Here is a 57671-nt window from a genome sequence, read left to right on the forward strand (position 1 = left end):
TCGTCCGCCCAGCCAGTTTCTCCGTGAACTGCTGCCACCAGTCCCCTCGGTGCACCGCAGTACCGCATCCAAGCGGTCACGACGTACGGGCAGCCAACCGGCCGACCCCGTCGATCCCGCCGTGGAGACCGACCTCTACACCCGACTCAAGGCGTGGCGACTCGAGGTGGCGCGTACCGACGGGGTACCCGCCTATGTGGTTTTTCCCGACTCGACCCTCGGCCTCATTGCCCGCGACCGCCCTGGCACCCTCGCCGAACTCGCCGCAGTCCACGGTGTCGGCCCGACGAAGTTGGAGCGATACGGCGAGCAGGTGCTGAGCCTGGTCGAAGAGAGACTGCAGCCGGGATCTCGCACCGGCCCCGACTCAGTCCTCGGCCGTTCGCGATCTCGGTAGCAACAGCATGGGAGTCAGCGCACCCAGGCACAGCACGAGGACGATCGCCGCCGCGGTGAAGCCGGAACTCGCGAACTCCAGGAAGTCCTGTCCGGCCTGTGGGTCGTTGGCCCCTCCGGAGTTGATCCACTTCAACAGCGACTGCAGGGCGCGGGCGAGGATGGCTCCTGGGATGAGGGGGATCACGGGCGCGAAGGCGTAGACCGGCGAGGCCTCATGGGTGCGCGGACCCAGCGTGTAGGCCAGGGCACCGACCACGACTGCTGCGAAGTAGTCCGCAACGACAATCGTCACACCTTGCGCCTGCGCGAACTCGGTGATGAACCGGGCCAGGACCGCGATCGCGGCGACGATCGGCAGCGCGCGCTTGCGGACGTTGAACATCATCGCGAAGCCCGTTGCCGCAGGTGCTGCCCAGAGCACCGCCCACAGCGAGATCATGCGTGCCCCCAGAGGAACACCGCGATCGACAGCCCGAAGGTCGTGCCGAGCATGATGACACTGGCGCGGGTCAGCCGGGTGATGCCGTTCAGGTAGTTCGAGGTCAACAGGTCGGCGGTCCCGTTCAACAGCGGTACCCCCGGCACCAAGAACAAGATGCTGGCGGTCACGGCAGTGTTCACGCCGGGGTCTTGGTCGGCTCCCAGGGCCAGCGCCAACAGCAGGACGACCGAAACACTGACGAATGCGGCGATCAGGCAGTACACGAAGGGTTTGAATCTCTGCTTGACCATGATGTGACGCACGAGTGCCCCCGCGAGCCCCCCGAGTCCTGCCAGCGCCACTCCCAGCAGGTCGGCGCCGAAGAGCCCTGCGAAGGAACCACAACTGATCCCCAGGAGTATGAGAACCATCGGGACGGGGTAGCGCCGCTCCCGAGCAGCGATGTCGGCGAGTTCGGCGCGTACTTCTGCGATCGTCATGTCGCCGCTGCGCTTGGCGAGGTAGCTCAGATAACTCAGTTCGGTGAAGTTGACCCCGATCGCCGGGACAGTGCGGATCGCCGTGTGACTCGTACCCGCGCGGTGCACCGTCAGCCCGAGGCTGCCCGAGGACAGCCAGCACTCGGCCCGTTCGGCCCCCAAGGCCAAGGCGACGTGCCGCACGGTCTCGCGTACCCGGGCGGTGTAGCCACCTGACATCTGGACCCGGACACCGACCTCCAAGGCAGTCTGCATGATCGCCTCGAGTTGCCCCGGATCACCCGCTGCTTCGGCCACAGGTTCACGCTATCGGCGCAGGCTATCGGCGCAGCGAGAACTTGCGCATTGAGTTGACCGGTTGGTCCGACAAGCACGGTTGCCGACGCCGGGTCTGATTGCATGGGCGGGTGACACCGCTCGATCTGCCTTCCCGATGGCGGATGGGCCTGACCCAGATCCGTCGCGGAACTCTGGATGCACCGTGGTCCGCTGCCCCTTGGGCGTCGGTCGTACGGCGGACTGCCGTCGTGGTCGGCTTCGTCGCCTACGGCTTGTTCACCGGTCAACTCGACACGGCCGTCTTCGGCGCGTTCGGGGCATTGCAGCTGGGCCTGGGTGAGGCGGTGCTTCCCTGGCGCAGGCTGTTCGGTCTCGTCGTGATCGAAGTCGCGGCCCTCACAGCCGTCGGATTCGTGGCGGCGTGGACGAGTGGTACGTGGTGGACGGTCCCTCTGCTCGCTGCCATCGCCTATGCGCACGGCGTCACTTTCACGGCCGGACAGGTTCCGCGGGCGGTGGGTGTGGGGACGTTGGCGATCGGTGTGATCTTCGCCGGCCTACCGGTCACCGCTCCCGGCTCAGCCGCGGTATGGCTGGGCCTCGGGGCAGCGTGCCAGGGGCTGGTGTGGTTGCTGGTGTGGCCGTGGGAACGGGTACTTACGATCCGGCGAGCGCTGGCCAACCGGATCCGCGACATCGTTCGGATCGTGGGGTATCAGCGCCTGTCCGGGCGGGACAGCAACAATGCGTCGGCTGCCGTGGACGATCTGCGCGCAACGATCGCCGCATCCGGTGTTGCTGATCGGCAGGCAGCGTTGTCGCTCGTCGACGCGATCGACGACGTCAGACGCGGTGTCATCGCCTGGCGTGTGCTGAAGGCACCTGGCTTGGCGGAGCGGATGTCCGTCAGGGAGGTATTGCGAGATGACGTTCGGGTTCTGGATGAATCGGTCGGCAGGGCCGATCATCGCCAGTCACCTCGTGAGGCGGGGGAGCAGTGGGCGTCCGCGGAAGCGTTGGCCGCGGCCATCGACACGATGCAGGACCGAATCGATTCATTGCGAACAGGAGAGTCCGGCAGGGCCCCCCTGACCTCGCAGGCACCATCACCTGGATCACACCGCTCTCTTCTGCGTCCGGATTTGTCGCAACTGCGACATGGGCTGCGACTCGCGCTGGCCATCGCCATCGCTCAAGCTGTGACGCTCGTGATTCCGATCAACCACTCATTCTGGATCCCCTTGACCGTCGTCTTCGTGGTGCGTCCCGAGTGGTACACGACAGTGATCCGATCGGCGGCCAGGGTCCTGGGCAACCTGCTCGCGGTGGTGCTGATACCGGTGGCACTGGCTGTGGCAGGTGGCTGGGATCTGGCGACTCTGCTGCTCGTGGCGCTTATCGCGGGTGTGGGATTCCGTAACTTCTCGGGCAACTACGTGGCGGCTTCGTTCGGCGTCGCCGGAACCATCCTGGTCCTCGACCAGACGCTCGGGACCGACCCGTTCCTCTACGAGTGGCGGATCGTCGCCACTGTCGTCGGTGCACTCATCGGTCTGGCCGTGTCAGCGGTGATTCCGGCCTACCGGGGCCATGAGGGGGGTCGGCTGCTGGCGCGGGTGGTGTCGGGGCTGAGCGCATGGTCCCAGTCCGTGTGTCGGGGCATCATCGATCCGAGCGATTTCGACCCCGGCGCCAGCAGGGTGGCCGGTGAACAAGAACGCAACAACCTGATCCACATGCGGCCGGCGGTGGAGGCGGCGCTGCTCGAACCCCGCCCAAACGCCGATCCGCGGGTACTGTCCGTAGCCGTCGAGGCGGCTGATCGTGCCCATCTGTGTCTGCTGGCCTTGAGCTTCTACGCTCGCTTGCTCCATGAAGGGGGCCGGCCAGGCCTGGATGTCGGAGTCACCGCGCGCGGCATCCAGGACTCGTTCGGCGCCGCTGCGAGATGCCTGGGCGATGGAGAATCTGTGTCTGTGGATCAGCCGGCTCCTGAGGCAGCGGGGACGGTCCCTCGCACTCCGGAGGATCTCGCGGTCGTCATGCAAGCCCTGCGGCTGCGACAGGCGGCGACAGATCTCGCTGCCGCTGCCTCGTGGGCGACCTCAGAAGGACTCCCGTCTCAATCGCAGTGAGGAGCGACCGCTGGGGTTGTGCACCCGGATAGCACTCGCCGGACCGACGTGCGAACCGTACGATCAAGGCGTGCCCAGCCATCCGCGAGCCGTTCGTCGGATCTCGTTCGTCGCTGCATGCGCTGCACTGGCCACCGCGCTGACAGTGACACCGCCTGTGCCCCAGGTGCGGGCTGATTCGGGTCTGACGATCGAAGTGGTCAACCAGAACACGGCTGTTCCCGACTCGCAGGTATGGGTCACAGCGGAACAGACCCTCGCCGGGCAGTCGCCGTCGGTGCTGGCAGCCCCCGAATCGTTGTCGCGACGATCCGCGTTCACGGCGGCGTCTGTGAACAGTGGCAGGGTGAGCATCTCCTTCGATCAACCGGTCCCCGGGCCCCCGGCGGCCGCGCCCAGCCCCGACACGTCCGCGATTCGTTTCGACGTCGTGGAGTTGACGTACCCGGGGGTGGCGAACCTGACTGCAGTCGACATGTTCGGGATTCCGTTGGACCTGGAGGTGTACGACAGCGCCGGCAATCTCGCGGGTGCACGCCGCTGGATCTGCTACACCGACGTCATCCGGAGCCAGCTTCAGCAACGGATGACCGCTGCGGGCGGCACCTACTCGCGGGCGGAACGGCGTACTGGCTCCGGGGACTTCCTGCGGCTGGTCTCCCCGAACATCAGCAGTGGACAGAACCCGACCGGCTACCCGGATCTGACGGACTATGTCACCTCACTCAAGGGACAGCAACTCACGGTGAGGGGGACGTTCACCGGATCGTCCGCTCAGCCGTACGACTTCCGGGGATCATTCTCGGGGCCCGGGCTGGGGACCCTGCGCCTGCAGTCACAACTGGGCGACGGGCTGCAGGATGTCGTGATCGACGGGGACACCCTGCCCGGGAACACCCCACCCGACAACGCCATCTACTCCAACAACGGCCCCTACCAGTTGGGCAATTCTCCCGCTGACCACTTCGTCGGCGAGAACGATGTCTACGCGGCGGTCTACCGTGACGTCGTCGCTGGATTCGCCTGGGGTTTCTGGGGCAGCCCAGGACTGGGCAACGACACGGCCTCCTTCGACGTCAGCCGGTCACCGGGCCCCTTCGAGGGGGCGCAGCCGAGTCATCCGTACTACAACGTCTGGGCGGCAGCACTGTTCGGCTACACCCAGGCGTACGGGTTCCCGTTCAGTGACACCTTCAACGATGCGCCCGGCCGGAACCCATTGCTGGGATTGCCCGCTGGGGGCACGCTACGAATCATCGTGCGTCCCGATCAGAGTCCCTCCGACTGCACGTCGAACACCCCCGATCGACCGGATCCGCCGTCCAAGGTCACCGGGTTGAAGGTGGCGGTCATTCACTTCGGACACAAGGCTCGCGCCAAGTGGCGGGCGGTGTCGATGGCCACTGCCTATCAGGTGCGCTGGTGGAACAAGGGGCGCTACACCAAGTGGAAGTCGGTCACCAAGACCCAGGCTCTGCACAAGGTCAAACCCGGCCGGCTCTACAAGGTCCAGGTCCGAGCCCGCACCCAAGACGTTGCCGGGCCGGTGGTGACGCGGAAGTTCCGCGCGCGGAGGTGATCAGCCGACCCGGATTCGGCCCTTCATCCCCGCTGCTGCGTGACCCGGCAGGGTGCACAAGTACTTCACGGTTCCCTTCTTCAGCTTCACCGTGATCGACCGCGTCCCCTTGTCGAAGTCGGGCGTCTCGACGGACCCCACCTTGAGGTCGTGGGTCATTCCCGACTTGTTCGTGTACCGGAACGTGTAGGTCCCTGGTTTCAGCTTCGTGGGCATTCCGACGAAGGACATCGGGTCAGACGCCGGGCTCGTGACCTCGATGGTGCGAGCGGCCCACGCCGGCGTGGCGATACCAGCCAGAACGAGTGTGGCAGTGGCAGTCGCGGCGGCGGTTCGGATGCGCATGAGCAGTCCTTTCGGTCAGGATCCCGGAGTCGGTCGGGGGTGACTTGTCGACCGGGAATGTGCCTGGTGGGGGTGGTCTCTACCGTCTGGCGTGTCGTCTGGATACAGGGTGCCATGTCGTTCGGAACTGTGCCCTCAGCGCATTTCTGTGCGGCCGAGAACAAGCCTGAGAGGGGTCCGCCGGCGCAGCGGCTCCAGAGAGGAAGTGGCGCGGGTACCGTGTTCGGATGCGGCGTATCGGGATCCTCGGGGGGATGAGTTGGGAGAGCACCGCGTTGTACTACCGCCTCCTGAACGAAGGAGTGCGCGATCGCCTGGGCGGTCTGCATTCCGCCGACCTGATCCTGCGGTCGCTGGACTTCGCGGATGTCGAGGGGCATTTCGACGCCGACGACTGGGACGGACTCGGGGCCACTCTCGCAGCTGAAGCGCTCGCCCTGCAGGACCAGGGTGCGGAACTCCTCCTCATCGCCACCAACACCGTCCATCGGGTGGCCGACCAGATTGAACGTGACCTCGGGATTCCCCTGGTCCACATCGCCGACGCCGTCGGTCGCACGGCGGCGGAATCCGGGCGGCATACGGCCGGGTTGTTGGGTACCCACTTCACGATGACTCAGCCGTTCTACGCCGAGCGATTGGCGCGGCATGGTGTCGCCACGCTGGTCCCGGAAGCAGGGCAGCGTGACCTTGTCGACGCGATCATCTTCGACGAGTTGGTTCTCGGTCGCTTCACCGAAGAGTCGCGTCAATACGTGTGCAGTGTCGCGGCGGACCTCGCCGAGCAAGGCGCCGATTGCATCGTGCTCGGCTGCACCGAACTGGAACTCCTGGTCACCGGTGACGACATCCCAGTCGACGTCATTCCCTCCACCGCCGTTCACGTGCGGGCAGGACTCGACCTCGCTCTTGAGGCTTGACCGACAGCCTTTTCCACTAGCACTGGTCGGAGCCGGAGTCCGTGGTCGCGCCCGCTCCCGTGATGAACCGCCACGAATAGGCGTCCTCATCCAATGTCAGAGCGAGGACACCGAAAGCGTCGTTACTTCGGAACTCGGAGTTGGGCTGGATCGTCCCGAAGCTGTAGAGCGGCGCCCCTCCGGTGCCTACGACGAACTGGCGGATTCCGGAGGGTGTCTGAGCGCCGGAGGAATCCATCCGCGCGAATCGTTCGTAGTCGTGATCGTGGCCGCTGAGCATCATGTCGGCCCCCGCCGCCCGTCAGAAGCGCCCACAAGGGTGCCGTCTCATCGTTGTTGCCGTGCGGCCCACTGGAGTAGCGAGGGTGATGGGTGACGGCCACCAGGCATTGGGTCGGGTGAGCTGCGAGATCCTGTACGAGCCACTGGTACTGACGAGAGGTGGCATCACATCCGCCGACCTTGGAGCAGTTCGAGTTCAGCATCACGAAGTGCCAACCGCCGATGTCGGTGGAGTACCACGGGTCGCCGGCAGTTCCCACGCGGCTGCCAAAGTATCCGAAGTACCCGACCGCATCCGTGTGGTACTCGTGATTGCCCGGGACCGGCCAGGTCCGGTCTTTGAACGGCCCGAAATGCGGGTCGTAGCAGTTGGCGAAGTCCGTGCTCGTCCCGTTGGGGTAGGCGATATCTCCGGGTGCGAACATCGGCCCTGTGGTGTCAGCGATGAGTCCAGCCGTCTGGGCCGACTCCCGCGGACCCGCACCACCCGATGTCGCCGACGACCGTGATTTGATCTTGACGGGCGGTCGTCGTGGTCACGGTCACCGGCGTGGTCGAGGTGATGCCGTCGGTATCTCGCGTGAACAGCGCGTAGGAGTAAGTCGAGTTCTGCGTGAGCCCCGAGTCGGTTGCAGTCGTGGGGGAGGCTGCCGACCATGGAACGCCCGTGCCGGCGTTCGGCTCCGTGGGGGGTGTCGAGCCCGAAGCTCGGCGCACGATCACTGATGCCAGATCCGGGTCACTCGGGTTCGTCCAGGAGAGCGCGATGGTGTCGATCGTGCGCTGCGTCACCGCGAGTCCGGTGATGGACCCGGGTGCGGGGGGGTCCGGTGGCGCAGGAGTCGGCGTGGCCGAAGGAGTGGGACGTGGGCGAAGGAGTGGGACTGGGCGAAGGCGAAGGAGTAGGTGCAGGTGTCGGACTCGAGGGGGGCTCTTCCCGCACGGACACGCGGATCTTCGCGCGGTGGTCTGCCACCACACGTACCCGGCGCCGGGACTGCTCCACGACACTGGACCCGGCGTTGGGTCCCACCGCCGACGCCCGCACCCGATATCGCCCGGGTGTGAGTCCCCGCAGCGTTGTGGTGGTCCTGACCCTCACTCGGAAGTGATGTCTTCCCCGCACCACGACTTTGGCGCGGTGGCCCGGGTCCCTCGAGATTCCGACTCGGAGGCTGCCGGTCTGCTTCTTCGTCGCCGGTGTGATCGTCGCGGTCGCGCCATGGTCGGCAGTTGCTTCGGCGTGCACAGGTGATGCGACAGCCAGCAGCAGGGCCACCGGGACAACAAAGGTGCGCATCATTGGTCCGATCGGAGATGCCCACATCATCGGACGATGCTCAGCGAATGATGAGCCCCCCTTACCCGAACGGGGGAATCACGCCCGAGCAGGTCAGCAGGAATCCGAGCCAGTGTCCTGTTGGGCGCCGATGACGGTCGGCAGGAAGTTCCAGGAGTACTGCCCCGCTCCGAGCGTCAGACGCAGCATGCCGTGAGTGTCGTTCTGGCGGTATTCCGACATCGGGTTCTCCGACTTGAACTGCCGCAACGGAGCCCCCCCAGTGCCGACGATGACCTGGCGCAGGCCATCGGGGGTGCGTGTGCCCGCATTGTCCAGTCGCGGGAACCGCTCGTACGAATGCTGGTGTCCAGTGAGCAAGAGGTCGGCACCGTGATCCATGAGGAGGCGCCACATGTCGCCCACAGCGGCCCGGCCGCCGTCTCCTTCGGCACCGCTGGAGTACAGCGGATGGTGCCAGACAGCGGCGATACACCTACGGGGGTTGGCCGCCAGGTCCTGCGCGAGCCACTGGTATTGGCGGGAGTCCGGTTTGCAACCGCCCACTGCCCAGCAGTTGGAGTTGAGCATGACGAAGTGCCATTCCCCGAAATCGACCGAGTACCAGGGGTCGGTCTGGGTGCCGACCCTCGGGCCGAAGTAGTCGAAGTACCCCACAGCGCCGGAGTTGTACTCGTGGTTGCCCGGGACTGCCCAGGTGCGGTCGCGGAACTGCCCGAAATGGGGGTAGTAGCAGTTGAGGAAGTCCTCGGGAGTCCCGTCCGGATAGACCAGATCGCCGGGAGCGACGAAGGGTTCGGTCGTGGACACCGAGGCAAGCAGCGCCGCCGTGTCCGCCACTGCGCCGAGTTCGCACTGCGCGATGTCCCCTGCGGTGTAGATGATGGTGTCAGGCGCTGGTTCGGACGCCGTTCTTGTGCTGGCGCTGGCAGGAATCGGATTGATGTTGCCCGTGGCATCACGGGTGAACACGGAATAGGAGTACTTGGTGTCGCGGGACAATCCGCGGTCGACGGTGGAGTTCGCGAGAGCTGCCCGCAGGGGTACTGCAACCCCGTCGCTCGGCGACATCGGTGGCGCGTCGCCTTGGGTCCGACGCACCAGGACCTCAGTGAAGTCGGCATCGGTCGGGTTGCTCCACGACATGGCGACCGTGGACTCGGTCGCCTGGCCGATGAGCAAGTTGGCGACGGGAGCTGGAGGAGTCGAATCCAGTGGCGCAGGTGCCGGCGGGTCGGGTGTGAACTTGTAGGTGACACGGACCTTGGACTTCTTGTCCGGACGGATCCGGACCTTCTTCTTCGACACCTTTACGGTCACCTTGCCGCCGGGGGCGGTGGTCTTCTCGGCTCGAATCCGGTAGGTGCCGACGGTCAGTTTCGTCAACGTGGTCGAGGTGCCGGTCAATGTGCTGAAGCCATCAGATCCGGTGATCGCTACCCGGGCTGTGGCCGCTGCCGACTTCTTCACCTTGACGCGGAGTTTTCCGGTCGGCGGGGGTTTCTCCTTCTCTTTCCCCTTGCCCTTGTCAGGCTCTTTCCCCTTTCCCTTGGCAGGCTCTTTCCCCTTGCCCTTGTCAGGTCGTTTGTCCTTCTTCGGTGAGGGCAGCAGCTGCGTGGCGGGTGAGGTCACGGATTCGGGAGTCGCAGAGGTGGCCGCGGAGCTGGTGGCCCCGGTGCCCACCGAGATCACGATGATCGAGGTAGCCAGCGCTATCACGCCAGTTCTTCGCCGCTGCATGTGATCCTTCCTCAGTGTTCGCCGTGTCCCCAGCGTCCGCCGCGTCCAACAGCGTCCGCCGCGTCCCCGAAACACAACAACGGTTTCGAGCGGCGGGGAAACAATGATCCGGAAACCGGATACGGCGCACCCGGTGCTCGTCACCGATGTTCGCTCCACCATTGCATATCCCCGGTGACATCCGGTAACGGTGCACTGGCGTGGCGTCGCGACGGTCGGCACCGCGGCACCGCAGTCCCCCCCGGTCCGCGTAGCGTGTTCGGGTGACTGCTACTTCCGGCATCGCGCCGGCCGCCATGATCACGCGCGAGTTTCCCGGGGCTGCCCCCATGAGCCAGTTCCTGACGCGACAGTCCGCGTGGCTGCGAGCCCAGGGGTTCGACCCGGAGGATGCTCTCGCAATCTCGGCCACATGTCGCGACGAGATCCTGGCTCCGCTTCGCGCCCAAGTCCGGACCCACTGGCATCGAGCGTTCGACTTCAGCAGCCTGTCCGGGCTCCCTTTGGCAGGTCTGACCGGTGCCCGCGCGGCTCTCGGACACGCTCCTCAGACGGGGGACCGCGTCGAGATGGTCGTCTTCGCGCTGCCCCACATCGGCGTGTTGGCCGACGGCGCCGTCGGACAGGCGATGCGACGCGGCCGAGTCGATCCCACCACCGCCTGCGGATCGCTGGTCGCCGCGATCGAGCAGTCGCAGACGGATCCCATCGGCGCCATGGATCCCGATGACCCCGAACAGTCTCTGGTTCGTGCCCGGTTGCTGGCCGAGATCCCCGACCTGGCGCGCTGCGACCTGCGAACCGTCACCACCACCGTGAGAGATCTGATGGTCGCCGACTTGTGGCGCATGCTGCAGGGCATCAGCGACACCGATCAGGTGGACCTTGCGCTGGTATCCGGGCTAGTGGTCCACGGTCCGGACGGTCTCGATTTCGTGGTGCCAGGGACGTGTCGGGTGCGCACCAGAGGCCGGGTGGTCGACTCCGCCGGTGCGTACGACTGACGCGAGGGTGATCTGACTCAAGCGCGCACTGGAGTCACGGTGACCGACTCGAGTGTGACCGACTCGAGGGGGTAGTGCCGCGATTCCTGGTGAGGCGAATCAGCCGTGGGTCGGGAAACCCAGGTTGATGCCCCCATGGGCTGGATCGGGCCAACGACTCGTGACGACCTTGCCCCGCGTGAAGAAGTGGAATCCTTCCGCTCCGTGGGCATGGGTGTCCCCGAACAACGATGACTTCCAACCCCCGAAGGAGTAGTAGGCCATCGGCACCGGGATCGGGACGTTGACCCCGATCATTCCGACGGTCACTTCGTTCTGGAACTTCCGGGCAGCGCCGCCATCGCAGGTGAAGATCGCCGTGCCGTTCCCGTATGCATGCGAGTTGATGAGCGCCAGACCCTCCTCGAAGGACGCCACCCGGACTACGGACAGCACGGGGCCGAAGATCTCGTCGGTGTAGACCGTCATCTCGGGTGTGACCCGGTCGAGCAGTGTCGGCCCGAGCCAGAATCCGTTGGGGTCCCCATCGGGCTCCACCAGGCGGCCGTCGACCACGAGTTCAGCGCCTTCGGCCACACCCGCGGCCACGTACCCGGCGACCTTGTCCCGGTGGACGGCGGTGACCAGGGGGCCCATGTCGCAACCCTTGCGGCCGTCACCGGTGCGCAGGGAAGCCATACGTGTCGAGATGGCAGCGATCAGGTCGTCAGCGATGGGTTCGACGGCCACGACGACGGAGATGGCCATGCAGCGTTCTCCCGCGGATCCGAATCCCGCATTCACTGCCGAGTCGGCGGTGAGTTCGAGGTCGGCATCCGGCAGTACCAGCATGTGGTTCTTCGCGCCGCCCAGAGCCTGGACCCTTTTGCCGTGCGCAGTGCCGGTCTCGTAGACGTACTTGGCGATCGGCGTGGAACCCACGAAGCTGATCGACGCGACATCTGGGTGCGTCAGCAGGGCGTCGACTGCCACCTTGTCGCCGTGGACCACATTGAAGACACCGTCGGGAAGCCCCGCCTGCTGCCAGAGGTCCGCGATCATCATGATCGCGCTGGGGTCCTTCTCCGATGGCTTGACGACGACAGTGTTCCCGGCGGCTATCGCGATGGGGAAGAACCACATGGGCACCATGGCCGGGAAGTTGAACGGGGAGATGATGCCGACCACCCCCAAGGGCTGGCGCATGGAGTAGACGTCGACGCCCGTTGACACCCCCTCGGAGTAGCCGCCCTTGAGGAGATGGGCGTTGCCGCAGGCGAACTCGACCACTTCGAGGCCGCGGGTCACTTCACCGAGTGCATCGGAAAGGACCTTGCCGTGTTCGGCGGTGATGAGCTCGGCGATCTCTTCCTTGTGCGCGTTCATCAGTTCCCGGAATCGGAACAGGATCTGCATGCGCTTGGTCAGTGTCGCGCGCCCCCACCCGTCCTCGAAGGCCGCGCGGGCAGCGGCAACGGCGCTGTCGACGTCTGCGGCGGTCGCGAAATCCACGGTCTTGGTCACCTGTCCGGTGGCCGGGTCGTAGACATCGCCGTGGCGATCAGCGGTGCCCGTCCAGGGACGACCGGCGATCCAATGCGTGATGCGATCGGTCGTCTGCATGACTATCTCTCCTTGGTTGTCGGGTGATCACCCGGTTGTCGTGTCTTTCCACATCAGTCAGCTGTCGAAACCCAGCCCCATGCGGTCGAGGGTGCGCAGCCAGAGATTGCGTCGCCCCAGGTCCGCGTCCGCAGCCTGAAGGGACCGACGCGTGATGTCCACGCCGATCTGCCGGATCGGCTCGGGTGGGAACGGCAGCGGCTTGGAGCGCACCATCTTCAGGCGGGTGCGGGGCGTGTCCTCGGATCGCAGCAGATCCAGCATGGTGTCGGCGCCGAACCGCGACGCTCCCACACCCAGCCCGGTGAAGCCCACGCAGTAGACCAGGCGTCCGCCGAACGCCGAACCCCAGAACGCGCTGAACCGCGAGCAGGTGTCGATCGCTCCCGCCCACGCGAACTCGACGGGGACATCCCCGACGGCCGGGAAGGTGTCGTGAAGGTGTTGGACAAGGCGGGCGGTGAGGAAGTCGTCCCGCTCCAATGTCGACCCCGGACGCTCCCCTCGCTGGTACACCGCGTCATAACCGCCCCATAGGATCCGGTCGTCCTGCGTCAGTCGGTAGTAGTGGAACTGGTTGCCGGAGTCGCTGATCCCCTCACGGCCGTTCCAGCCGATCTGACGCCGGATCTCGGGTGGCAACGGGGCCGTGACCACGACGTGGTCGAACACCGGGATGACGTAGTGGGAGATCCGCTTGAGTAGGGGTGTGTGCGCGGCTGTTGCCAGCGCCACCCGGTGTGCGACCACGGCGCCGGAGTGAGTGCGCACCTCGACTCCGGATCCGGAAGCCCGCACGCCGGTCACAGGGGAGTGCTCGACTACTGCGCACACCCAGGGACTCCGCCGCGCGGGCCAGGCCCCAACTCAGCCGGGCGGGATCGACCAGCCCGACGTCGGGGTCCCGGATCGCCCCTACGTAGGTGGGCGAGTCCACCAGGGCTCGGGTGTGGTCGCGGTCCAGCAACTCGAGGTCGACACCGTAGTCCTCGGCTTCGGCCATGCCGTCGGCGAGGTGCGCCAACTGGTAGTCCTCGGTGGCCACCCAGAGGTCACCGGTGTGCTCGTAGCCGCATTCGATGCCGTACTTCGTGATCGTGTCCTGGATCTCGGCGAGGTTCTGTATCCCCAGGCGGTGCAGTTCCGCGAATTCGTCCGGCCAGCGTGCGATGCCGTTGGCGTGGCCATGCGTGATGGACGCTGCGACGAATCCACCGTTGCGACCACTGGCGGCGTTGGCGATGCGGCCGCCTTCGATGAGCACGACGTCGTGCTCAGGGTGGCGTTCCTTGGCGCGCAGGGCCGTCCAGAGGCCGGTCAGACCGCCACCGACCACCACCAGGTCGCAACTGGTGCGCCCCTCCAATGGGTCGCGAGCGGCCGGGCGGTCGGACTGGGACAGCCAGAAGGGCTCGTGCCGGACATCGCGCAGTGCCGCGTGTGCGCGCTCGCCCGGTGCTGGGGCGAACGGCATGTCAGCCTTCCTTCTTCTTCCTGCTGGCCAGCTGACCGATGACGACGATCGCCAGCGCGATCATGAACATCGCGGTGGCGATGACGTTGGCCTGGGGCGGGATGCCGCGGGTGGCCGAGACGTACACGAATTTGGGGAACGTCGTGAACTGACCCGAGTTGAAGTTGGTGATGATGAAGTCGTCGAAACTCAGCGAGAACGCGAGCAGCGCGGCTGCCGCGATGCCAGGGGCGACGAGGGGCAGCGTGATGCGGCGGAAGGCTCCCCATTCGCTCGCATAAAGATCCATGGCCGCTTGCTCCAACCGTGGATCGAGGCTCGCCAATCGCGCCTTGACCGTGACCACGACGAAACTGATGCAGAACATGATGTGGGCGATGACGACAGTCGTGAATCCCAGCGGTACGAACATGTTGAGGAACAGGGCCAACAGCGATGAACCGAGGACAACCTCAGGAGTCGCCATGGGCAGGAAGATCAGCAGGTTCGTCGTCGAGCGGCCGCGGAACCGGTGGCGCACCAGAGCGAAGGCGATGAGGGTCCCCAGGATGGTCGCTACCGCCGTGACGACGGCCGCCACCATGATGGAGTTGACCACGGAACCGCACACCTCGGGGGCGCCACAGGGATTGAGCCAGTTCTCGAGTGTGAATCCCTGCCACACCAGGTTGGTGCGACCGGCGGCGTTGAACGAGAACGCGAATGTGTAGGCCACGGGAAGCAGCAGGTAGATGAATGCGATGACCGCGTACACCTTGATCGCGTTGCGCCCCAGCCACCCCCGGAACTTCTGCCCGGCTGACAGAGGTTTGCCCTCGACCGGTGCGGTTGACGTGGCGGCGCTCATACCAGGTCCTCCGTTCCGACCTTGCGGACATAGATCAGCACGAGAATCAGGATCGAGACCATGAGGATGAACGACAACACGGCAGCCGTCGGATAGTCGTTCACGCTGAGGAACGTGTATTCGATGCGGTTGCCGATCATCGTGTTGCTCGGTCTGCCGAGCAGCGCAGCGTTGACGTAGTCACCGGCTGCGGGGATGAACGTCAGCAGGGTTCCGGCGATGACCCCGGGTAGTGACAGCGGGAAGGTCACTTTGAAGAATCCGGTGGCCGGCTTGGCGTAGAGGTCCCCGGATGCCTCGATCAGTCGGCGATCGACTCGTTCGAGGCTGGCGTAGATGGGCAGGGTCATGAACGGCAGGAAGTTGTAGGTCAGGCCGGTGATGACGGCGAGTGCCGAGGGGTAGATGCCACCCGTGTCTCCCACGAGCCCGATGGTCCTCAGAACCGCCACGACGGGACCCTCGTCGGCCAGGATCTGGCGCCAGGCGATCGTTCGGAGGATGAACGACACGAAGAACGGTGCGATCACCATGACCAGCAGAAGGTTGCGGTATTTGCCCGCTCGGAACGCGATGGCGTACGCGAGCGGATATCCGATCAGAAGAGCAAGGATGGTCGCGATGGCTGAGTAGAAGAACGATCGGATGAGCGGGACGTAGTAGGTGTCGTCGGTCAGGGTTTCGGCGTAGTTGCTGAACGAGAAAGTCTGCTCGAACTGGCCCACCTCACCCCCAGGAACCGGTGTCTGCAGGCTCGTCAAGAACAGCGACACCAGGGGGATCACGAAGAAGATCCCGAGCCACAGCATGCCCGGGAGCATGAGCAGGTACGGAGCTAACTTGCCGCGTTTGTTCGGTGGCGGAGGCTTCTGGCGTTCGTCTTCGATCGTGTCGCCGATGGCCTGAGCGATAGCCATGGATTCAGCTCGCCACGAGTGCGTCAGGGTCGATCTCGACGCCGGCGTTGATGTCGTCGTTGCCGTTCAGCACGAACCCATGCGAAGCGGCCCAGGTCAGCCTCACCCGAGACGCGACCGGTTGCAGCGCTTGTGAGTTGAGGTTCTGGGCGAACACCTGGATGACTTCGCCGCTGGGTGTGCGGACCTCGTACTGGGTGGAGACACCGAGGAAACTGGTCGCTTCGACCACGCCGTCGACGAAGTTGCCGTCGGTCGGCGCGACAGCCGCGTCATCGAGACCGGCGATGTGGATCTTCTCGGGTCTTACTCCGACAAGCACCCTCGAGCCCGTGGCGGTGGACACGTCCCGCCCCAATCGGGACTTCGGCATGCGGAACCGGCCGTCCGGGTCCTCGAGCACCAGTTCTTCGCCATCGACCTCCACCACTGTCGCTGGGAAGAGGTTCGACTGGCCCAGGAAGTTGGCCACGAACGCGGTGTCCGGGGATTCGTACAACTGCGTGGGCGGGCCCATCTGCTCGATGATGCCGTTGTTCATGACGGCGACCGTGTCGGCCATGGTCATGGCCTCCTCTTGGTCGTGCGTCACGTGGATGAAGGTCAGTCCCACCTCGGTCTGGATGCGTTTGAGTTCCAACTGCATCTGGCGGCGCAGTTTGAGGTCCAGCGCGCCCAGCGGCTCGTCGAGCAGAAGTACTGCTGGGCGGTTCACGATGGCGCGGGCCAAGGCGACGCGCTGTTGTTGGCCGCCGGACAACTGGGTGGGTTTGCGGTCAGCGACCTGCGACAACTGGATCAACTCCAGTGCGTCGTCCACGGGCTTCTTGACGTCCTTGATTCCGCGGCGCTTCAGACCGAACCCGACGTTCTCGCGGATGGTCATGTGGGGGAAGAGGGCGTAGTTCTGGAAGACCGTGTTGACGGGTCGTTTGTACGGCTTCAGATGGGTGATGTCGGCATCGCCGATCCGGATTCGGCCCGCGGTCGGGTCCTCGAGTCCGGACACCATGCGCAGTGTCGTCGTCTTGCCGCAGCCCGAAGGCCCGAGCAGGGCGAAGAACGAGCCCTGCGGCACTTGCAGAGACAGGTCGTCGACCGCCTTGAAGTCGCCGAACGCCTTGGACAGGTTCTCGAGGAAGAGGTCCCCCTCGGCCTTGGTGATGTCGGTCTTCGCCATGCTCCCGCCTCAGCCCTGGATCACTCGGCCGAAGGATTCGGAGTACTCGGCCTGTTCCTCCGGGGTCAGGGGGCGGAACACCTGCGACTCGTTCAGGGTCGCGTCGCTGGGGAAGATCCATTCACTCTTGGCGAGTTCCGGATCGATCTTCATCATCTCTTCCTTGGCGCCCTTCACCGGACAGATGTAGTTGACGTAGGCGGCGACCTCGGCAGCGTTCTTGGGGTCGTAGTAGAAGTTCATCAACTCCTCGGCGCCCGTCTTGTTGGTCGCCGTCACCGGGATCATCAGGTTGTCCGACCACAGCGTGCCGCCGGTGTCGGGCAGGGCGAAGTCCCATTTGTTCCCGTTCTCGGCGTTGATCTGGAAGATGTCGCCGCTCCAACCGATCGCAGCATAGGCCTGCCCGTTGATGAGGTCTTCTTTGTACGAGTTGCCCTTGACCTGCTTGACCTGGCCGGAATCCACCTGCTGCTGCAGGACGTCGAGAGCCGCATTGAACTGTTCGGTGGTGAACGGCTCGTCGATGGCGACGCCCTGACTCATCATGATCAGCCCGATGGTGTCGCGCATCTCGGACAGCACGACGACCTTGCCCGCAAGTTCGGGCGCCCACAGGTCCTCGACGGTCCTCAGGCCGTTGGGGACCATCTCCTTGTTCCAGGCCAAGCCCCCGAACCCGGACTGCCAGGTCAGGGAGAACTTGCGGCCCGGGTCGAAGGCGACGTCCGCGAGCGCGGGCAGGATGTTCTTCTTGTTGGGAACGTTGGCTTCGTCGATCTCGGCGACGTATCCCTTCCGGATCCACTCACCAGCGAGCCAGTCGGTCAGCGTGACGATGTCGTAGCCGATGTTCTGGCCGTTCGCCAACTGGGGCGCGACCTTGCCGTTGAACGAGACGTTGTCCTCGATGTCCTCGCGGTACTCGACCGTCTGGCCCGATTCCTTCTCAAAGCGCTCCAGCGTCGGGTAGCTCTTCGTCTTGCCGTCGTAGTCGAGGTACAGCGTCCAGTTGGCCCAGACGATCGTGTTGCTGTCGCCACCGCCCGAGGCGGCGGGCGAGGATCCGGAAGTACTACCGCCGGTGCCGCAGGCGGCCAGGCCGGCGGCTGCTCCGGTGGCGCCCACAGCGGCCAGGAAGTTGCGGCGGGACATCGCCTGACGCAGGGCTTCGATGCGCGGATCAGGATGCTTCTCGGTCACGGTTCTCTCCCTGGGTGTGGGTGTGTTGCCAACTTAGCCGGGGTTCAGCCCGGGTTGCTGAAGATCGTGCGATGCCATTCCTTGCGGGCGGTCCCCGTGATGTCCATCGACACATGCTTGATCTGGGTGTACTCCTCGAAGGAGTACAGGCTCATGTCCTTGCCGATCCCGGATTGTTTGTAGCCGCCGTGCGGCATCTCCGAGACGATCGGGATGTGGTCGTTGATCCACACGCAGCCGGCCTCGATCTCACGCGAAGCGCGATGGGCGCGCACGACGTCCATCGTCCAGGCCGACGCGGCGAGGCCATACGGGGTGTCGTTCGCCAGGCGAAGTCCCTCGTCGTCGCTGTCGAAGGGAAGCGCGACGAGGACCGGTCCGAAGATCTCCTCCTGCACGATCTCGCTGTCCTGAGCGGCATCGGTGATCAGGGTCGGGCGGTAGAACGACCCCTCGGGCAGGTCCTCGGGAGCTGAGCCCCCGCAGGCCACTGTCGCCCCTGCCGCGACCGCGCGCTGCACCATGCCCGCGACTTTGTCGCGTTGCGCCACAGAGATCAAGGGACCCAGATCGGTGTCGGGCGACGAGGTGTCGCCGAGAACCACCTTGTCCATCACTGTGGCGACTCCGGCGACAAAGTCGTCGAACAGGGAACGGTGTACGTAGGCGCGGGTGGCTGCCGTGCAGTCCTGGCCCGTGTTGATGAGAGCTCCCGCGACGGCTCCTTGGATCGCTGCGTCCAAGTCGGCGTCATCGAACACCAGGAACGGCGCCTTGCCGCCGAGTTCCAGATGCGCCCGTTTGAGTGATGCCGTCGCCACCTCCGCGACGCGGTGGCCGACCTTGGTGGACCCGGTGAACGAGACCATTCGGACCGTCGGGTGGGCGACGAGCGCCTCGCCCACTTCGGGGCCGGTGCCAGTGAGAACGTTGAACACGCCGTCGGGCAAGCCGGCCGCCGTGGCATCTTCCGCGAGCATCAGGCTGGTCAGGGGCGTGAGTTCGCTGGGTTTCAGCACGATCGTGTTGCCGGCCGCGACGGCGGGGAGCATCTTCCACATGGCCATCTGCAGCGGGTAGTTCCATGGCGCGATGGAACCGATGACCCCGACGGGTTCGCGCCGGATGGTGGAGGTGTGATCGCCGTCCCATTCCGCGGCGGCGCTGCCCTGCAACTGCCGAGCCGCCCCCGCGAAGAACAGGGCATTGTCGATGGATCCCGGCACGTCGAAACCGGTGGCCAGACGGATCGGTTTTCCCGCTTGTTCCGACTCGACCTGGGCGTACTCATCGGCACGGGCGCGCATACGGTCGGCCAGAGCCAGCAGCGCCTCGCTGCGGACGACCGGGGGAACGCGTGACCATTCGGCGAACGCTGCCGCCGCGGCTGAAACCGCCGTGTCCACATCCGATGCGTCGGCCAGCGTTACGGAGGCCACGGTGCGACCATTCGCAGGGTTGGTCACGTCGAGCTTCTCGCCGGAACTACCTTCGCCGGCGCGACCGGCGATCCACTGGCCGTGTGCCACCGTCACTCCTCGATGGCGGACATGACGTGCTTGATGCGGGTGTAGTCCTCGAGTCCGTACATCGACAGGTCCTTGCCGTAGCCGGAGTGCTTGTAGCCTCCGTGCGGCATCTCCGCCACGAGGGGGATGTGAGTGTTGATCCACACGGTGCCGAAGTCCAGGGCCTTCGCCATGCGCAGCGCCCGGCCGTGGTTCTCCGTCCAGACACTCGACGCGAGTCCGTACTCGACGCCGTTGGCTTTCTCGACCGCGTCGGCCTCGTCATCGAACCGCTGCACAGTCATCACGGGACCGAAGATCTCGTTCTGAACGGCTTCGTCCTTCTGGTTCAGGTCGACGACCACTGTCGGGTCGATGTAGAAACCCCGGTCGCCGGGCCGCACGCCTCCGGCAGCGACAGTCGCGTGGGCCGGGAGACGTTCGATGAAGCCCATGACCTTCTCCATCTGGGCTTGGTTGTTCAGAGGGGGAACGAGCGCGTCCTCGTCTTCCGGGCCACCCTCGAAGGTGGTCTTGGTGTTCTTGGCCTGTTCGGCGAGGGCGGCCACGAACTCGTCATGAATTCCGCTTTGGGCCAGGACCCGCGTCGCAGCGGTGCAGTCCTGCCCGGCGTTGAAGTAGCCGGCGACGGCGAGCCACTCCGCCGCCTTGGCGGCGTCGGCGTCGTCGAAGACGACCACGGGGGCCTTTCCGCCCAACTCCAAGTGCACCCGCTTGACCGACTTCGAGGCCTCTTCGGCGACCTGCATGCCGGCTCGCACAGACCCGGTGATGGCCACCATGTCGATGCCGGCGTGGGAGACCAAGGTCCGCCCGGTGTCCCGGTCGCCGGTGATGACGTTGAACACGCCGGGGGGCAGAATCTCAGCCTCGGTGATCAACTCGGCCAGCCGCGCTGTCGACACGGGGGTGGTGTCCGAGGGCTTGAGGATCACGGCGTTGCCCGCTGCGATGGCAGGGATGAACTTCCAGATCGCCATCATCAGGGGGTAGTTCCAGGGAGTCACTTGCCCGATGACGCCGACCGGTTCGCGGCGGATCATGGACGTGAATCCGCTCATGTATTCACCGGCTGAGCGACCCTCGAGCACGCGCGCCGCACCGGCGAAGAACCGAACTTGGTCGACCATCGGCGGGATTTCCTCGGCCATGGTCACGGGGATCGCCTTGCCGGTGTTCTGCGACTCGAGCCGGACCAGGTGGTCGGCGTTGCTCTCGATGAGGTCCGCGATCTTCAAGATGGCTGCTTGCCGTTCGCCGGGCGTCGTGTCCCGCCATGAGAGGTAGGCCGCGCGAGCCCCGGCAACCGCCTTGTCCACGTCTGCAGGCGTGGCGATGGGAGCACCGGCGAATACCTGTCCGGTCGTCGGGTCCACGAGTTCGAGGTCGTTGCCGTTCGCGGGAGCCACCTGGCCGTTGATGACACTGTTCACCTGCATTGATGCTCTCCTGCTTCATTCGCGGTCGGTCTCAGGGCGCGAGGCGAGTCACGTCGATGAGTGATCCACGTCACCCTAAGTGCGTAGCGGCATCCTACGGTATTAGTGAAAGAGATTGCCATCCCGCTACGGAATACGTTGCGAAGACCCCGCTCAGTAGTCCAGACTCGGCAAATGGCTCAAACTTCGCCCGTCCAGTTGGACGACGTGAACCGGGCGATCGTCAAACTGCTGCAAGAGGACGGTCGGCGTTCGTACGCCGACATCGCCAAGCAAGTCAGTCGTTCCGAGGCAAGTGTGCGGCAACGCGTCGCGCGACTGATGCGCGCCGGAGTCATCCAGATCGTGGCCGTGACCGACCAACTGCAGATGGGTTACGCCCGAGCTGCCATGATCGCGATCCGGGTGGATGGCGACGTCGAGGCGGCGGCACAGTTGATCGCCGCGATCGACGAGGTCGATTACCTCGTCGCCACCGCCGGCGGCGTGGACCTCTTCGCGGAAGTCGTTGCCGTCGACGATCAGAATCTGTACGAGGTCATGGCGCGCATCCGGGCAGTCCCCGGGGTACGGCATGCCGAAGGTTACGTCTATTTCAAACTGCACAAGCAGACCTATCAATGGGGAGCGCGATGACCAGCACGCCGCAATATGTGACCGAATCCGGATCTGATCCGCTCGCCGAAACCGCTCGCGACCACCTGTGGATGCACTTCACCCGGCACTCGACCTACGAGCAGGGTGGACATGTGCCGGTGATCGTCAAGGGCGACGGTGCCTACGTGTGGGACGACCAAGGTCGCAGGTATCTCGACGGTCTCGCGGGTCTGTTCACGGTGCAGATGGGGCATGGCCGTACCGAGTTGGCTGAGGCAGCGGCGGCCCAGGCGAAGGAGTTGGCGTTCTTCCCGATCTGGTCCTACGCCCACCCGCAGGCCATCATGCTGGCCGAGCGACTCGCAGACATGGCTCCCGGGGACCTCAATCGCGTCTTCTTCACTTCGGGTGGGGGCGAAGCAGTCGAGACCGCCTGGAAGCTCGCCAAGCAGTACTTCCGCCTGACCGGCAAACCGCAGAAGTACAAGGTCATCAGTCGCAACGTGGCCTATCACGGCACTCCCCAGGGGGCTCTGTCGATCACCGGCATCCCGGCCGCGAAGGAGGCCTTCGAGCCGCTCGTGCCCGGCACCCACAAAGTGCCCAACACCAACTTCTACCGGGCAGCCGAATACGGCGACGACATCGAGGCATTCGGACGCTACGCGGCCGACCGCATCGCCGAGGTGATCGAGATGGAGGGGGCCGACACAGTGGCGGCGGTCTTCATCGAGCCGGTCCAGAACTCCGGAGGCTGCTTCCCACCGCCGCCCGGATACCTGCAGCGGGTCCGCGAGATCTGCGACCGGTACGACGTTCTGTTCGTGGCCGACGAGACCATCACGGCGTACGGACGCATCGGTGACATCTACGCCACCAAGCGATTCGGGGTGGTGCCGGACATCATCACCTCGGCCAAGGGGCTCACCAGCGGGTACTCGCCGTTGGGCGCGATGGTCGCGAGCGAGCGATTGTTCGAGCCCTTCAAACACGGCCAGAACTCGTTCCTGCACGGCTACACGTTCGGTGGGCACCCCGTGTCCGCGGCGGTCGCCATGGCGAACCTCGACCTGTTCGAGAAGGAAGGGATCTTCGAGCACGTTCAGACGAACGAAGTGAACTTCAAGGCCGCGCTCGATCGGTTGAACGATCTGCCCATCGTCGGTGACGTCCGCGGCGCGGGTTACTTCTACGGGATCGAGTTGGTGAAGGACAAGACGACCAAGGAGACCTTCAACGAGGACGAGGCCGAACGGCTGCTGCGCGGCTTCTTGTCCAAGGCCTTGTTCGATGCAGGTCTGTATTGCCGCGCCGACGATCGCGGCGACCCGGTCATCCAGCTGGCCCCGCCGCTGATCATCGGTCAAAAGGAGTTCGACGAGATCGAGGGGATCTTGCGCTCAGTGCTCACCGAAGCATGGAACATCCTCTGACTTCGCAGATCTGACCTCCGACCGGGCCCCCGGCCGGACCCCGCCCGACGGGCGCCTCAGAGGTTGAATGCAGCCTGCATCAGGGCCACGGCTGCCGTGATCACCAGCATCACCAGCACGATCAGGCGGAATCGGACCGGATCGAGTCGGTGGAAGACTCGATTGCCCACCACCCATCCGGCCAGCAGCATCGGCACCGAGATGGCAGCGGCGATCAGCGCCTCCCCCGCGACCTGACCGCCGGCCACCAGCAGGGCGACCGCGGCCAGCCCCTGAGCCAGGAAGACGGTGGACAAAGTCCCTCGGAAGGGCCGGGGGGGCATCCCCATGGCCTGAAACGACACGACCAGCGGTGGTCCGTTCATCCCGGTGCTGGTCAGCAGGGCTCCGCTCGTCACACCCACCCCGACCTCGGTCGCGCGGCTGGTACGCAGCGTTGCCCCGGAGGCAACCAGAGCGGTGGAGATCAGCAGAACGACTGCGATCACCGCTGTCAGCAGCCGGGCTGGGACTTGGGTCAGTACCCACAGTCCCAGTGGCATTCCGACGATTCCGGAGAGCGTGAACACCACCACTTCACGCCATCGCACGTACTCCCAGTCGTCGCGGATCACGGCTGCGCTGATCATGAGGCTCGCCACGGTGGTCGCGACGACGGCGGGGACTGGCTCCACCACCAACGCCAACAGCGGCACGGCAACGAGTGCGAATCCAAATCCGGTGACGGTCTGGATGACGGTGGCGAGGAGGAAGATCAGGGCCACACCGAGTAGTTCCGGGCCGGCCACGCCGTCATCATTCCACGACATCACTGACGAGCCGCCCGGCGTCATCGGCACTACAGTCGGTCCATGACCAAGTGGGAGTACGCGACAGCACCGGTTCTGATCCATGCCACCCAGCAGATCCTCAACAACTGGGGACTGGACGGGTGGGAACTCGTTCAGATAGTCCCCGGCCCCAACCCGGAGAACGTGGTGGCCTACTTCAAGCGGCCGGTCCAATGAGCCGCGTCGAGGAGCGAATGGCCGAACTCGGCATCGAACTCCCGCCGGCGCCGAAGGCGCTCGCCGCCTACGTACCGGCAGTTGTGACCGCCGACTGGGTGTACACCGCCGGACAACTCCCGTTGCGTGGCGGTGAACCGATCGCCACAGGACTGGTGGGCGGGGATGTCTCGGCCGAGATCGCTGCGGACTGTGCCCGCCAGTGCGCGCTCAACGCGTTGGCCGCCATCAAGGGCGCTGTGGAGGATCTCGATCGAGTCGAACGCATCGTGAAGGTCACCGGATTCGTGGCCAGCGCCCCGGGATTCTCGGGCCAGCCGTTGGTGCTCAACGGAGCAAGTGAACTGCTGGCCACCGCAATGGGTGACAGGGGTGTGCACGCTCGATCGGCCGTCGGAGTGGCCGTGCTCCCGCTGAATGTACCGGTCGAGGTCGAGGTCATCGCACGATTGCGTGGGTGACCATGCACGTAGAGCGGCCGAGTGTGACGATCCCGGAGGAACTCACCCGTCGGGCCCGACTTGTCGCCACTGGGGCAGACGAGTGGCGGATCCCGCCCGCGGCTGACGCCGCCACGGTCATCCTTCTGCGCGAACAGGGGTCTCGGCTCGAGGTGTTCCTGCAGCGCCGCGTCGGCCGTATGAAATTCGCCCCGGGGATGTACGTGTTCCCCGGGGGGAGAGTGGAGGAGTCGGACGTGTGGATTCCCTGGCGCGGCCCAGTGGACGAACCGTTCCCGATCGCCGACGGTGCTGGGGTCACGGCAACCTACCGTGCGCTCACAGCCGCCGGAGCCAGAGAGACCTGGGAGGAGGCGGGCACGATACTTGCCAGCACGGGCGACGCTGGACGCGAAATGCCGGTCAGGGACCGCCCCGACTCCGCCGACGCGGACTTCGAGGAATGGTTGTTGGCGAACGGTTACCAGGTGGTCGGCGAGACTCTGCCGGCTTGGACCCACTGGATCACACCAGAGGTGGAGTCGCGCCGATTCGATACGAGGTTCCTGGTGGCCCGGTTGCCGGACGGTCAGGATGCCGTGGATCGCGGCATGGAGTCCGACCACTCATCCTGGTTCACGCCTGGTGAGGCTTTGGACCGGATGCGGTCCGGCGTCATGCCCATGTTGCCGCCCACGTCCGACGCGTTGGCGCAGCTCGCGGACTTCGACACGGTGGCGTCGGTGCTGGCCGAAGCCGCTCAACGCCGACCGCGTCCGTGGCTGCCCCGCCCGGTGTTGACGGGCCGCGATCGGATCGACTGGGTTCTCGTCGACGCGTACACCGATGCACCCGTCGGAACGGCATGACTCGCGGTCCGGCTGTCATCGGCTCGTTGGACCCCTGGGAGTCGGGGCAGGTGCTTGCGACCGCCGAGTGTGTGCTGGCTCCCAATGCCTCGCCCATGACTCTGGACGGCACCAACACGTGGGTCCTCGGGGCCTCCGGATCTCCCGCGGTGATCATCGATCCTGGGCCGGCCGACGAACGACACCTGAACGCTGTCATCGGGGTCCTTGACCGTCGCGAGCAGAGACCCGCGCACATCTTGTTGACGCATGGCCATGCCGATCACTCCGAGGGCGCCCGTATGTTCGCCGAACGACTGCGGGTCGGTGTGCGCGCGTTGGACCCCCACCATCAGTTGGGGTCCGAGGGCTTGAGTGGGGGGCAGGTCATCTCGATCCCTGACCTCGAACTGAACGTGGTGGCCACGCCCGGGCACAGCTCTGATTCGTTGAGTTTCCACCTGGTGGCCGAACGGGCAGTGCTCACCGGTGACACCCTGCTCGGCCGCGGCACGACAGTGGTCGCTTGGCCCGATGGCTCTCTGGCCGCCTACCTGTCTTCGCTCGCCACACTGCGGATGCTGACCGAGACCCACGACCTCGGTCATGTGCTCCCGGGACACGGACCCGCACTGCGGGACCCCGCTCGCGTGATCGGTGACTATCAGCAGCATCGAGAAGAGCGACTCGACCAGGTGCGTGCGGCCATCGAGGCCGGTGCGGCGTCGGTCGCCGATGTCGTGGCCATGGTGTACGAACCTCTTCCCCCCGGCGTCTACCCGGCGGCGTATGCGAGCGCGGCGGCGCAGTGGGAGTACCTGACCGACCGTTCACCCCAACACCCCGCAATGTGACACTCCACCGTGTTACCGCTCGGTTCGACCGATGAGTGTCAGGCATCCTCCGGGCGGCGCGCGATTACGCGAAGCCGCACGTAGTCCGCGTACCAGCGGTCCGTGGTCGCGTCGTGGAGAACTGGTGCCAGCAGTCCGCAAGTGTCGGATATGACGGTTCGCTGGACCTCGGCAGGGACATCGAGGGAATCCAGGAATCCTTGGCGGAACGTACGCAGCCAGTCCGCCATGTCCCCCGGAAGTAGCGTCTGGCGCGGGACGAGTTCCGCGTCGATGTCGATGAAGCCGGCCCCGGCGAGGACGCCGTGGTACTGCTCGACCGTGGGGTAGTACTGGCCGGGATCCGCGCCGTCGAATCCGTGGCCGGCCAGGCTGGCCGTCAACGCGGTACGGATGGCCGCGATGTTGCCGAACCCGCCGAACTCGGCCGCCAGGCGACCGCCCGGACGCAAGGCGATGAACATCGCCCGGGCCACCGCGTTCGGGTGCAACATCCAGTGCAGCGCGGCGTTGGAGAACACGGCGTCGAACTCGCCGGCAAACTCCATGTTCTGCGCGTCACCAACACGCGCGTCGATCCCGGCCGCACCAGCGACGGCGACGAGTTCGGGTGACGAGTCGATGCCCGTCACCTGTGCCCCCATGGCGACGATCCGTTGGGTCAGGGCCCCGTCCCCACATCCCACGTCGAGAATCCGTTCGCCGGGACGGGGATCCAGCAGGCGCAGGATCACGTCACCGTGGGCGCTGACGAACCGCCCGTGACTGGCGTAGTCGTCGGCGCGCCACCGGCTGGTGGGGTTGATGTCGCGGGGGATGGGCACCGCTCAGCGGGACCGGCGCTGCAGCCGCTCCAGGTCGATGAGGATCACCGACCGGGACTCCAGGCGGATCCATCCGCGGGACGCGAAGTCGGCCAAGGCCTTATTGACGGTCTCACGAGAGGCACCCACCAACTGGGCGAGTTCCTCCTGAGTCATGTCGTGGGTGACGCTGACACCACCCTCGACCGGGACTCCGAACCGTTCCCCGAGGTCCAACAGCGCCTTGGCGACCCGACCGGGAACATCGGAGAAGACGAGGTCCGACATGGCTTCGTTGGTGCGGCGCAACCGTCGCGCCAGTGCGGTCAGCAGTGCCTCGGCCACCTCGGGGCGCCCCGAAAGCCACGGACGAAGGGCGTCATGGCCCACTTCTCGCGCGACCACGTCGGTCAGCGCAGTAGCCGTCGCGGCTCGGGGACCGGGGTCGAACAGGGACAGTTCACCGATCATCTCGCCGGGGCCGATGACGGCCAAGAGGGCGTCGCGGCCGTCCGCCGAAGCGGTGCCGAGTTTGATCTTGCCCTCTTCGATCACGTAGAGACGATCGCCCGGGTCGCCCTCGCGAAACAGGATCCCGCCCTTGGCGAGCCGGACCACGTTCGTGGCCGCGCGCAGCGCAGCCGCCGCCTCCGGGTCGAGTGCCGCGAACAGGGGTGCCTGCATGAGCACGTCATCCACGTGTTCCACACCTTTCATCTGGCACTTCGTGCGCCACTTCCTCCGGCACCTCGGGCGCCACTTCCTCCGGCACCTCGGGCGCCACTTCCTCCGGCACCTCGGGCGCCACCGTCCGGCACCTCGCGCACCACTTCGGCAGGCACCTAGTCCAGCGCGCTTCGTCCGCCACCGCACTCGTCTCCGGGCACCACACCTTCGGTGCTCCGGCCCGACCTTCGGGGGTTCGGGCCCGACTTTCGGGATTTCGTCCCGACTTTCGGGATTTCGAGACGGTCACCGGGCACTGCGCCAGGGTCGTCGCCACCGGTGCCAAGTGTGGCGCAGATCGCATGCCTATGCAGGGCACAACCGGGGCAAAGTGCCCATCTGAGCCCAATAGCCTACGGATTCAGTAGGTTTCGTCCCACTTCTTGCTCCACCAAGGGCGTCCTGCTCCGCCAAGGGCGTCCTGCTCCGCCAAGGGCGTCCTGCTCCGCCAAGGGCGTCCTGACTCCGCCAAGGGCGTCTTGGTCCAGAGGGTGTCTTGGTCCACCAAGTGCGTTCGTCGCCGGAACTGCTCCGAAGACCGGTGCATCAAGCTTAGGCCGAGGCGAGCCTTTCGTGCAGGGCTGTGAGGGCCAGGCTCGGGGTCTCGCGGTACCGGGCGATGAGTTCCTGTGTCGCCTCGTCGATACGGCGATGCAGTTCGTGGCGATACTCGCTCAGCTCTTTCTCGGCCTGCTGCAGCTGCGCGACGAGCAGGGCGCGATCGTGCGGGTCATCGGGTATGACGCGGTCCCAGAGTTCGGCGAGATCCGGTAGAGGTGGCAGTGAGTTCACCGAGTCCACGCGGAGCGCAGCCAACCGTCGGTGAGAGGAACGCGAGTCCGCCAGGACCCGGGCCAGACCCTCACCTCGATCGCCGGGACGATTCTTGGTCGTGATCAGATCGATCCGCGCCTGGACGATCCGGCGCCAATACGACACTCGCGACTCCTCGTCACCGAGTCCGGATCTCATCCGCCGGAGGTCGGCGAGATCCACATCGACGAACGTGGGGTTGAGTTTGGGCGGTTCCCGATGGGTCCGCCGGCCGACACCTTCGCTGCCTTCCGTGCTGCGCGGGGACGGGAACTCCAGCCGTTCGACCCTCATGGTGGCCCCCCTCGAGGTTCTCTCCGTCGTAGTCATCAGCATTCCCATCGCCTGAGGCGCGGTCGGCATTGAGGAGGTTGCTCCAAACGGGTCACGCACAGTGGGGGGTGGGGCGCTCGGCTACGGTTCGGGTGTGGCCCCGGCGAGCATGGATCTCAGTGAGCATTACCGCTCGGAGAGCGATCTGGCCCGGGTCCGGCGAGCGCGTCGGGTCATGCGCGTCCTCGCTCTCACCTATCCCGATGCCCGGTGCGAACTCGACTTCGGGGATGCGTTCCAACTACTGGAGGCGACGGTTCTGTCCGCGCAGTGCACTGATGCACGGGTGAACCAAGTGACCCCGGAGCTGTTCCGCCGCTGGCCGTCTCCTGCTGACCTGGCGGCTGCTGACCGGCATGACCTGGAAGAAGTGATCAAACCGACCGGGTTCTTCCGGGCCAAGGCCAACAGCCTGCTGGGGTTGGCGCAGTCGGTGTGCGAGCGCCACGACGGGCAGGTCCCGGACACTCTGCCGGAACTGGTGGCCTTGCCTGGGGTGGGCAGGAAAACCGCCAATGTCGTGCTGGGCAACGCCTACGGTGTTCCGGGCATCACGGTCGACACTCACGTCGGCAGGCTCAGTCGTCGTCTGGGTTTCACCCGGCATGACGATCCGGTGAAGGTCGAGCATGACCTGATGCACTTGTGGCCCCGGCCCGACTGGACTCAGTGGTGTCACGTATTCATCTGGCACGGGCGGCGTCGGTGCCACTCCCGTCGGCCGGCGTGCGGAGTTTGCCCCGTCCAGCGCTGGTGTCCATCATTCGGTTTGGGGCCCACCGACTCAGTGGTCGCCGAGCGCCTCGTCAAGGGACCGTCATGATCGGGGGCGACGGCCGGGACAGGGGCGACGGGGCCACGGCTTGGTTGGATGACGGTGTTCTGCCCGCCCTGCCGCGGTGGTTGGCCCCGATCGTCGCAGCGGTGCGGCGGATCACCCCCGAAGACATGAGCAAGTTCCTGCCGCCACCTGAAGGCGGGCGACCCGGTGCCGTTCTGATGTTGTTCGGCGAAGCGGAGCACGGCCGGGACCTGTTGCTCATCGAACGTGCGGCCACCATGCGTTCGCACGCGGGTCAGCCGGCTTTTCCCGGCGGGGCCATTGACGCCGATGACGCTGATGCGATCGCTGCCGCGCTCCGCGAGGCCGAGGAGGAAACCGGACTCGATCCTCGCGGTGTCACTGTGTTCGGGGCGCTGCCTGACCTGTGGTTGCCGCCATCCGGCTTCGTGGTGACCCCCGTGCTGGGGTGGTGGTCGACTCCCAGTCCCGTCTCGGCCGCGGACCCGGCGGAGGTCGCCTCCGTTCATCGGGTGCGCATCGAGGATCTGCTCGATCCGCGCAACCGCGTGGAGGTGAGACACCCCTTGGGTTACGTCGGCCCCGGTTTCGAGGTCAATGACCTGCTGGTGTGGGGGTTCACCGCCGGTCTGATCTCCCGGCTGTTCGACGCCGCGGGCTGGACCCTCGAATGGGAGCCGGCCCGCCAGGTGGACATCAGTCCCTACCTTTAGGCTAGGCGCCGCTGCGGAACCTGCAGGCGCCGCTGCGGAACCTGCAGGCGCCGCTGCGGATCTGTCGGCGCTCGCTGAGATTGTGGGTGAGTCTCCGGCTTGGGGCGGAGGCCCGGTCGACGGACAGTCCTGCGCTGGTGGGGCGCTACGTACCGTTGGGTGATCGCCAGTCGTAGTCCATCTGCCGCGCCACGGATCGGGCGAAAGGCTCGTCGGCGAGCAGCCGCGCCACCAGATGCAGACCCAGGTCGAGGCCGCACGCGATTCCGCCGGCCGTGACAACGGCGCCGCTGTCGACGACCCGGGCCGCTTGTGCACCGGGCTGACGATGCGACAGTTCGGCGAGGTCCTCCCAATGGGTGGTCCAGCGATGCCCCGCGAGCACGTCAGCCTGAGCGAGGAGGAACGCGCCCGTGCACACACTCGCCGTCACCTCGGCGTGGGCAGCGAGGGTTGCGACGGCCTCGCCGAGCACGACGTCGGCGGTGGCGGATTCGATGTCGATGGTTCCCGGGACGACAACGACATCAGGTGAAGGGACATCAGTCGCGGCCATTTGTGAGACGTCAGCGTCCACGCCGACTCGTAGCCCTCCGTACGCCGTTACGTCACGACCGCCCGGAGACACAGTGGTCACCTCGAATGGGGCTGCCTGGCCGGCGCGTTCCCGCAGGCGGTTGGCCGTGAGGAAGACTTCGAACGGTCCAGCGAAGTCCATCAGATCCATGGTGTCGAACAGGAGGAAGGCGACCCGCATGGTGGCACTCAACCACACTGCCCGTTCGGTTCTTGACTCGCTGCGGGAACTCGACTCGATCCTCGGGAGCACCCCGCGGTGAGGGTGCACCCTTCACCGACCACTTCGCGGTCGTGTGGTGATGGACTGATCAGTTCAACCGCCCTCCGCGCACCGAGCTCAGGTAGGTTCTCAGCGCGAAACGCTGTGAGGGGCGAACGATGGCAACGGAATCGATTCCCAAATCCGACCTGACCTGGCTGAACATGGATCTTCCGACGAATCTCATGGTCGTCAACGGACTCATGTGGTTCGACGACATCACCGGACTGGGACGCAGTCCGGGATGTTCTTCGCACCAGGCTGATCGGTCGCTACCCCGTCATGAGTCGTCGCCCACGCAAGTTGGGCGGGGAGTGGGTGTGGGAAGACGACCCGGACTTCGACTTCGATCGCCACGTCAGGACCGTGGCGCTCCCGTCACCGGGCGACCGCGCCGCCGCCCAGGAGTTCATCTCGCGTCGCATCAGCGAGCCGTTGGACCGCGACCACCCACTGTGGGAGTTCGATTTCATCGATGGATACACGACCGCGGACGGAAACGAGGGGTCGCTGATCCTCGCTCGGTTCCACCACGTGCTCGCCGACGGCATCAGGATCGTGCAACTGATCCTGGGAATGTGTGATGTCGATGAGGACGCAGCGCCTCCTGCCGTCGGCAGGAAACGGGGAGCCGGCAATCCGGTCAAACTGGCGACCAGCGCGGCCCGGGGAGTGGCAGGTGACGCCGCGTCATTCGTCCGGGACACGGCTGCCGCGGCCGCACGCGCGGTACCGAAGATCCCGAGCTCGGTGGCCGGCCTGAAGCCCAATGCGTTTTATCAGGGCTACGAGTTGGTCGTGAGGCCGACGAAAGTGACTGACGCGGTTTCTGCCCTGTCCTCAGAGGACAATGCAGCGCTGAACTCATGGCGTTCGGCCAGTCGACTCACCTTGTGGGGGCACGAGTCTCGGCTGGTCGCCGATCAGGCGCCGGGTGTCGAGAAGCGCGTGGGATGGGTTGTGGGCCTCGACCTCGGCGGGGTGAAGACGGTGGGGGCCGCGCATGATGGCACGGTCAACGACGTCCTTCTCGCCACAGTGTCCCTGGGCTTGTCCGCCTACCTGAGGGAGCGGGGACGCGAGGTTCCTGATGAGACCAACTTCTTGGTCCCGATCTCCTTGAAGCCGATCGACATGTCCTTGCCCGAGGAACTGGGCAACCACTTCGCCATGGTGATGTTCCCGATGCCATTGGGGATCGACGACGTCGACGTTCTCCTCGCCGAAGTGAAGACCCGGATGACCCGCATCAAGAACAGTGCGGAAGCGATGATGATTTTCGGTGTCCAGCGCGCCGTGGCCGAGGCACCCCAGGTGATCGGTGAGAACCTCACCCGCTTCGTGGCCAACAAGTCGGTGGGATTGCTGACCAACGTGCCGGGACCCCGGGCGCCCATCTACTTGGCCGGCCACAAGGTCGGAGGGATCCTCGGGTGGGTGCCCACCTCGTCGGATCAGAGCATCGGTTTGTGCATCTTCAGCTACAACGGCGAGGTCAACATCGGCATCGCCACCGACGGCGGCATCATCCCAGACCCGGATCACCTCGCGGAGTGCATCCAGTCCGCATTCGCGGGCCTGCTGTCGGCGTCGTAGTACCGACTCCCCCCGGCCCTTCGCCTCCCATTTGGACAACCTATATAGCGTTCGATATATTGGCGCCTCACCGGGAGAGAGAGCGCATGAACCTGACCACCATCGATGAATCCCTGGCGCGGCTGCGCGACAACAAGGCCCAGTGGGCACGCCTGCCGATCGAGGAACGCATCCGCTATCTGGAGCAGATCCGTGACCTCTTGGTGGCCAACGCGGACGCATGGGTGGCCGCGGGGGTTCGGATGAAGGATCTCGACCCACGATCACCTTTTGTCGGGGGCGAGGAATGGCTCGGTGGGCCCTATCCGACGGCCGCGTGGATCACCGACATGATCGGCACGCTGACCCGCTTGTCGACGGGTGCGGACCCCCTCGAGGGTGTGCGCATCCGAACGCGGTCCGATGGGCAGGTGGTTGCGGGCGTATTCCCCTCGAACCCCTACGACCGGCTGCTACTCAACGGCTACGAGATCGATGTGTGGATGCAGCCGGACGTGACACCGGCCACGTTGCGCGACCACGTCGGTTCCTTCTATCGCCAGACCGACCCCGCCGGTGCCGTCACCTTGGTTCTGGGGGCAGGCAACGTCGCTGCCATACCGATGTTGGACGTCCTCTATTGCCTGTACGCCGACGGTCACGTCGCTGTGTTGAAGATGAACCCGGTCAACGAGGCCTACGGTCCGGTGTTCGAACGGATCCTAGCGCCGCTGATCACAGACGGATATCTCGCCGTGGTCTACGGCGGGGCCGATGTCGGCAAGCATCTGACCGACAGCGATCTCGTCGACACCGTGCACATCACCGGCAGTGAGCGCACTTTCAACACCATCGTCTTCGGCCCCGGAGCAGCCGGCGAGAAGGCGAGGGCCGCGGGCCAACCACGCTGGCGCAAACCGATCCGTTCGGAACTCGGCGGCGCGAGTCCGACCATCGTGGTGCCGGGACCGTGGACGAAGGCCGACATCGCCTACCAGGCCCAGCACCTGGCCACCCAGAAGCTGTTCGCATCCGGCCACACCTGTGTGGCATCCCAGGTACTCATCCTCCCCGAGCGCTGGGAACACAAGCGCGAACTGCTCGACGCTCTGCGGTCGGCGCTCGCCGCCGCCCCTGACCGGCGTCCCTACTACCCCGGCACCCAGGAACGCCAGGACGCCTTCCGTGCGGACAATCCCCGAGCCGAGGTGATCCCCGGACCCCAGGACCGAACCCTCCTGGTGGATGTCGACTCCGATAGTGACCACCCCGCCTTCCACGACGAGATGTTCGGCCCGATCTACGTGACCACCGCGTTGGCCGACTCGGATCCCGCCGACTTCTTGATGTCTGCCGTCGAGTTCGCCAACGAGCACCTGCACGGCAACCTCGGAGCGAACATCATCGTCCACCCCAAGACCGCTCGGTACCTCGGAGAACGACTCGAAGAGGCCATCGCCGCGCTGAAGTACGGCTGTATCGGGGTCAATGTGTGGTCCGCGTTCGCGTTCCTCTCCCCGCGTGCTGCCTGGGGCGCCTACCCCGGCAACACGCCGGACTCCATCCAGTCCGGTACCGGTGTCGTGCACAACTCTCTTCTCTTCGACCGATCGCAGAAGTCCGTGGCTCGCGCGCCCTTCCGCCCTTTCCAACGGTCGTGGAGCCACCCACGAGGCGGTCTGACGGTGAAGCCGCCGTGGTTCCTGGACAACCGAACCGCCCTCCAGACAGCACGCGCCTTCACCATGTTCGCCGCCGATCCCCAGCCTGTCCGCCTACCCCGCATCTTCCTCCCCGCCGTCCGGGGCTGACCGAAAGGAAACATCCATGACCGAAACAACGAAGACGACCAACGCAACGAAGACGACCAACACCACCGAGAAGTCCCCGGAGCACTGGGATGTCGTGGTGGTCGGCTCCGGCTTCGGTGGATCCGTCGCCGCCTTGCGCCTGAGTGAGAAGGGTTACAAGGTCCTCGTCGTCGAGTCCGGTCGCCGGTTCCGTGACGACGAACTGCCGAAGACCTCGTGGCGACTGCCGAAGTTCCTGTGGGCGCCGGCGATGGGCATGTTCGGCATCCAGCGTCTTGCCTTGCTCAACGATGTCTTGGTGCTGTCGGGCGCCGGTGTCGGCGGCGGTTCGCTCGTGTACGGCAACACCCTCTACGAGCCCCTGGACGAGTTCTACGCCGACCGGCAGTGGGCCCACATCACCGATTGGAGCAGCGAGTTGGCCCCGCACTACCAACAGGCCAAACGCATGCTGGGGGTGGTGGAGAATCCGGTCGAGACCCCGGCCGATCAGGTGATGCTCGAGGTCGCCACCGACATGGGGGTGGCCGACTCGTTTCACCGAACGAGTGTGGGCGTGCTTTTCGGAGATCGTCCGGGCGAACACGTCGAGGACCCGTTCTTCGGGGGCGCCGGGCCTACCCGAACCACGTGTGACTCGTGCGGATCCTGCATGACCGGCTGCCGCCTCGGGGCCAAGAACACCCTGGTGAAGAACTACCTGTACCTGGCCGAGGGCCTCGGGGCCACCATTCAGCCACTCACGACGGTCACGAGCATCACGCCCCGGGGCCAGGGCGGTTACCGGGTTTCCATGCGAGCGGCCGGCCCCGGCGCCGGTCGACCCCCCCGATCGGTGATCACAGCCGACCACGTGGTCTTGGCCGCCGGAACCCTCGGCACGCAGAAACTCCTGCACTCCATGAAGGACTCCGGAGACCTGCCCGCTCTGTCCGACCAGCTAGGCAGACTGACCCGCACAAATTCCGAGTCCATCTTGACCGTGGAAGCCCGTGACCTCGAGGTCGACTACTCCCACGGGCCGGCGATCACATCGTCGATCCACCCGAACTCCCAGACCCATGTGGAGCCGGTCCGGTACGGCCCGGGCAGCAACTTCATGGGGATGCTCAGCACCCTGCTCACCGAGGGCGACCGACCCGGTGAGCCGTCGGTGCCCCGGTCGCGGCGGTTCCTCGCCGCGCTGCGCAGCAACCCGCGGTCCTTCCTGCGCTCCCTGTCGGTGCGTCGCTGGTCGCAGCGCACAACGGTCATGCTCGTGATGCAGAGCTTGGACAACTCGCTCGACGTGAATCTCAAGCGGAACGTCTTCGGCAAGCGCACGCTGGCGTCGACGCAGGGAACCGGCGATCCGAATCCTGCGTGGATCCCCGAGGCGCACGACGTCGCCAAGCGGTTCGCGGACAAGACCGGTGGGGAAGCGCGCGGAACGTGGACGGAGACCTTGAACATCCCGATGACCGCGCACATCCTGGGGGGCGCCGTCATCGGCGACAGTCCGCAGACTGGTGTCATCGACCCCTATCATCGCGTCTATGGCTACGCAGGCATCCACGTCGTGGACGGTGCCGCGGTGAGCGCCAACCTCGGCGTCAACCCGTCATTGACGATCACCGCCCAGGCTGAGCGGGCCATGTCGTTGTGGCCGAACAAGGGTGAGGCCGACGCACGGCCTGAGCCGGGTGGTGCCTACGTGCGGGTCGAGGCGGTGCGTCCGCTCAGGCCGGCTGTGCCTGACGTGGCCCCAGCCGCCCTGGCGTGGTGACCCGACAGGCGGGAAACACCCCACCCGCGGACGAGCGCATCCTGCAGGCGACCATCGACGGTTTGACCCAGCTGGACCCTGCGGCGCTCACTCTGCAACGAATCTGTCGTGCCGCGTCAGTGACGGCACCGACCGTCTACTACCACTTCGGCAACAAGGACGGAATGATCGCAGCAGCTGTCGAGCGACTAGTGTCGGACTGGCTGCAGATGATGGATGCGGCCGTCAGTCGTGATGGGGACCTGGGGCGGACACTCGATCAGGCCGTGGGGGCCTGGGAGGCGACCATCACCTCGCCCACCAGGCCGATCGCCGTGTTCGCGTGGGCGACCTTGCTGTTGGCTGGCTCGTCGGAGCAGTGTCGTGACGCCTTGGTTCGGGCGCGCGATCGCACGCTGGCACTTGTCGCGGAGGCGCTGGCGCCGCACACGAGTGAGGAAACCACGGCCTTCCAGGCGAGTTTGGTCGTTGACGCGGTAGTCGCGGCCGCACTGCAGTTCGAACTGGACAAGGATCGAGTCGCGTTGCGGGCGCGACTCGATGGGCTGGTCAGGATCGTCGGCGCCGCCGCCGGAGTGCAGGTTGAACTCCCGGTCGCGGCATCACAGCTTCGTCACGCCCCCCACTAACAGCAGCACCCCGATCGCGGTCAGTACTGCCGAGGCGACGGCGACGCTGTTGTGCTGAAGCCATTCCCTGGTCGCGTCCAGCGACTTGAGTGTCCGCTGCCCTCCCACGAGGAAGACCACCAATGGTGCTGCCACACTGGCCGCTCCCACGATGACGAAAACGGCGATGGCTACCGCGGCCCCGCCGGTGCCGGCATCGCTGGACCCAATAGCCAAACCGACCGCGACGGCCATCAGCAGTTCCTTGGGATTGGCCGCCGACATGAGGATCCCGTAACGCACGGCTTCCCGCGGACCTGCCTCCATGAGAGTGGACAACCACGCTGGGGTCGACTTCTCGGCACGTCCCAGCCACATACGAAGAGCGATGACAATCAGGATCAGCCCCAACACGATGCGCAGCCAGGCCCCCACTCCACCTGACCCCTGCTGCCCCTCGATCCGGCCGGCCAGCACGGACATGACGACCGTCGCGAGAGTGAGACCGGCGATCCAGGTCACTACGTAGGTGACGGTCGTAGGACGCGGCCGGGGCGTGAACAGCAGGACTACGGAGACGATCACGGGGAGCGGCGACGCGAAGACACCCACCGCGAAGGGCAAGACCTCGACAATCAACTGCATCATCGCGCCATTGTCCTGCCAAGGCACCAAGTTCCGCGCGGTGGACGACAGGTGGCCGGCAACGCGTTGATCGGGTACTCGCAGCCGAAATGCGGGTTTATGGTTGCGGGATGCAGCAGATCGGTCGAACATTCCCGACGGCAGTTGCCGCAACTCTGGTCGGCGCTATCGTCGTCATCGCGCCGGGCACAGCGTCCGCCGTTGCGCCCACAGTCGGCGCACGGTCAGGGGCGGCGGCGCCTGATCCAGCGCCGGTCACCGGCCAATCCGGGAGTCTGATCGCCGCCTATTCGCTCATCGCGCCCAAGGGGGTGGCGAAGTCCCAGCTTCTGACTCGCGCGGTGACAACACCTGGGTCCTGCCCGACTCTGACGGTCAAGGATTCCCAGTCCCAGACCCAGACGCTGTCGATGACCAGACGCTCGCCTGCCCCGGGTACGGGCAACTTCTTCACCAGTGTCACGGTGTGCGAGCGGCCCATGCCGACCAAGATGGTGTCAGCGAAAGTCGGTGGCAAGCGGGTACCGGCCGCCATTCCCACCAACATCGACCGGATCGCCCTCTTCGCTGACACCGGATGCAGAATCGAACAGTTCCGGGGCCAAGTCATCTCCCAGGACTGCAACGATCCTGACCAGTGGCCACTGGCCAAGATCGCCCAGCAGATCGCCAACGCTCAGCCGGATGTGATTCTCAACCCCGGTGACTATTTCTACCGAGAAGCGGACTGTCCCGTTTCGCTGCAATCCTCCTGCGGCGGCAGCCCACCCATCGCCACGGGTGTCCCGTTCAAGGACACATCCGATCTTTGGCTCAAGGACGTGATCCGACCGATGCGTCCGATCTTCCCGGTGGCGCCAGTGCTCATGCTGCGCGGGAACCACGAAGCCTGCGACCGCGGGGGCAACGGGTTCATGCTGTTCTTCGACCCTCGCCCCAGCACGGCCGCCACATGCGCCCCGCTGAGTGCTACCCAGGCACCCGTTGCGGCCACCCCGACGTGGTTCGCCGACCTCGATCTGATCAAGAGCCGTAGCCTGCGGTTGGCGAATGTCGATTCCGCCTACGGGTCAGACGGCCCCACCCAGTCGGCCTGGGTGCCCACTCAGGCCAAGCTGTATCAGGCAGCCGCCAACGGCACGAAACCCCAGCCGGGCCGCGAGTCCTGGCTGTTGACCCACCGGCCGATCATGGGTCATACGGGATCCCACTGGTTGTCACTGGACCAGGAGCTCGCCTCCCTGGGGCTGCTCGGGAACTACAACCTGATTCTGTCCAGTCACATCCACCTCACTCAGGCGGTGTGGATGGCGAACTACCCGCCGAACCTCATCATGGGCAACGGCGGCACCAAACTCGATGCCGCCCCCCAACCCTTGACCAGTGCCTTTCCGGTGACTGCCACGCCTCCGTTCACTGTGCCGGCCGCCACTGATTGGAGTAGTTCCACTTTCGGGTTCGCCGTGGCCGAGCCCGGGACCCAGGCCAACCGCTGGCGCATCACCCACCTCGGAGTGGATGGCAAGAAGTTCGCCGGGTGCTACGCGAAGACTCGGCAGATGACCTGTAGTTGATCCAGAGCCCGGGTCCGGGTCAGTTCGTGGGAGGCAGATCGGCCAGCCACGGGATGACGGTCTCAGCGAACCGATCCGCCGCCTCCTCCTGGGGGAAGTGCCCCACGCCGGTCAGATCGACCCGTGTGTAGGGGCCCCGGACGAAGCGGTCGCTGCCATCGGAAGTGCGCGGCAGGATGGACCCATCCTCGGTGCCCAGGATGTGCAAGACCGGTTGGTGCACCGGGAACTGCATGCGCTGCTGGAATCGACGTCCGTCGGGGCGCGGGATCGAGCGAATCGCCCACCGGTGGTATTCAAGGGCGCAGTGCGCCGTGGAACTGAACTGGATCGCGGCGCGGTACATCGCCGCTGTGGGCTCATCGGGCCAGCCCGGCGTGCCCGACCACAGACGCAGGATCGACTCGACCTTGGCTCCGTCGTCCTTGACCAACGCGCGTTCCGGCGCGAGCGGCCACTGGTAGCCCAGCGCGTAACGGGACAGTTTGCGCTGCTCAGAATCCGACGTGAGGCCGCGGCGGAGCAACACCGGGTGAGGCATGGACACCGGGACGATGGCTCGCACAGCCGACAGTCGCATGACGGCTGCGGCCCAGGCGATCATCCCGCCCCAGCCGTGTCCGATCATCACGGCATTCGACTCGCCCAGCGAACGCACGACTCCTGCGGCGTCGGCTGACAGCGTGTGAGGGTCGTAGCCGTGGGGGGTGTGGTCCGATCCTCCATAGCCGCGCAGATCCATGGCCACCGCACGGTAGCCCGCGTCGGCGAGAACCGGCAGCAGGCGGTGCCAGGTCCACCAGTACATCGGGAACCCGTGCATCAGGAGGACGAGCGGGCCGTCACCCATCTGCGCTGTGTGGAACCGGGCGCCGTTCGCGGCGACGTCCTTGTGTTCCCAGGGGCCTTCGGCCCAGATGGCCGATTCGGGGGTCGGACCCGGGCTCACTGGGTGATGCTGCGCGAGTCCGCGGTGGCCGGCGCCAGAGCCGTGCCGGTGGCCGGACCGGTCAGGGCGTCAGGCTGCTTGCCGGAGAGCATCTGCTTGGTCTTCTGCCACTCGACCTTGGCAGCCCCGAAACCACTGATGTTCTGGGCCCGTTTCTTTCCCACCATCGCGAGGATCCCGGCGACGATCAGCAGCAGCAGGGTCACGATCCCGAAACCTGCCCAGGTCGGCAGACCCAGGGCCACGAGTACGTAGGCGATGGTGACGAGCAGGAAGATGCCGCCCATGGCGCCGGCAGCCGCGGCACCGATGAACATGCCGCCCGTCTGGGCGACTTCGCCCGACGTGGCTTTCATCTCGGTCTTCACCAACTCGGCTTGCGCCTGGGCGAGACGCTGGGTGTCGGCCGCCACTGACGCGACCAGCTGCCGGATCGTGGGGTCGTCGCTGCCGGTGCCGTTGGTGTTCACTACCGTCTCCCTTTGTCGCAGGTCAGCCTAATCCCTGACGCATGGCTGTCGCCTCGGCCGTGGCGTACAGATCCATCAGGACGGGTCAGGATCTCGTTGGTAGACATCTGGGATGCCGTCCTGATCCTCATCGGAGTCCTCTTGGGCGCGGTACTCCGCGTAGTACCGGTTGCGCGTCAGGAGCACGAACGAGGCGATCACCGCCGACACCACGGAAGCGAGCAGGACGGCGATCTTGGCGCTACCCAGCAGGGACTCGTCAGCGCTGAATGCCAATTCGGCGATCAGCAGCGAGACAGTGAAGCCGATGCCCGCCAGCAGTCCGACCGCGACGATGTCCCGCCACTTCACGGCGCTGTTGAGGGACGCCCGCGTGAAGCGCGCGACCAGCCAGGCCGTCCCGACGACTCCGACAGGTTTGCCGACGATCAGTCCGACCATGACACCGAGAGCGATCGGTGTCGTGACCGTGTTGAGGATGTCCTGCCCGCGCAGGTCGACGCCTGCGGCGAAGAAGGCGAAGAGGGGAACTGCGACCCCGGCGCTGATGGGTCGGATCACGTGTTCGGCGCGATCGCCTGGCGCTTCGGCCTCGCCCGGGTCCGGCTTCACCCGAGTCAACAGCCCTGCTGCCACACCCGCGACCGTGGCATGAACGCCACTGGCGTGCATGAACCCCCAGGCCAGGACGGCGAGCGTGAGGTAGATCGGCCAGCCGCGCACCCGCTGCCATTGCAGGAGGCCATACAGCGCCAACAGCGCCACCGAGATGGCGAAGGACGTGGCATCGAAGCCTTTGGAGTAGAAGATGGCGATCACCAGGATCGCGCCCAGGTCGTCCACTACGGCCAGCGACAGCAGGAATGCGCGCAGGGCGACCGGCAGGTTGCGGCCGACAACCGCCAGCACCGCGAGTGCGAAAGCGATGTCCGTGGCCATGGGGATGCCCCAGCCGTCCGACTGGCCGTCGCTCGAAGCGGCGTTGACCGCGACGTACAAGATGGCGGGCACCGCCATGCCACCGATGGCAGCTGCGATGGGGACAGCCGCCTTCGAGGGCTTGGCCAATGTGCCCAAATTGCAGTTCGTGGCGCAGCTCCACCCCGGCGACGAAGAAGAAAATCGCGAGGAGTCCGTCGGCGGCCCAGGTCGACAAGGACAGGTTCAGGTGCAGTGCCTCCGGGCCGACTACTGTGTCGGCGATCGCGAAGTAGGCATCCCCCCAGGCGCTGTTCGCCCACACGAGGGCGATCGCCGCCGCGGCCAACAGCAGCACGCCGCCGACGGTCTCGTCGCGCAGGGCCCCGAGAACCCATTGCCGCTCGGGCAAAGGAAGTCGACCGAACAGGCCATCGCCCGTTCGGTTCGATGAGTTCGAGTCAGGAACGCTCACCCACCCACAGTAGTCACGGGTGCTGGATCGCAGCCCGCTACATTGGCCCGGTGACTGCATCTGTTCCCCCGCCCTCCGATCAGGTTCCCTCGCCTGCCGACGCCACGGCCGTCGTGCACCAGTCGATCCCCTTCCTGCAACGCATGGGGCTGGAGGTCCTGGCCATCGAGCGCGGCTACGTGAAACTGCGAGTACCTGCCGACATCAACGGCAACCATGTCGGGACCATGTACGCGGGGGCCTTGTTCTCGATCGCGGAGGTGCCTGGCGGTTTGCTCGGGCTGCTCATGTTCGACCCGACCAGATTCTTCCCCGTCATCAAGGCGATGTCTGTGGAGTATTTGCGCCCCGCGACATCGGCGGTGACGGTCGAAGCGCGGATCAACGACGCCGAGGCGGATCGGATCCTGGCGGAGGCGGAATCACAGGGCAAGTCCGACTTCGTCCTGGACCTCGAGGTGACCGACGCCGACGGCGTTGTGGTCATGCGCAGCAGTGGCACGTATCAGTTGCGAGCCCGGCAGCCCTGACGGTCCGTTCCTGCCATCCCGCACTTCCGGTGACCCGGCATCCCATCCGGCGTGGTCAGTCATCCCCGGGGGCATCGAGGCCGTGACTGATCAAGTTCATGATGGTGGGGTCGGCCAGGGTGGTGACGTCGCCGAGTTCGCGGTGTTCGGCGACGTCGCGCAGCAGTCGGCGCATGATCTTGCCGGAGCGGGTCTTCGGTAGCTCGGGCACGATCATGATCTGCCGGGGTTTGGCGATGGGGCCGATCTCGTGGGCGACGTGATTACGCAGCTCGGTGGCGAGGTCGGGGCCGGGGTCGGTGCCGGCGCGGGTGATCACGAACGCGACGATTCCTTGGCCCGTTGTCTCATCGGTGGCACCGACAACGGCGGCCTCCGCGACGGTGGGATGCGACACCAGGGCGGATTCGACTTCGGTGGTGGAGATGCGGTGCCCGGAGATGTTCATGACGTCGTCGACACGGCCGAGCAGCCAGATCGCGCCGTCGGTGTCGAGCTTGGCGCCGTCGCCGGCGAAGTAGGTGTCGGGCCAGCGCGACCAGTACGTGTCGCGGTAGCGCTGGTCGTCGCCCCAGATCCCGCGCAGCATCGCGGGCCACGGCTCGTCGAGGACCAGGTAGCCGCCTCCACCGGGGGCCACGGGGTCGCCGTGGTCGTCGACAACGGCTGCGGAGATGCCGGGCAGCGCGCGCATCGCCGATCCGGGTTTGCAGTCGGTCACGCCCGGCAGGGGGGCGATCATCATCGCCCCAGTCTCGGTCTGCCACCACGTGTCCACGATCGGGCACCGGTCATCGCCGATGACGTGGCGGTACCACATCCAGGCCTCCGGATTGATCGGTTCCCCGACGGACCCGAGGACCCGCAGGCTGGACAGGTCGAACGATTCGGGCAGTTGATCGCCCCACTTCATGAAGGTCCGGATCGCGGTCGGGGCGGTGTACAGGATCGACACCTGGTGTTTGGCGATGATCTCCCACCACCGTCCCTTGTGCGGGGTGTCCGGGGTGCCTTCGTAGATCACCTGCGTCGCGCCGTTGGCCAGCGGGCCGTAGACGATGTACGAATGCCCGGTGACCCACCCGATGTCGGCGGTGCACCAGTACACATCGGACTCGGGTTTGAGGTCGAACACCGCCCAATGCGTGAACGCCGCCTGGGTCAGGTAGCCACCGGAGGTGTGCAGGATGCCCTTCGGGGTTCCCGTGGTGCCGGAGGTGTACAAGATGAACAGCGGATGCTCGGCGTCGAACGCCTCGGGAGTGTGCTCCGGCGAGGCGGTGTCGACCACGTCGTGCCACCACACATCGACACCGTCGTTCCACGCCACGTCGCCACCTGTGCGTTTGACGACCAGCACCTGGCGCACAGACGGGCACTCCGCGACGGCCTCATCCACCGCGGGTTTCAACGGCATCGCCGCACCGCGGCGGAACTGCCCGTCAGCAGTGATCACCACCTTCGCTTGCGCGTCATCGATCCGGCTGCGCAGCGCCTCCGCGGAAAACCCCGCGAACACCACCGAATGCGGTGCCCCGATCCGCGCGCACGCCAACATCGCCACCACCGCCTCCGGGATCATCGGCAGGTAGATCGCCACCCGATCCCCCGCACCCACACCTAGGTCCGTCAGCGCGTTCGCCGCGCGAGACACCCGATCCTGCAACTCTGCGTACGTGATCTCCGTGGACTGCCCGGACTCGGCTTCGAAAATCAGCGCGACGCGATCACCGGCCCCCGCCGCCACATGACGATCCACACAGTTGACCGCCACATTCAACCGACCCCCCACGAACCACTGCGCGAACGGAGCGTTGCTCCAGTCCAGCGCCTTGTTCCAGCGCTGCGCCCACTCCAGACGATCAGCCTGCAACGCCCAAAACCCCAACCGGTCGCCGGCTGCCTCCTCGTAAGCCACCGCCGTCACATTGGCGTGCCGGGCGAACTCCTCCGATGGCGGGAAAGCGCGGTTCTCCTGCAGCAGGTTCTCGAGTGCTTCGTCGCTCACGGGGGCTCCCTCTCGGTGTGCGTGATGACCGGACGAACCGGCGATTCCCGACCCTATCCGGCCCGTGCGCAAGTGTCCCGCGCCTGAGCCCGGATGAACCGGTCCACCGGCTACTGTCATTCCGTGCCGGATGCGATTGCCGACCTCGCCAGGTTGCCAGAGGTGGCCCCGCGGTTGGCCGATGCCCGGGCCGCGGTGGACGAGCTCCTGTGGAATCGCTCGGCGCGGGAACGGGGCCGTTCCCTGGTGGCTGAGTCGACCCTGCTGGGTGCCTGGGCGGATGCGGCGTTCGAGGGAGCGGAGATTCCGCGGGACAGCTTGCGTTCCGGAGTGGTCGAGGACTCACCGATGGGTCGCACGGCAGCCCGGACTCTCGCCATGTACGCCCAGATCCCGGCTGCCGCCGAGACTCTGCGCAAGGCTCCGTTGCAGGCGCTCGCAGCGCTGCACGCTGCGGTGGCAGTGGGATCGGACGGTGGTGTCGGCAGACCCCGCAGCGGTGCGGAACCGGCTGATCCGCTCACGTTGCGGACGGCAGTCCCCGCGGCCGAGGCGGCGCAGCGGATGGCTGCGCTGGCCGACGTCTTGACTGGGGTGTCCGCGGCTCCCGCGCTGGCCGTCGCGGCTGTCGTGCATGCAGAGATCGCGGTCACCCAGCCGTTCGATTGGGGCTCCGGTCTTGTCGCCCGAGCCATGACACGTGTCGTGCTGCGGTCTCACGGAGTCGACCCGGATGGCTGGTCCATTCCCGAAGCGGGACTGCGCATGATGGGGCGGCCGAAGTATGTCCGTGCGTTGCGCGAGTACGCATCCGGTGATGTCGCCGGAGTCAGCGGCTGGCTCGCGACTCACGCGGACATGGTGGCCGCGGGGGCCCGGGCTGCTGCCGATCTCGTGGCTGATCTTCCTCCGGACGAGTAGCTGAACTCCCTCCGGACGAGTGGCAACGCGCTAGGGCGGCCGAGCGCTGTGCGATGGGCCCGACGTGAAGCTCAGCGTTGGCAGGGCAGTTCCGCGAGAGTGCGCAGCCCGGTGATGTCGCCTGGCGCCAATGCCGGTCGATCGCTGCTCAAAGTGCCGTTCATGATCGAGCCGGACGAGTCCACGTGACCGAGCCCGAGAGCATGGCCCGACTCGTGCAGATACAGCGCCTGGCGCAGCACATCCTCGCTCAGGGCCGCTGCGTCGTGGGCATCGATCATCACGAAACCACGGTCGCCGACCAGTTGGCCGCTGGCCCCACTGTCATTGCTGACGACCTGCAACCCGGCGTTCCCCGCGGTCCGTCCGCGTACGGCCACGGCGCGGTGGGAGTCGTCGCCCGCCGCATCGTCGCCGTTGACATAGGTGATCCCGATGGAACCCGACTCGATCGACTCCAGGTTGAGTTGTCCGTCGTCAGTCAGTTCGAGTGCCCGCTCGCCGGCGAACTCGAAGCGATAGCGTCCCTGCGACGCTGTTGTCCAGGCCTGGAACACCGCTTCCCACCGCTGCACCTCTGCGGCGGGGTCCATGCCGGAGCCGCCGACCTGAGTCAGGTCGATCGTGTAGGCGATGGTGCCGGCACACCAGCGGCCGGGATAACGGTCGTCGTCGGATCGCAGCAGGTAGGAGTATCCCTTGGCGCGGGCCGTGGTGGCGTTCGCCTCCGCCGAGGCGTTCTGAGCTGAGGTCGTCGCATCGGGACCGACGCGCAGCCGCGGATCCGCGGCGAGCAGCAACAATGCGGCCACAGCGATGCATGCCGCAAGCACACGCAAGACACGGTCCACGGGACCCATACCTGATCAGATCGGCGCGTCCCACTCGTTGCCTGATTCCGGGATCAGTCGTAACCCGAATGGATCAGTCAGGCGGTGACGAATAGGACAGTTCACCACCATCGGTACTCACCAGCGGCCCAGCGGTGGGCAGAACCTGTGGGCACTGCGGCAACCAGCTGCCGGCTCTGCATGGTCAGTGGAGGTCGGCCCCACCGGCTGACCGGCGCCCTGCGTACCACGCAAGACCCAGGGCGACGGCTCCGCCCACCGCGAGCGCTGCCGTTCGTCTGCCCTCCTTGGTCTCCAGGGGAGTACGCATCGCCACTGGTTTGGAGAATCGCAGGATCGGCCAGTCTCGTTCCTGGGCGATCCGCTTCAACTCCGCATCGGGGTTGGTGGCCACTGGATGCCCCACGATCTCGAGCATCGGCAGGTCCGTCTGCGAGTCGGTGTACGCGTAGCAGTCGCTCAGGTCGTAACCGCGCTCGGCCGCGAGATCACGCATGGCATCTGCCTTGCCGGTGCCGTAGGCGTAGAACAGGATGTCGCCGGTGTAATGGTCGTCCTCGATCGCCATCTGGGTGCCGATGGCCAGGTCGACTCCCAGTCGATCCCCGATGGGCTCGACCACTTCTGTTCCCGACGACGAGATGATGATCACGTCTCGACCCGCCGCATGGTGTTCCTCGAAGAGCTCCAGCGCCTCGGCATAGATGATCGGGTCGACGATCTCATCGAGGGTCTCGGCGACGATCTCCTTCACGCGCGTGACGTCCCAACCCTTGACCAGATCGGACAGGTACTCCCTCATCTGCTCCATCTGGTCGTGGTCGGCGCCGGACAACATGAAGACGAACTGCGCGTACGCCGCTTTCAGAGCGTCCGCACGGTGGATGAGTCCACCCTCATAGAACTTACGGGTGAATGCCAACGTGCTGGACTTCGCCAGGACCGTCTTGTCCAGGTCGAAGAACGCGGCCGCTGGGGCTCCGGTCATCTGCGCCACGGCAGCAGCGTAGGGCCATGGGTGTCGCGGTGTTCTGGTGTTCTGGTGTTCTCCGGGCTGTTCCGGGGTGTCTCCGGGGTGTTCCGGGGTGTTCCGGGGTGTTCCGGGGTTCCGGGGTGTTCCGGGGTGTTCTCCGGGGTTCTCCGGGGTGTTCCGGGGTGAGGTGCGATCTGCCAGCATCTGAGGCGTGTGGTCACACGAAGTGGTCGAAGGGTTGCGCGCAGCATTCGTTCCAGATCCCCGCCGGGCCGAACCCATGCGGGCCTACATGAAGGACGTCGCCCCGTTTCTGGGGATTCCCGCGCCCGTTCGCCGCAGGGCGCAGCGGCGTGTCTTCGCGGAGGTGGGACCCCCCAGCGAGGAGGAAGTGGTCGCAGCCGCACAACAGTTGTGGGACCAGCCGGAACGCGAGTTCTCGTACGCGGGTGGCGAACTGCTGGGACGATACGTCCGGTTGCTGAGTCCGGAACGGCTGGATACCGATGTGCGCCGGCTGCTGCTGTCCCGACCGTGGTGGGACACCGTCGACCTGCTGGGCACTGCGGTCATCACTCCCATGGTGCGCGACCACCCGGAGTTGCTCGCGGTCATGTGGCGGTGGAATGCCACGCCGGATCAGTGGCTCATCCGCGCGTCGATCCAGCATCAGCGGGGACTGCGCCTGGCCACTGATGTGCCGCTGCTGCTGGCGCTATGTGAGCCGCATATCGCGGATTCGCGGTTCTTCGTCGCCAAGGCCATCGGGTGGGCCTTGCGCGACACGTGTCGCTTCGATGTGGACTCTGTCGAACTGTGGGTCGACAACCACCCGAATCTCAGCGCCGTCGCCCGTCGGGAGGCCCGCAAAGGCATCGCGCGAGGTGAATCGCCCCACTGATCCTGAGTGGCTGCTTGTCCATTGGCCGCTGCACATGATTTGGGTGGAACCTGTGGGGTCGCACATTCCCCTTGAGCGGTGGAATCGGCATGTCCCGGCGTCATGTGGACCTACCGGGCCGCCTGTGGCGACCGTCCACAACTTCGTGTCGAGCGGCTGCGTCCACAGTCGTACCGCTGTCGCACACATCGAGGCGGCAGTGGACCACGCTGACCGAGGGATGCGGGGGACGCGAGGACGCGGAGGAGGCTCGATGAATGACGTCGCCGTCGTGGTAGGCGATCCGGACCTTGCCCAGGCAGTGTCCGCGGTGGTGGCGGGCAGTGGAATCGCCCCCACTTCGACGGTCCTTCCCGGTACGTCGTTGTTGGTCACCGATGATGTGCCGCCGGCCCTGTCCGTGCCGACCGTCGTCGTCGCGGGGGGTCATGATCCGGATCTGTGGCAGCGCGCCTCTCGCGCCGGAGTCGAACAGGTCGTGATGCTCCCCGGTGGTGCTGAGATTCTGGGGCGGCGCCTCAGTCGGCGCCCGGCGAGCCGATCGGGAACCATGGTCAGGGTTGTCGGCGCTCGCGGTGGCGTCGGCGCCACCACCTTGGCCGTCGGGCTCGCTTGGGCGTTGTCCGCAGGCGCCCGAGTCGTCCTGGTCGATGGGGACAGTCACGGTGGTGGACTCGATCTCGCCCTGGGTCTTGAGAAGGCCGCGGGGCTGCGGTGGGACGAGCTCACCGACGTGCGCGGCCTCGTCCCACCGCGATCGATCTTGGGACGACTACCTCGCGTCGATGGCCTTCCCGTCGTCTCGCATGGCCGAGACCCGGGCCACGACCCAGTGGGGGCGTGGCCGGCGGTGACGGAATCACTCCTGCGGGCGGCTGACTACGCGGTCTGCGATGTGCCCCGCTTCCACCTTCCGCAGTTGGCTCCCGCAGCCAGTTGCGTCGACGTCCTCGTGGTTCCCCACGACATCGCCGGGGTCGCGGCCGCTCGAAAGTTGATCGATCGCGCCGCCGTGCGAGCCGATGCGGTCCTGGCGATTCGGCGCGTCAAGGGCCCGGTCCACGTCAGCGCTGTCACGGATGCCATCCCACACCACCCCGCGATAGAGCTACCTCGCTGCACTGCCGTCCGGGCAGCGACCGACTTCGGCGACCTGGCGTCAGCGGTGCAACGGGGGGCCTACGCCGCCACGTGTCAGTCCCTCGCTGAGGCAGTAGTCACCGGAGATTCGCGATCGTGAGAGGTGGATCGGATGTGTGTGCAGCAGTCGACGGCGAGTGACGACGGCCGGCGCTCCCACCAGTCAGCGGAGCGGTCCTTCCATGAGTAGGGAATACCTCATTCCCCTGCGGACCTGGTTGGTCGACAACGAAGCCGCGCCGACCGAGTCCGGGGTCAGGCGGGGACTGGAGGCGCTCGGTGTCGTCGCGGAGCCGGACGTCCTCGGGCGGCTCGTCGCCGGATTGCAGGCGGAACTCGTCGGTGCCGGGGTGCTGCAACCACTTCTGGGTATGCCTGGTGTCACCGACGTGCTGGTCAATGGACCAGATCAGGTGTGGATCGACACGGGCGGCGGGCTGCGTTCGGCGGGTGTTCGTTTCAGCGATGAGGCCGCGGTCCGATCCCTCGCTCAGCGTCTCGCCGCGCAAGCCGGGCGGCGCTTGGACGATGCCTCCCCTTTCGTCGATGCGCGACTTCCCGACGGTGTCCGCCTGCATGCGGCACTACCGCCGCTGGCATCGCCCGGCACTCTGATCAGCCTGCGGATTCCCGCTGAGCGCCGGTTCAGCCTGACGCACCTGATCGATGCGGAGTCGGTCACCGAGGCGGGGGCGTGGTGGTTGCGTGCATTGATCGCCGCCCGGGTCGGGTTCCTGGTCACCGGCGCCACAGGATCAGGCAAGACCACCGTCTTGCGGGCCCTGCTCGAAGAGGTGCCGCGCGATGAACGCATCGTCGTCGTGGAGGAATCAGCCGAAATCGAACTGGGTCACCCGCACTTCGTCCGGCTCGAGACACGGGTGGCCAATGCCGAGGGCCGCGGCGAGGTTTCCTTGACCGATCTGATGCGTCAAGCCATGCGGATGCGTCCCGACCGCATCGTGGTGGGAGAGGTGCGCGGGCGTGAGGTCGCTGCCTTGTTGAATGCCATGAACACGGGCCATGAGGGGTCCTGCGGCACGATCCATGCGAACGATCCGGCGAGCCTGCCGGCCCGGATCGAGGCCCTGGCTCTGGCGGCGGGCCTGGATCGGCCCGCGGTTCACAGCCAACTCGCTGCCGGACTCGAGGCTGTACTTCACGTCGCGCGGGATCCCGCCGGACGGCGTCGCATCGTGCAGATGGGGTGTCCCGTGCTCACATCCACCGGCGTCGTCGTCGTCGAACCGCTGGTGACATTCACGAGATCCCGACCCCGCCTTCATCGACCACTTCATCCACTGGTCCAGCGACTGCGGGCCTCATGACGTGGCTACTGCTCCTCGGTGCGGTCATGCTGATCCCCCTTCCGACTCGCACGTCAGACTCCGCGGGCTTCCGGTTTGGGCACAGCCTGCGGGCAGTGACGGATCCCGACGATGCGGTCGCCTGGACGCTCGCGCTGGCGGGGGAGCTGCGCGGGGGGAGCGATGCGTTGCGTGCGATCCAGGTCTGCACGCGCCGCCACGGTGTCGCGCCCCGCGCTGCCCGGGCAGCCGCACTTGGTGGCGACGTTCCGGCAGCTCTGCGCGAGGACGCCGCCGGAGCACCGGTCTTGTCATCGATTGCGGCCGCATGGTCGATCTCGCAACAAACGGGATCGGGATTGGCCGAAGTGCTCGAGAATCTCGCCGACGGGTATCGCCGCACGGTCGAGGTGCGCAGGGCCCTGGCCGTGGAACTCGCCGGGCCGCGCGCCACCGCCCGACTCATGAGCCTGCTTCCCGCCATCGGAGTGGGATTCGCGATGATGCTGGGTGCTGATCCGTTGCGCTGGTTCATCACAAGTCTCACTGGCACTGTGTGTCTGCTCGCGGGGATCGCTCTGAACGTGGCCGGGTTCTGGTGGCTGCACGCGTTGGTCAAGAGGGTGGAGTCCGACCTATGAGTGCGACGAGGATCGCGCCTCTGAGTGCGACGAGGACCGCGTGAGTTGGGCACTGGTCGCGTTGGCCGTCGTATTGGTCCCCGTCCCCGCTGTGGCCAACGCCCGACAACCGATCTGCGGGGACAGCGGGAAACGGGACACACGCCTGCCTCCGCTCAACATCATCGCCGCCGTGGCGGTGGTCCTGGGCAGCTTGGGTATTGTGCCGATGCCGTGGTCCTTGGTGGTCGCCGCGATCGGGGGTTACCTCGCCCACCGGTACATGCCCACCGAATTCTCTCGGGATGAGGAACGGCGGGCTCTCGCGCTGGCGCGATCCCTGCCTGACGCGATCGATCTGCTGGCAGCGGTCCTGCGGGCTGGATTGACCGACACGGATGCGGTCGCCTTGGTAGCTGACGCCGTACCCGGTCAGTTGGGGGAACTCCTGTCACGCGTGGCCCGCCACCGCGCCTTCGGGGCCACGGCCGCTCAGGCATGGCGCACAGTTCGCGACGAGCCGGCTCTGGCTGAACTGTCCTCGGTGATGGCTCGCAATGCCGATACGGGCTCTCCTGTGGCGCCGATCTTGGATCGGGTGGCGGCTGATGCCCGCCGGGACTACTACAGCGCCGCTCAAGGCGCCGCGCGCGCGGCAGCTGTCCGGGCGGTGATCCCACTGGCAGCGTGTTTCCTGCCGGCGTTCGTCCTGCTCGGTGTGGTTCCCATCGTCGCTTCCCTGGTGTCGGAGTTGTCGTTCTGACCGGTATCCCCAGGACCGTCTTCCCGCCGCCCGTCCCCAGTGCCGATCGCCCCCGGTGAATCGCGTGACCTCGATCGACAGTGGGCGCACCACAACACAGCGCCTACGGGCGGAAAGGGGAAACAACCATGTCGAATCTCTTGGCACGTGCGGTTGAGGAGGAGGATGGCCTCTCGACGGCGGAATATGCCGTGGGCACCGTGGCCGTCGCCGGTCTCGGTGGCGTCCTGGTGCAGATTCTCACCTCGGACTGGGCCATGGAACTGCTGAAGCGGGTCATCGAGTGGGCATTCAGCTTCCTGTTCAGCTGATGATGGACCGGGGGCGTGCCGCGGCGCGTTGCACGCCCCCGGGCTCTGCCAGTCATGAGTCGGGAATGGTCACTCTCGAAATCGCACTCGCAATTCCGCTCGTTTTGATCTTCGCTGTCGCCGGCGCTTGGCTGGTGGCGGCCGGGCAAGCGCAAGCGCTGGTCACGGACGCTGCTCGGGCCACCGCGCGTGAAGTCGCCCGGGGAGTGCCTGAGCGACAGGCGGTTGCCGCGGGTCATCAAGTGGCGCCTGACGCCGAGATCGTGGTGTCTGCCTCTGGCTCGGTCATCCGGGTCCGTGCTGAGCGGACGCTGCGTGGCCCGGGGCCCTTGCTGTCCCATCTGCGCCAGAGTGTCTCCTCCACTGTCGTCACCACAGCCGAGGAGTCGAATCCGTTCACCCGATACTCGGCCACCGCGGACTCGGCTCCGGGTCCGGTCCGGTTCCGGTTCCGGGTTCGGGTTCGGGTCCGGGTTCGGGTCCGGGGTCGGATTTGGGAAGGCCTCGATGAGCGCGATCGGATCGGAGCGTGGCTCTGCGGGACTGTTGGTCATCGCTGGTGCCGGCCTTGTGGCCGCCGCCACTGCCGTGGCGGGCGCGTTGGTGGCGGGGGCGGTGACCCACACGAGAGCTCAGAGCGCGGCGGACGTGACCGCCCTTGCAGTGGCCGGTCGGATCCTCGCCGACCCGGATCCCTGTTATGTCGGCGGCGAGGTTGCGCGCGGCAACGACGCCCGGCTGACCGACTGTCAACTCGCGGGGGCCAGCGCGACGGTGGCGGTGTCGATTCCTCTGCCGCCCGTGCTCGCGCGGCTGATGCCGGGTGAGTACGCCGTCGCCCGCAGCCGAGCTGAAGTCGTCATTGTTCCGTGATGGCGCGATGGCTGACGGCGGGATGGCTTGTCAGGCGTGCTCGTCGGCCATTTCGTCAGGATTCGTGTTCTCGACTTCGCCTCGTAGGCGGTGGGCGGTGGATCGATGGGTCACGGGCCCCGGCGCCGCTCATCCGTCTGTGGCTGAGTCACCGTGTTCCTTGTGGCCCCGCACCGAACCGGCATGGGCCACGCGAGAGGGGTCCTTGCGGACGGCGATGATGCTGGCGATCGTCGTGACGGCCAAGATCACCACGATGAACGCCAGCGAGGCGAACGTGGGCACCTCGGGGACGGCCGGCCAGATGCCATGCGCCCAGTGGAGGACGAGTTTCAGGCCGATGAAGACCAGGATCAGCGCCAGGCCGACAGACAGGTACACCAGTCGGTCGAGCAAGCCCTTGACCAGGAAGAACAACGCTCGCAAGCCCAGGAGCGCGAACGCGTTGGCGACGAAGACGATGTAGGGCTCACTGGTGACCCCGAACACGGCGGGGATGGAATCCAGTGCGAAAAGCAGGTCGGTCGTGCCGATCGCGATGAGGGCGATGAACATCGGCGTGGCGACCCGCTTGCCGTCGACCCTGGTGAACATGTTGCCGTTGTCGTAGACATCGGTGGTGGGCAGCACCTTCCGAGCACCCACCACCAGGAGGTTGTCGCCGACGTCTGGGTCCTCGTCTCGATGCCGGTACAGCGCGATCCCGGTCCAGATCAGGAGCAGCCCGAACAGTAGGAACATGAAGGAGAAGTAGGCGAGCAGAGCAGCGCCGACGGCGATGAAGATGGCCCTCAGTACCAAGGCGATCGCGATCCCGATGATCAGCAACTTCTGCTGGTGGACCTCCGGCACGGCGAAGGCCGCCATGATGATGACGAAGACGAACAAGTTGTCGACTGACAGCGTCTTCTCGACGATGTAGCCCGCGAAGTACTGGGCCCCGTACTCACCGCCCGCCCACCAGGAGAAGACAGCGCCGAAGATCACGGCGACGCTGATGTAGAAGATGGACCACAACCCGGCTTCCTTGAAACCGACCGCATGCGGATTGCGCACCGCAAGCCCGAGGTCCAGGGCGAACAGGCCGATGATGACCGCGAGGGTGACGACCCAAACCGTCGCGGTGATGTCGAGAGTCACCGGGTGAGTTTAGGCCCGACCGGCGCCACCTGCAGCAACGGTCCCGGCCACGAGCGCCTGCAGCAGTGTGACCCCTCCGGACTTGTCCAGCGGGTTGTTGCCATTGCCGCACTTGGGGGACTGCACACACGACGGGCAACCCGCCGAGCACTCGCAGCTGGCCACCACGGACAAGGTCGCGGCCAGCCACTCCTCGGCAGCGTCGTACCCACGCCGTGCGAATCCCGCTCCTCCGGGATGGCCGTCATACACGAACACCGTGGTCGCGCCGGTGTCGCGGTGGTGAGGAGTCGACAAGCCTCCGATGTCCCACCTGTCGCAGGTTGCCAACGCCGGCAGGACGCCGATGGCCGCATGCTCGGCGGCATGCGCCGCACCGGGGACGTGGTCGCGGGGGATCAGGCGATCGATCTGAGTGTCATCGATCTGCCACCAGACCGCCGTTGTGCGCAGGTGCGCCGGCGGCATCGTCAGAGGTTCATTGCCCAGCACCCGACCCGACCCGACCTCCCGTTTGAGGTATCCGACGACCTGGCTGGTCACCTGGACCTCGCCCACATGCAGAGAACCGGCACCTAAGGGCCGGGACTCGTGTTCGTCGAGAATGTCGAGATCGCTGATGGATCGCGCCACCGTCGAGTAGCCGAGCTTCGCCCGGCGAACGACAGCGACGCCGGTGTCCAGGTCCAGTGACTCGACCACATGTGAGACCCCTAGATGGAGGTACACAGCGCCGGGGTGCAACTGCGATGTCGCCGAGGAGCCGTCGACGCTGCCCATCACCCGACCGGTGTCCGATTCGACGATGCTGATCTGCTCAGCACTGCCGCGTAGATCTGTCCGACTCGAAGCGGACTCCCGCGCCACCCAGTACCACCGCTCCCCGCGCAGCCGGATGAGGGCATGATCGGCGAGGGTCCGCAGGACGGGCTCGGCGACGGGCCCGAAGGCAGCGACTGCCTGGGCGGTCGTCATCGGTTGCTCGGCCACGGCGCACCCGATGTGGCCGAGCAGCACGTATGGGTTGTCCCGGTCGAGGACCGTGCTCTCCAACGACCCGTCGAAGATGCGCTCAGGATGCGAGACGTAGTAGCGGTCCAGAGGGTCCTGCTGGGCGGTGAGTACCGCTACGGCGTGTGCCCCCGTACGACCTGCGCGGCCCAGTTGCTGCAGGAAGGACAGGCGGGTTCCCGGCCACCCGCACATGGCGACGGCGTCCAGTCCCGTGATGTCGACGCCCAGTTCGAGGGCGTTGGTGGCCGCGACGCAGCTGATCGCCCCGGAGCGCAGGCCGGACTCGATGGCCCGGCGCTCTTCGGGCAGCAGTCCGCCGCGGTAGGCGCTGACGCGGTCGCCGGCGGCGGTTCGCGACCGGATGCCGGCCGCCATGGCCTCGACACCGGCGCGGGAGCGCACGAATCCCACGGATTGGGCGCCTGCGGCGACCCAGTGAGACAGAACTGCCGCGGTTTCGGCGAACGCGCTGCGCCCGGAGTCCGGCTGATCGTCATCGAACGCGACCGGGTCGTCACTATCCCGCGCCCGGGCTTCATCGTCGGGGTTTCGGCCGTCGCTTCGAGGGGTGCCGTCATGGAGGATCACGGTCCGGGCGCCGCGGGAAGAGGTGTCAGCGGTGATGGCAACGATGTCGTCAGTCGGCAAGCCCAACAGTTGGGCCGCGGCCTGTTCCGGGTTGCCCAACGTGGCGGAGCACAGGATGAAGACCGGGTCGCTGCCGAGTTCGTGACAGATCCTGCGCAAGCGGGTGAGCACTGCCGCCACGTTGGCCCCGAAGATGCCGCGGTACATATGACCCTCATCCAGTACCACGAAGCGCAGGCGAGAAAGGAAGTGCCGCCACTTGGGGTGTCCGGGCAGGACGCTGCGATGCAGCATGTCGGGGTTGGTGAGGATGAATCGGCTTCTCCGGCGGATCAGCGGGCGGATGTCCCGGTCGGTGTCGCCGTCGTAGCAGGCCGGTTCGATCTCGGGCAGACCCAGATCGTTCACCCGGGCGAGTTGGTCGTTGGCCAGGGCTTTGGTGGGCGTGCAATACAAGGCGGTGCTGGTGCCACAGAGGATGGCGGACAGGCTTGGCAGCCAGTAGGCCAGCGACTTGCCCGAGGCGGTGCCCGTGGCGAGCACGACGTGGCGCCCCTGCCAGGCCGCATCCGCCGCCGTGACCTGGTGGTCCCAGAGTTCGTCGATTCCGGCGTTGGACAGAGCAGAACGCAGGCGTGGATCCGTCCACTGCGGCCAATCGGCGGTGCAGCCGGGACGCTCAGGAAGGGCGATCACAGCTGAGGGTGGGCCCGACAGGGCCGCCAGGGTGCCGGTAACCAGGTCACCGGTGCCCGGCGATACTCCCAGGTGCGCTACTCCAGATCTCGCACAGTCGAGCACCGGTCGATGCCTGTCGTTGTCCACGGCTGGGGTCAGAGCGTTGGGGTCGCGCGGGGCCGGCACTGGCCGGGCAACGCCGATCGATTCGCGCTCTCGGCGGCTCCCCGCGTCACTGGAGCGTCGATACGACGACGGGTGTGGTGGCATCGGTGGTCCCGCCATCGCCGAGTTGGCCCTTGTCGTTGAAGCCCCAACACACGGGCAGGGCGCGGTCTCGGGTGGCGCAGGCGAACCAATGCCCGACGCTGACGTCCGTGGCATCAGCGAGCGTACTCACCGGGGTCGGTGTCGCTCGATCAGCAAGTGAGCCGTCGCCCACTTGGCCTTTGCCATTGAATCCCCAGCAGCGCACTGTCGCATCGGATAGCCGAGCGCAAGAACTGTCCGCCCCCGCAGACACGTTCGTCACGCCACTGAGACCGGTGTCGACCGGTATTGCCGAATCCGGCCCTGGAGCTCCGTTCCCGAGTTGACCGGCATCATTGCCACCCCAGCACTTCACGGTGCCACCGTCGGTGTTGGCGCAGGCATGGACCCGACCCATGGACACCCCGGCCGCGTCCGGCAGGGCAACAGCGTCAACCGTGAAGGGGGTCAGGATGTTCTCGGCTGCAGGGGGCCTGGGGTCGCCGACCTGGCTGTCGCCGTTATATCCCCAACATCTCACCTGTCCGGCCAGGCCTCCGCCCAAACGAACACACGCGGTGCCACCCTCGCCCGCTGAGATCGCCGAGGCGGTCGTGATGTCCGAGACAGGGGTCGGCGTCAGGTTGGTCGAGACGGTGATGCCGTTGCCCATCTGCCCCGCACTACCGAGCCCCCAGCACCGGGCTGTCCC

The 57671-nt window shown here is 66.2% G+C and carries 58 protein-coding genes and 1 pseudogene (2 of these 59 running past the window's edge); 29 read left to right on the top strand and 30 right to left on the bottom strand.

All coding sequences use genetic code 11. From position 1 onward, the window contains the following. On the top strand, positions 1–397 hold the 3' portion of the coding sequence (locus tag V9E98_13210) for a 3'-5' exonuclease (protein MEI2717922.1). It extends 278 nt beyond the left edge of the window; only the last 397 of its 675 coding nucleotides appear in the window; its start codon lies beyond the left edge, outside the window; its stop codon occupies positions 395–397. Here V9E98_13210 and V9E98_13215 read toward each other — a convergent pair. Next, complete coding sequence (locus tag V9E98_13215; GenBank protein ID MEI2717923.1) at positions 368–838, bottom strand: threonine/serine exporter family protein; 471 nt, start codon at positions 836–838, stop codon at positions 368–370. The genes V9E98_13210 and V9E98_13215 overlap by 30 nt on opposite strands. Next, on the bottom strand, positions 835–1617 hold the full coding sequence (locus tag V9E98_13220; GenBank protein ID MEI2717924.1) for a threonine/serine exporter family protein: 783 nt from the start codon (positions 1615–1617) through the stop codon (positions 835–837). The genes V9E98_13215 and V9E98_13220 overlap by 4 nt, the downstream gene beginning before the upstream one ends. Positions 1618–1727: 110 nt before the next feature. Here V9E98_13220 and V9E98_13225 point away from each other — a divergent pair, with 110 nt between their 5' ends. Together V9E98_13225 and V9E98_13230 are read left to right on the top strand one after the other, a co-directional pair. Further along, entirely contained in the window at positions 1728–3734 is a 2007-nt protein-coding gene (locus V9E98_13225) for an FUSC family protein (GenBank protein MEI2717925.1), read from the top strand. A gap of 70 nt (positions 3735–3804) precedes the next feature. Continuing rightward, positions 3805–5313, top strand: coding sequence for a beta-1,3-glucanase family protein (locus V9E98_13230; GenBank protein ID MEI2717926.1), 1509 nt, complete (start codon positions 3805–3807; stop codon positions 5311–5313). Here the strand turns inward: V9E98_13230 and V9E98_13235 are convergent, their stop codons facing one another. Next, on the bottom strand, positions 5314–5658 hold the full coding sequence (locus tag V9E98_13235; protein MEI2717927.1) for a plastocyanin/azurin family copper-binding protein: 345 nt from the start codon (positions 5656–5658) through the stop codon (positions 5314–5316). A 227-nt stretch (positions 5659–5885) separates the two neighbouring features. Here V9E98_13235 and V9E98_13240 point away from each other — a divergent pair, with 227 nt between their 5' ends. Then, complete coding sequence (locus tag V9E98_13240; protein ID MEI2717928.1) at positions 5886–6578, top strand: aspartate/glutamate racemase family protein; 693 nt, start codon at positions 5886–5888, stop codon at positions 6576–6578. A gap of 16 nt (positions 6579–6594) precedes the next feature. Here the strand turns inward: V9E98_13240 and V9E98_13245 are convergent, their stop codons facing one another. Together V9E98_13245 and V9E98_13250 are read right to left on the bottom strand one after the other, a co-directional pair. Next, entirely contained in the window at positions 6595–6861 is a 267-nt protein-coding gene (locus tag V9E98_13245; GenBank protein ID MEI2717929.1) for a hypothetical protein, read from the bottom strand. A 437-nt stretch (positions 6862–7298) separates the two neighbouring features. Then, complete coding sequence (locus V9E98_13250; GenBank protein ID MEI2717930.1) at positions 7299–7652, bottom strand: hypothetical protein; 354 nt, start codon at positions 7650–7652, stop codon at positions 7299–7301. A 74-nt stretch (positions 7653–7726) separates the two neighbouring features. On the opposite strand from V9E98_13250, the gene V9E98_13255 reads away from it, so the two are divergent. Further along, positions 7727–7972, top strand: coding sequence for a hypothetical protein (locus tag V9E98_13255; GenBank protein MEI2717931.1), 246 nt, complete (start codon positions 7727–7729; stop codon positions 7970–7972). A 281-nt stretch (positions 7973–8253) separates the two neighbouring features. Here the strand turns inward: V9E98_13255 and V9E98_13260 are convergent, their stop codons facing one another. After that, complete coding sequence (locus V9E98_13260) at positions 8254–9900, bottom strand: metallophosphoesterase (GenBank protein ID MEI2717932.1); 1647 nt, start codon at positions 9898–9900, stop codon at positions 8254–8256. A 263-nt stretch (positions 9901–10163) separates the two neighbouring features. Between V9E98_13260 and V9E98_13265 the strand changes: the two genes are divergently transcribed. Then, positions 10164–10904 (top strand): hypothetical protein, encoded by a 741-nt coding sequence (locus tag V9E98_13265; protein MEI2717933.1) that lies wholly within the window; start codon positions 10164–10166, stop codon positions 10902–10904. Positions 10905–11003: 99 nt separating this feature from the next. On the opposite strand, the gene V9E98_13270 is transcribed toward V9E98_13265, so the two are convergent. The 9 genes and pseudogenes from V9E98_13270 to V9E98_13310 form a co-directional block, all read right to left on the bottom strand. Beyond that, positions 11004–12506: a CoA-acylating methylmalonate-semialdehyde dehydrogenase gene (locus tag V9E98_13270; GenBank protein MEI2717934.1), complete on the bottom strand. Its 1503-nt coding sequence runs from the start codon at positions 12504–12506 to the stop codon at positions 11004–11006. Positions 12507–12563: 57 nt separating this feature from the next. Then, positions 12564–13340, bottom strand: a complete 777-nt coding sequence (locus V9E98_13275) for an FAD-binding oxidoreductase (protein ID MEI2717935.1) — start codon at positions 13338–13340, stop codon at positions 12564–12566. Positions 13341–13344: 4 nt separating this feature from the next. Then, a pseudogene (locus tag V9E98_13280) lies at positions 13345–13980 on the bottom strand (FAD-dependent oxidoreductase). 1 nt (position 13981) lies between these two features. Beyond that, complete coding sequence (locus tag V9E98_13285) at positions 13982–14827, bottom strand: ABC transporter permease (protein MEI2717936.1); 846 nt, start codon at positions 14825–14827, stop codon at positions 13982–13984. Continuing rightward, on the bottom strand, positions 14824–15744 hold the full coding sequence (locus tag V9E98_13290; protein MEI2717937.1) for an ABC transporter permease: 921 nt from the start codon (positions 15742–15744) through the stop codon (positions 14824–14826). Before V9E98_13290 ends, V9E98_13285 begins: the two co-directional genes overlap by 4 nt. 4 nt (positions 15745–15748) lie before the next feature. Then, positions 15749–16924, bottom strand: a complete 1176-nt coding sequence (locus tag V9E98_13295) for an ABC transporter ATP-binding protein (GenBank protein MEI2717938.1) — start codon at positions 16922–16924, stop codon at positions 15749–15751. 9 nt (positions 16925–16933) lie between these two features. Beyond that, positions 16934–18127: a spermidine/putrescine ABC transporter substrate-binding protein gene (locus V9E98_13300; protein MEI2717939.1), complete on the bottom strand. Its 1194-nt coding sequence runs from the start codon at positions 18125–18127 to the stop codon at positions 16934–16936. 44 nt (positions 18128–18171) lie between these two features. Beyond that, positions 18172–19656, bottom strand: coding sequence for a gamma-aminobutyraldehyde dehydrogenase (locus V9E98_13305; GenBank protein ID MEI2717940.1), 1485 nt, complete (start codon positions 19654–19656; stop codon positions 18172–18174). Positions 19657–19658: 2 nt separating this feature from the next. Further along, positions 19659–21095 (bottom strand): gamma-aminobutyraldehyde dehydrogenase, encoded by a 1437-nt coding sequence (locus V9E98_13310; GenBank protein MEI2717941.1) that lies wholly within the window; start codon positions 21093–21095, stop codon positions 19659–19661. Between the two features lie 174 nt (positions 21096–21269). On the opposite strand from V9E98_13310, the gene V9E98_13315 reads away from it, so the two are divergent. Then, positions 21270–21731 carry an Lrp/AsnC family transcriptional regulator gene (locus V9E98_13315; GenBank protein ID MEI2717942.1) on the top strand — a complete coding sequence of 154 codons (462 nt, stop codon included), beginning with the start codon at positions 21270–21272 and terminating at the stop codon, positions 21729–21731. Beyond that, entirely contained in the window at positions 21728–23125 is a 1398-nt protein-coding gene (locus V9E98_13320; GenBank protein ID MEI2717943.1) for an aspartate aminotransferase family protein, read from the top strand. Before V9E98_13315 ends, V9E98_13320 begins: the two co-directional genes overlap by 4 nt. Positions 23126–23181: 56 nt before the next feature. Here V9E98_13320 and V9E98_13325 read toward each other — a convergent pair whose 3' ends face one another. Then, positions 23182–23958, bottom strand: coding sequence for a sulfite exporter TauE/SafE family protein (locus V9E98_13325; GenBank protein MEI2717944.1), 777 nt, complete (start codon positions 23956–23958; stop codon positions 23182–23184). Positions 23959–23976: 18 nt separating this feature from the next. Between V9E98_13325 and V9E98_13330 the strand changes: the two genes are divergently transcribed. The 4 genes from V9E98_13330 to V9E98_13345 are packed head-to-tail and all read left to right on the top strand — an operon-like array spanning position 23977 to position 26274. Then, on the top strand, positions 23977–24132 hold the full coding sequence (locus tag V9E98_13330) for a DUF4177 domain-containing protein (protein MEI2717945.1): 156 nt from the start codon (positions 23977–23979) through the stop codon (positions 24130–24132). 17 nt (positions 24133–24149) lie between these two features. After that, complete coding sequence (locus V9E98_13335; protein ID MEI2717946.1) at positions 24150–24593, top strand: RidA family protein; 444 nt, start codon at positions 24150–24152, stop codon at positions 24591–24593. After that, complete coding sequence (locus tag V9E98_13340) at positions 24590–25441, top strand: hypothetical protein (GenBank protein MEI2717947.1); 852 nt, start codon at positions 24590–24592, stop codon at positions 25439–25441. Before V9E98_13335 ends, V9E98_13340 begins: the two co-directional genes overlap by 4 nt. Beyond that, entirely contained in the window at positions 25438–26274 is an 837-nt protein-coding gene (locus V9E98_13345) for an MBL fold metallo-hydrolase (protein MEI2717948.1), read from the top strand. Before V9E98_13340 ends, V9E98_13345 begins: the two co-directional genes overlap by 4 nt. Before the next feature lie 38 nt (positions 26275–26312). Here V9E98_13345 and V9E98_13350 read toward each other — a convergent pair whose 3' ends face one another. The 3 genes from V9E98_13350 to V9E98_13360 form a co-directional block, all read right to left on the bottom strand. After that, complete coding sequence (locus V9E98_13350; protein ID MEI2717949.1) at positions 26313–27098, bottom strand: class I SAM-dependent methyltransferase; 786 nt, start codon at positions 27096–27098, stop codon at positions 26313–26315. Between the two features lie 3 nt (positions 27099–27101). Beyond that, positions 27102–27776, bottom strand: a complete 675-nt coding sequence (locus V9E98_13355) for a Crp/Fnr family transcriptional regulator (protein ID MEI2717950.1) — start codon at positions 27774–27776, stop codon at positions 27102–27104. Positions 27777–28355: 579 nt separating this feature from the next. Next, positions 28356–28910, bottom strand: coding sequence for a hypothetical protein (locus tag V9E98_13360; protein MEI2717951.1), 555 nt, complete (start codon positions 28908–28910; stop codon positions 28356–28358). A gap of 133 nt (positions 28911–29043) precedes the next feature. Between V9E98_13360 and nth the strand changes: the two genes are divergently transcribed. Then, positions 29044–29772 carry an endonuclease III gene (nth, locus tag V9E98_13365; GenBank protein MEI2717952.1) on the top strand — a complete coding sequence of 243 codons (729 nt, stop codon included), beginning with the start codon at positions 29044–29046 and terminating at the stop codon, positions 29770–29772. Further along, complete coding sequence (locus V9E98_13370; protein MEI2717953.1) at positions 29769–30464, top strand: CoA pyrophosphatase; 696 nt, start codon at positions 29769–29771, stop codon at positions 30462–30464. The genes nth and V9E98_13370 overlap by 4 nt, the downstream gene beginning before the upstream one ends. A gap of 145 nt (positions 30465–30609) precedes the next feature. Here V9E98_13370 and V9E98_13375 read toward each other — a convergent pair whose 3' ends face one another. Continuing rightward, positions 30610–31233 (bottom strand): DJ-1/PfpI family protein, encoded by a 624-nt coding sequence (locus tag V9E98_13375; protein MEI2717954.1) that lies wholly within the window; start codon positions 31231–31233, stop codon positions 30610–30612. A 249-nt stretch (positions 31234–31482) separates the two neighbouring features. Between V9E98_13375 and V9E98_13380 the strand changes: the two genes are divergently transcribed. From V9E98_13380 to V9E98_13395, 4 genes are all read left to right on the top strand, one after another. Then, positions 31483–32898 (top strand): WS/DGAT domain-containing protein, encoded by a 1416-nt coding sequence (locus tag V9E98_13380; GenBank protein MEI2717955.1) that lies wholly within the window; start codon positions 31483–31485, stop codon positions 32896–32898. Between the two features lie 86 nt (positions 32899–32984). Next, positions 32985–34688: an aldehyde dehydrogenase family protein gene (locus V9E98_13385; protein MEI2717956.1), complete on the top strand. Its 1704-nt coding sequence runs from the start codon at positions 32985–32987 to the stop codon at positions 34686–34688. 16 nt (positions 34689–34704) lie between these two features. Further along, positions 34705–36453: a GMC family oxidoreductase gene (locus V9E98_13390; GenBank protein MEI2717957.1), complete on the top strand. Its 1749-nt coding sequence runs from the start codon at positions 34705–34707 to the stop codon at positions 36451–36453. After that, positions 36450–37082, top strand: a complete 633-nt coding sequence (locus V9E98_13395; GenBank protein ID MEI2717958.1) for a TetR/AcrR family transcriptional regulator — start codon at positions 36450–36452, stop codon at positions 37080–37082. Before V9E98_13390 ends, V9E98_13395 begins: the two co-directional genes overlap by 4 nt. On the opposite strand, the gene V9E98_13400 is transcribed toward V9E98_13395, so the two are convergent. After that, positions 37056–37709, bottom strand: a complete 654-nt coding sequence (locus tag V9E98_13400; GenBank protein ID MEI2717959.1) for a GAP family protein — start codon at positions 37707–37709, stop codon at positions 37056–37058. The two genes, V9E98_13395 and V9E98_13400, sit on opposite strands and share 27 nt — an antisense overlap. A gap of 107 nt (positions 37710–37816) precedes the next feature. Between V9E98_13400 and V9E98_13405 the strand changes: the two genes are divergently transcribed. Further along, positions 37817–39280, top strand: coding sequence for a metallophosphoesterase (locus V9E98_13405; protein MEI2717960.1), 1464 nt, complete (start codon positions 37817–37819; stop codon positions 39278–39280). A gap of 19 nt (positions 39281–39299) precedes the next feature. Here V9E98_13405 and V9E98_13410 read toward each other — a convergent pair whose 3' ends face one another. From V9E98_13410 to nhaA, 3 genes are all read right to left on the bottom strand, one after another. After that, positions 39300–40229 (bottom strand): alpha/beta hydrolase, encoded by a 930-nt coding sequence (locus tag V9E98_13410; protein MEI2717961.1) that lies wholly within the window; start codon positions 40227–40229, stop codon positions 39300–39302. Further along, positions 40226–40699, bottom strand: a complete 474-nt coding sequence (locus tag V9E98_13415) for a phage holin family protein (GenBank protein MEI2717962.1) — start codon at positions 40697–40699, stop codon at positions 40226–40228. The genes V9E98_13410 and V9E98_13415 overlap by 4 nt, the downstream gene beginning before the upstream one ends. Before the next feature lie 75 nt (positions 40700–40774). Further along, complete coding sequence (nhaA, locus tag V9E98_13420; GenBank protein MEI2717963.1) at positions 40775–41776, bottom strand: Na+/H+ antiporter NhaA; 1002 nt, start codon at positions 41774–41776, stop codon at positions 40775–40777. On the opposite strand from nhaA, the gene V9E98_13425 reads away from it, so the two are divergent. Continuing rightward, on the top strand, positions 41736–42071 hold the full coding sequence (locus V9E98_13425; protein ID MEI2717964.1) for a hypothetical protein: 336 nt from the start codon (positions 41736–41738) through the stop codon (positions 42069–42071). The genes nhaA and V9E98_13425 overlap by 41 nt on opposite strands. A gap of 71 nt (positions 42072–42142) precedes the next feature. Beyond that, entirely contained in the window at positions 42143–42622 is a 480-nt protein-coding gene (locus V9E98_13430; GenBank protein MEI2717965.1) for a YiiD C-terminal domain-containing protein, read from the top strand. Between the two features lie 55 nt (positions 42623–42677). On the opposite strand, the gene acs is transcribed toward V9E98_13430, so the two are convergent. Further along, positions 42678–44630 (bottom strand): acetate--CoA ligase, encoded by a 1953-nt coding sequence (gene acs, locus V9E98_13435; GenBank protein MEI2717966.1) that lies wholly within the window; start codon positions 44628–44630, stop codon positions 42678–42680. Between the two features lie 123 nt (positions 44631–44753). Here acs and V9E98_13440 point away from each other — a divergent pair, with 123 nt between their 5' ends. Further along, on the top strand, positions 44754–45551 hold the full coding sequence (locus V9E98_13440) for a hypothetical protein (GenBank protein ID MEI2717967.1): 798 nt from the start codon (positions 44754–44756) through the stop codon (positions 45549–45551). 71 nt (positions 45552–45622) lie between these two features. On the opposite strand, the gene V9E98_13445 is transcribed toward V9E98_13440, so the two are convergent. Then, positions 45623–46384 carry a matrixin family metalloprotease gene (locus tag V9E98_13445; GenBank protein MEI2717968.1) on the bottom strand — a complete coding sequence of 254 codons (762 nt, stop codon included), beginning with the start codon at positions 46382–46384 and terminating at the stop codon, positions 45623–45625. A 202-nt stretch (positions 46385–46586) separates the two neighbouring features. Continuing rightward, entirely contained in the window at positions 46587–47390 is an 804-nt protein-coding gene (locus V9E98_13450) for an HAD-IB family hydrolase (protein ID MEI2717969.1), read from the bottom strand. 196 nt (positions 47391–47586) lie between these two features. Here V9E98_13450 and V9E98_13455 point away from each other — a divergent pair, with 196 nt between their 5' ends. From V9E98_13455 to V9E98_13485, 7 genes are all read left to right on the top strand, one after another. Then, positions 47587–48276 carry a DNA alkylation repair protein gene (locus V9E98_13455; protein ID MEI2717970.1) on the top strand — a complete coding sequence of 230 codons (690 nt, stop codon included), beginning with the start codon at positions 47587–47589 and terminating at the stop codon, positions 48274–48276. Positions 48277–48529: 253 nt separating this feature from the next. Further along, positions 48530–49516, top strand: coding sequence for a septum site-determining protein Ssd (gene ssd, locus V9E98_13460; GenBank protein ID MEI2717971.1), 987 nt, complete (start codon positions 48530–48532; stop codon positions 49514–49516). 82 nt (positions 49517–49598) lie between these two features. Beyond that, positions 49599–50744: a TadA family conjugal transfer-associated ATPase gene (locus V9E98_13465; protein ID MEI2717972.1), complete on the top strand. Its 1146-nt coding sequence runs from the start codon at positions 49599–49601 to the stop codon at positions 50742–50744. A 95-nt stretch (positions 50745–50839) separates the two neighbouring features. Continuing rightward, positions 50840–51364 (top strand): type II secretion system F family protein, encoded by a 525-nt coding sequence (locus V9E98_13470; protein ID MEI2717973.1) that lies wholly within the window; start codon positions 50840–50842, stop codon positions 51362–51364. 40 nt (positions 51365–51404) lie between these two features. After that, on the top strand, positions 51405–52106 hold the full coding sequence (locus V9E98_13475; GenBank protein MEI2717974.1) for a type II secretion system F family protein: 702 nt from the start codon (positions 51405–51407) through the stop codon (positions 52104–52106). 128 nt (positions 52107–52234) lie between these two features. After that, positions 52235–52417 (top strand): DUF4244 domain-containing protein, encoded by a 183-nt coding sequence (locus V9E98_13480; protein MEI2717975.1) that lies wholly within the window; start codon positions 52235–52237, stop codon positions 52415–52417. A gap of 507 nt (positions 52418–52924) precedes the next feature. Continuing rightward, complete coding sequence (locus V9E98_13485) at positions 52925–53290, top strand: Rv3654c family TadE-like protein (protein MEI2717976.1); 366 nt, start codon at positions 52925–52927, stop codon at positions 53288–53290. A 129-nt stretch (positions 53291–53419) separates the two neighbouring features. Here the strand turns inward: V9E98_13485 and V9E98_13490 are convergent, their stop codons facing one another. The 3 genes from V9E98_13490 to V9E98_13500 form a co-directional block, all read right to left on the bottom strand. Then, on the bottom strand, positions 53420–54430 hold the full coding sequence (locus V9E98_13490) for a TerC/Alx family metal homeostasis membrane protein (GenBank protein ID MEI2717977.1): 1011 nt from the start codon (positions 54428–54430) through the stop codon (positions 53420–53422). A 9-nt stretch (positions 54431–54439) separates the two neighbouring features. Next, complete coding sequence (locus tag V9E98_13495; protein ID MEI2717978.1) at positions 54440–56728, bottom strand: DEAD/DEAH box helicase; 2289 nt, start codon at positions 56726–56728, stop codon at positions 54440–54442. A gap of 214 nt (positions 56729–56942) precedes the next feature. Further along, positions 56943–57671, bottom strand: partial view of a hypothetical protein gene (locus tag V9E98_13500; protein ID MEI2717979.1) — the 3' portion only. 1161 nt of this gene lie beyond the right edge of the window; only the last 729 of its 1890 coding nucleotides appear in the window; its start codon lies beyond the right edge, outside the window; it ends in the stop codon at positions 56943–56945.

The organism is Candidatus Nanopelagicales bacterium (assembly GCA_037045355.1).
Taxonomy (GTDB): domain Bacteria; phylum Actinomycetota; class Actinomycetes; order S36-B12.

What these genes read in the sequence shown, in the direction of transcription:
- V9E98_13235 (MEI2717927.1), bottom strand. Translation starts at nt 5,658, where the DNA reads ATGCGCATCCGAACCGCCGCCGCGACTGCCACTGCCACACTCGTTCTG.
- V9E98_13245 (MEI2717929.1), bottom strand. Translation starts at nt 6,861, where the DNA reads ATGATGCTCAGCGGCCACGATCACGACTACGAACGATTCGCGCGGATG.
- V9E98_13400 (MEI2717959.1), bottom strand. Translation starts at nt 37,709, where the DNA reads ATGATGCAGTTGATTGTCGAGGTCTTGCCCTTCGCGGTGGGTGTCTTC.
- V9E98_13405 (MEI2717960.1), top strand. Translation starts at nt 37,817, where the DNA reads ATGCAGCAGATCGGTCGAACATTCCCGACGGCAGTTGCCGCAACTCTG.
- V9E98_13370 (MEI2717953.1), top strand. Translation starts at nt 29,769, where the DNA reads ATGATCGGGGGCGACGGCCGGGACAGGGGCGACGGGGCCACGGCTTGG.
- V9E98_13290 (MEI2717937.1), bottom strand. Translation starts at nt 15,744, where the DNA reads ATGGCTATCGCTCAGGCCATCGGCGACACGATCGAAGACGAACGCCAG.
- V9E98_13425 (MEI2717964.1), top strand. Translation starts at nt 41,736, where the DNA reads ATGGGGACAGCCGCCTTCGAGGGCTTGGCCAATGTGCCCAAATTGCAG.
- V9E98_13270 (MEI2717934.1), bottom strand. Translation starts at nt 12,506, where the DNA reads ATGCAGACGACCGATCGCATCACGCATTGGATCGCCGGTCGTCCCTGG.
- ssd (MEI2717971.1), top strand. Translation starts at nt 48,530, where the DNA reads ATGAATGACGTCGCCGTCGTGGTAGGCGATCCGGACCTTGCCCAGGCA.
- V9E98_13335 (MEI2717946.1), top strand. Translation starts at nt 24,150, where the DNA reads ATGGCCGAACTCGGCATCGAACTCCCGCCGGCGCCGAAGGCGCTCGCC.
- V9E98_13360 (MEI2717951.1), bottom strand. Translation starts at nt 28,910, where the DNA reads ATGAGGGTCGAACGGCTGGAGTTCCCGTCCCCGCGCAGCACGGAAGGC.
- V9E98_13285 (MEI2717936.1), bottom strand. Translation starts at nt 14,827, where the DNA reads ATGAGCGCCGCCACGTCAACCGCACCGGTCGAGGGCAAACCTCTGTCA.
- V9E98_13325 (MEI2717944.1), bottom strand. Translation starts at nt 23,958, where the DNA reads ATGACGCCGGGCGGCTCGTCAGTGATGTCGTGGAATGATGACGGCGTG.
- V9E98_13320 (MEI2717943.1), top strand. Translation starts at nt 21,728, where the DNA reads ATGACCAGCACGCCGCAATATGTGACCGAATCCGGATCTGATCCGCTC.
- V9E98_13295 (MEI2717938.1), bottom strand. Translation starts at nt 16,924, where the DNA reads ATGGCGAAGACCGACATCACCAAGGCCGAGGGGGACCTCTTCCTCGAG.
- V9E98_13315 (MEI2717942.1), top strand. Translation starts at nt 21,270, where the DNA reads ATGGCTCAAACTTCGCCCGTCCAGTTGGACGACGTGAACCGGGCGATC.
- V9E98_13260 (MEI2717932.1), bottom strand. Translation starts at nt 9,900, where the DNA reads ATGCAGCGGCGAAGAACTGGCGTGATAGCGCTGGCTACCTCGATCATC.
- V9E98_13330 (MEI2717945.1), top strand. Translation starts at nt 23,977, where the DNA reads ATGACCAAGTGGGAGTACGCGACAGCACCGGTTCTGATCCATGCCACC.
- V9E98_13465 (MEI2717972.1), top strand. Translation starts at nt 49,599, where the DNA reads ATGAGTAGGGAATACCTCATTCCCCTGCGGACCTGGTTGGTCGACAAC.
- V9E98_13345 (MEI2717948.1), top strand. Translation starts at nt 25,438, where the DNA reads ATGACTCGCGGTCCGGCTGTCATCGGCTCGTTGGACCCCTGGGAGTCG.
- V9E98_13215 (MEI2717923.1), bottom strand. Translation starts at nt 838, where the DNA reads ATGATCTCGCTGTGGGCGGTGCTCTGGGCAGCACCTGCGGCAACGGGC.
- V9E98_13390 (MEI2717957.1), top strand. Translation starts at nt 34,705, where the DNA reads ATGACCGAAACAACGAAGACGACCAACGCAACGAAGACGACCAACACC.
- V9E98_13480 (MEI2717975.1), top strand. Translation starts at nt 52,235, where the DNA reads ATGTCGAATCTCTTGGCACGTGCGGTTGAGGAGGAGGATGGCCTCTCG.
- V9E98_13385 (MEI2717956.1), top strand. Translation starts at nt 32,985, where the DNA reads ATGAACCTGACCACCATCGATGAATCCCTGGCGCGGCTGCGCGACAAC.
- V9E98_13240 (MEI2717928.1), top strand. Translation starts at nt 5,886, where the DNA reads ATGCGGCGTATCGGGATCCTCGGGGGGATGAGTTGGGAGAGCACCGCG.
- V9E98_13485 (MEI2717976.1), top strand. Translation starts at nt 52,925, where the DNA reads ATGAGCGCGATCGGATCGGAGCGTGGCTCTGCGGGACTGTTGGTCATC.
- V9E98_13310 (MEI2717941.1), bottom strand. Translation starts at nt 21,095, where the DNA reads ATGCAGGTGAACAGTGTCATCAACGGCCAGGTGGCTCCCGCGAACGGC.
- V9E98_13450 (MEI2717969.1), bottom strand. Translation starts at nt 47,390, where the DNA reads ATGACCGGAGCCCCAGCGGCCGCGTTCTTCGACCTGGACAAGACGGTC.